Annotated in this window: 56 protein-coding genes and 3 tRNA genes (2 of these 59 running past the window's edge); 34 read left to right on the top strand and 25 right to left on the bottom strand. The window is 43.9% G+C overall.

Annotated features, from left to right (window positions below; all coding sequences use genetic code 11):
- The 4 genes from LR957_RS01205 to LR957_RS01190 form a co-directional block, all read left to right on the top strand.
- Nucleotides 1–2,326, top strand: partial view of an ATP-dependent helicase gene (locus LR957_RS01205; protein WP_232273173.1) — the 3' portion only. It extends 971 nt beyond the left edge of the window; 2,326 of the gene's 3,297 nt are visible here — the last part of the coding sequence; the start codon falls outside the window, past its left edge; the stop codon is at nt 2,324–2,326.
- 357 nt (nt 2,327–2,683) lie between these two features.
- Nucleotides 2,684–2,758 (top strand) — tRNA-OTHER (locus tag LR957_RS01200).
- Nucleotides 2,759–3,030: 272 nt separating this feature from the next.
- A complete protein-coding gene (locus LR957_RS01195; protein ID WP_232273172.1) occupies nt 3,031–3,990 on the top strand; it encodes a tRNA dihydrouridine synthase in 960 nt (319 codons plus the stop codon).
- A 13-nt stretch (nt 3,991–4,003) separates the two neighbouring features.
- Nucleotides 4,004–4,882 carry a protein kinase family protein gene (locus LR957_RS01190; protein ID WP_232273171.1) on the top strand — a complete coding sequence of 293 codons (879 nt, stop codon included), beginning with the start codon at nt 4,004–4,006 and terminating at the stop codon, nt 4,880–4,882.
- Between the two features lie 35 nt (nt 4,883–4,917).
- Here the strand turns inward: LR957_RS01190 and atpC are convergent, their stop codons facing one another.
- Genes atpC through LR957_RS01145 form a run of 9 tightly spaced genes read right to left on the bottom strand, consistent with a single transcriptional unit; the run spans nt 4,918 to nt 11,513 of the window.
- A complete protein-coding gene (atpC, locus tag LR957_RS01185) occupies nt 4,918–5,343 on the bottom strand; it encodes an ATP synthase F1 subunit epsilon (protein ID WP_129632721.1) in 426 nt (141 codons plus the stop codon).
- Nucleotides 5,344–5,345: 2 nt separating this feature from the next.
- Nucleotides 5,346–6,779, bottom strand: a complete 1,434-nt coding sequence (gene atpD, locus LR957_RS01180; RefSeq protein ID WP_232273170.1) for a F0F1 ATP synthase subunit beta — start codon at nt 6,777–6,779, stop codon at nt 5,346–5,348.
- 14 nt (nt 6,780–6,793) lie between these two features.
- A complete protein-coding gene (atpG, locus tag LR957_RS01175) occupies nt 6,794–7,675 on the bottom strand; it encodes an ATP synthase F1 subunit gamma (RefSeq protein ID WP_232273169.1) in 882 nt (293 codons plus the stop codon).
- Nucleotides 7,676–7,678: 3 nt separating this feature from the next.
- Complete coding sequence (gene atpA, locus LR957_RS01170; protein WP_232273168.1) at nt 7,679–9,205, bottom strand: F0F1 ATP synthase subunit alpha; 1,527 nt, start codon at nt 9,203–9,205, stop codon at nt 7,679–7,681.
- A gap of 8 nt (nt 9,206–9,213) precedes the next feature.
- Nucleotides 9,214–9,612: a F0F1 ATP synthase subunit delta gene (locus LR957_RS01165; RefSeq protein ID WP_232273167.1), complete on the bottom strand. Its 399-nt coding sequence runs from the start codon at nt 9,610–9,612 to the stop codon at nt 9,214–9,216.
- A complete protein-coding gene (atpF, locus tag LR957_RS01160; RefSeq protein WP_232273166.1) occupies nt 9,613–10,155 on the bottom strand; it encodes a F0F1 ATP synthase subunit B in 543 nt (180 codons plus the stop codon).
- Between the two features lie 15 nt (nt 10,156–10,170).
- Nucleotides 10,171–10,383: a H+-transporting ATPase gene (locus LR957_RS01155; RefSeq protein WP_039327198.1), complete on the bottom strand. Its 213-nt coding sequence runs from the start codon at nt 10,381–10,383 to the stop codon at nt 10,171–10,173.
- A gap of 36 nt (nt 10,384–10,419) precedes the next feature.
- Nucleotides 10,420–11,256, bottom strand: coding sequence for a F0F1 ATP synthase subunit A (locus LR957_RS01150; RefSeq protein ID WP_232273165.1), 837 nt, complete (start codon nt 11,254–11,256; stop codon nt 10,420–10,422).
- Nucleotides 11,253–11,513 carry a hypothetical protein gene (locus LR957_RS01145; RefSeq protein WP_232273164.1) on the bottom strand — a complete coding sequence of 87 codons (261 nt, stop codon included), beginning with the start codon at nt 11,511–11,513 and terminating at the stop codon, nt 11,253–11,255. The genes LR957_RS01150 and LR957_RS01145 overlap by 4 nt, the downstream gene beginning before the upstream one ends.
- A 39-nt stretch (nt 11,514–11,552) precedes the next feature.
- Here LR957_RS01145 and LR957_RS01140 point away from each other — a divergent pair, with 39 nt between their 5' ends.
- Nucleotides 11,553–11,777: a hypothetical protein gene (locus LR957_RS01140; RefSeq protein WP_232273163.1), complete on the top strand. Its 225-nt coding sequence runs from the start codon at nt 11,553–11,555 to the stop codon at nt 11,775–11,777.
- A gap of 48 nt (nt 11,778–11,825) precedes the next feature.
- Complete coding sequence (locus tag LR957_RS01135) at nt 11,826–12,113, top strand: glutaredoxin family protein (RefSeq protein WP_232273162.1); 288 nt, start codon at nt 11,826–11,828, stop codon at nt 12,111–12,113.
- Between the two features lie 50 nt (nt 12,114–12,163).
- On the opposite strand, the gene LR957_RS01130 is transcribed toward LR957_RS01135, so the two are convergent.
- On the bottom strand, nt 12,164–13,822 hold the full coding sequence (locus LR957_RS01130) for an ABC-F family ATP-binding cassette domain-containing protein (protein ID WP_232273161.1): 1,659 nt from the start codon (nt 13,820–13,822) through the stop codon (nt 12,164–12,166).
- A gap of 64 nt (nt 13,823–13,886) precedes the next feature.
- Between LR957_RS01130 and LR957_RS01125 the strand changes: the two genes are divergently transcribed.
- Nucleotides 13,887–14,297, top strand: a complete 411-nt coding sequence (locus LR957_RS01125) for a hypothetical protein (RefSeq protein ID WP_232273160.1) — start codon at nt 13,887–13,889, stop codon at nt 14,295–14,297.
- 19 nt (nt 14,298–14,316) lie between these two features.
- Nucleotides 14,317–14,793, top strand: coding sequence for an SsrA-binding protein SmpB (gene smpB / locus LR957_RS01120; RefSeq protein ID WP_232273159.1), 477 nt, complete (start codon nt 14,317–14,319; stop codon nt 14,791–14,793).
- Between the two features lie 29 nt (nt 14,794–14,822).
- Here smpB and LR957_RS01115 read toward each other — a convergent pair whose 3' ends face one another.
- From LR957_RS01115 to LR957_RS01105, 3 genes are read right to left on the bottom strand one after another with little or no spacing between them, the layout of a single operon-like run.
- Complete coding sequence (locus tag LR957_RS01115) at nt 14,823–16,121, bottom strand: glycosyltransferase (RefSeq protein ID WP_232273158.1); 1,299 nt, start codon at nt 16,119–16,121, stop codon at nt 14,823–14,825.
- 19 nt (nt 16,122–16,140) lie between these two features.
- Entirely contained in the window at nt 16,141–17,163 is a 1,023-nt protein-coding gene (locus tag LR957_RS01110) for a glycosyltransferase family 4 protein (RefSeq protein WP_232273157.1), read from the bottom strand.
- 44 nt (nt 17,164–17,207) lie between these two features.
- On the bottom strand, nt 17,208–18,116 hold the full coding sequence (locus tag LR957_RS01105; RefSeq protein ID WP_232273156.1) for an excalibur calcium-binding domain-containing protein: 909 nt from the start codon (nt 18,114–18,116) through the stop codon (nt 17,208–17,210).
- Between the two features lie 59 nt (nt 18,117–18,175).
- Here LR957_RS01105 and LR957_RS01100 point away from each other — a divergent pair, with 59 nt between their 5' ends.
- From LR957_RS01100 to LR957_RS01090, 3 genes are all read left to right on the top strand, one after another.
- Nucleotides 18,176–18,976 carry an exodeoxyribonuclease III gene (locus LR957_RS01100; protein WP_232273155.1) on the top strand — a complete coding sequence of 267 codons (801 nt, stop codon included), beginning with the start codon at nt 18,176–18,178 and terminating at the stop codon, nt 18,974–18,976.
- Nucleotides 18,977–18,981: 5 nt separating this feature from the next.
- Nucleotides 18,982–19,767 (top strand): carbohydrate kinase family protein, encoded by a 786-nt coding sequence (locus LR957_RS01095; RefSeq protein WP_232273154.1) that lies wholly within the window; start codon nt 18,982–18,984, stop codon nt 19,765–19,767.
- A gap of 129 nt (nt 19,768–19,896) precedes the next feature.
- Nucleotides 19,897–20,064 carry a hypothetical protein gene (locus LR957_RS01090; RefSeq protein ID WP_232273153.1) on the top strand — a complete coding sequence of 56 codons (168 nt, stop codon included), beginning with the start codon at nt 19,897–19,899 and terminating at the stop codon, nt 20,062–20,064.
- Nucleotides 20,065–20,073: 9 nt separating this feature from the next.
- On the opposite strand, the gene LR957_RS01085 is transcribed toward LR957_RS01090, so the two are convergent.
- A tRNA-Leu gene (locus tag LR957_RS01085) sits at nt 20,074–20,160 on the bottom strand.
- A gap of 103 nt (nt 20,161–20,263) precedes the next feature.
- Between LR957_RS01085 and LR957_RS01080 the strand changes: the two genes are divergently transcribed.
- Nucleotides 20,264–21,661 carry a sortase gene (locus LR957_RS01080; protein ID WP_232273152.1) on the top strand — a complete coding sequence of 466 codons (1,398 nt, stop codon included), beginning with the start codon at nt 20,264–20,266 and terminating at the stop codon, nt 21,659–21,661.
- An 8-nt stretch (nt 21,662–21,669) separates the two neighbouring features.
- On the opposite strand, the gene LR957_RS01075 is transcribed toward LR957_RS01080, so the two are convergent.
- Nucleotides 21,670–23,166, bottom strand: a complete 1,497-nt coding sequence (locus LR957_RS01075; RefSeq protein ID WP_232273151.1) for a PEGA domain-containing protein — start codon at nt 23,164–23,166, stop codon at nt 21,670–21,672.
- 89 nt (nt 23,167–23,255) lie between these two features.
- Here LR957_RS01075 and LR957_RS01070 point away from each other — a divergent pair, with 89 nt between their 5' ends.
- The 5 genes from LR957_RS01070 to LR957_RS01050 are packed head-to-tail and all read left to right on the top strand — an operon-like array spanning nt 23,256 to nt 28,804.
- Nucleotides 23,256–24,278: a DUF4367 domain-containing protein gene (locus tag LR957_RS01070; RefSeq protein WP_232273150.1), complete on the top strand. Its 1,023-nt coding sequence runs from the start codon at nt 23,256–23,258 to the stop codon at nt 24,276–24,278.
- A 29-nt stretch (nt 24,279–24,307) separates the two neighbouring features.
- A complete protein-coding gene (gene gltX / locus LR957_RS01065; RefSeq protein WP_232273149.1) occupies nt 24,308–25,753 on the top strand; it encodes a glutamate--tRNA ligase in 1,446 nt (481 codons plus the stop codon).
- Nucleotides 25,754–25,791: 38 nt separating this feature from the next.
- Complete coding sequence (locus LR957_RS01060; RefSeq protein ID WP_232273148.1) at nt 25,792–26,898, top strand: DUF3048 domain-containing protein; 1,107 nt, start codon at nt 25,792–25,794, stop codon at nt 26,896–26,898.
- The gene (locus LR957_RS01055; RefSeq protein WP_232273147.1) at nt 26,889–28,415 is read left to right on the top strand and encodes a sensor histidine kinase; all 1,527 of its coding nucleotides are present in this window, start codon (nt 26,889–26,891) and stop codon (nt 28,413–28,415) included. Before LR957_RS01060 ends, LR957_RS01055 begins: the two co-directional genes overlap by 10 nt.
- An 8-nt stretch (nt 28,416–28,423) precedes the next feature.
- Nucleotides 28,424–28,804, top strand: coding sequence for a response regulator transcription factor (locus tag LR957_RS01050; RefSeq protein ID WP_232273146.1), 381 nt, complete (start codon nt 28,424–28,426; stop codon nt 28,802–28,804).
- A 114-nt stretch (nt 28,805–28,918) separates the two neighbouring features.
- On the opposite strand, the gene LR957_RS01045 is transcribed toward LR957_RS01050, so the two are convergent.
- Nucleotides 28,919–28,993: transfer RNA gene (locus LR957_RS01045), tRNA-Glu, on the bottom strand.
- Nucleotides 28,994–29,110: 117 nt separating this feature from the next.
- On the opposite strand from LR957_RS01045, the gene LR957_RS01040 reads away from it, so the two are divergent.
- The 5 genes from LR957_RS01040 (at nt 29,111) to der (ending at nt 34,910) form a co-directional block, all read left to right on the top strand.
- Entirely contained in the window at nt 29,111–31,093 is a 1,983-nt protein-coding gene (locus LR957_RS01040) for an ATP-binding protein (protein WP_232273145.1), read from the top strand.
- Nucleotides 31,094–31,145: 52 nt separating this feature from the next.
- Nucleotides 31,146–32,162 (top strand): response regulator transcription factor, encoded by a 1,017-nt coding sequence (locus LR957_RS01035; RefSeq protein WP_232273144.1) that lies wholly within the window; start codon nt 31,146–31,148, stop codon nt 32,160–32,162.
- The gene (locus LR957_RS01030) at nt 32,159–32,866 is read left to right on the top strand and encodes a pseudouridine synthase (protein ID WP_232273143.1); all 708 of its coding nucleotides are present in this window, start codon (nt 32,159–32,161) and stop codon (nt 32,864–32,866) included. Before LR957_RS01035 ends, LR957_RS01030 begins: the two co-directional genes overlap by 4 nt.
- 83 nt (nt 32,867–32,949) lie before the next feature.
- On the top strand, nt 32,950–33,456 hold the full coding sequence (locus LR957_RS01025) for a hypothetical protein (RefSeq protein ID WP_232273142.1): 507 nt from the start codon (nt 32,950–32,952) through the stop codon (nt 33,454–33,456).
- A gap of 20 nt (nt 33,457–33,476) precedes the next feature.
- Nucleotides 33,477–34,910 (top strand): ribosome biogenesis GTPase Der, encoded by a 1,434-nt coding sequence (gene der / locus LR957_RS01020; RefSeq protein WP_232273141.1) that lies wholly within the window; start codon nt 33,477–33,479, stop codon nt 34,908–34,910.
- Between the two features lie 560 nt (nt 34,911–35,470).
- Here the strand turns inward: der and LR957_RS01015 are convergent.
- On the bottom strand, nt 35,471–36,439 hold the full coding sequence (locus tag LR957_RS01015) for a GTP-binding protein (protein ID WP_232273140.1): 969 nt from the start codon (nt 36,437–36,439) through the stop codon (nt 35,471–35,473).
- Between the two features lie 43 nt (nt 36,440–36,482).
- Between LR957_RS01015 and pth the strand changes: the two genes are divergently transcribed.
- Nucleotides 36,483–37,043 (top strand): aminoacyl-tRNA hydrolase, encoded by a 561-nt coding sequence (gene pth, locus LR957_RS01010; protein ID WP_232273139.1) that lies wholly within the window; start codon nt 36,483–36,485, stop codon nt 37,041–37,043.
- Between the two features lie 8 nt (nt 37,044–37,051).
- Here pth and LR957_RS01005 read toward each other — a convergent pair whose 3' ends face one another.
- Nucleotides 37,052–38,173, bottom strand: a complete 1,122-nt coding sequence (locus LR957_RS01005) for a DUF475 domain-containing protein (protein ID WP_232273138.1) — start codon at nt 38,171–38,173, stop codon at nt 37,052–37,054.
- A gap of 43 nt (nt 38,174–38,216) precedes the next feature.
- On the opposite strand from LR957_RS01005, the gene LR957_RS01000 reads away from it, so the two are divergent.
- From LR957_RS01000 to LR957_RS00965, 8 genes are all read left to right on the top strand, one after another.
- Nucleotides 38,217–39,260, top strand: coding sequence for a permease (locus LR957_RS01000; protein ID WP_232273137.1), 1,044 nt, complete (start codon nt 38,217–38,219; stop codon nt 39,258–39,260).
- A complete protein-coding gene (locus tag LR957_RS00995; protein WP_232273136.1) occupies nt 39,250–39,984 on the top strand; it encodes a TIGR03943 family putative permease subunit in 735 nt (244 codons plus the stop codon). Before LR957_RS01000 ends, LR957_RS00995 begins: the two co-directional genes overlap by 11 nt.
- A gap of 47 nt (nt 39,985–40,031) precedes the next feature.
- Nucleotides 40,032–40,445: a Fur family transcriptional regulator gene (locus tag LR957_RS00990; RefSeq protein ID WP_232273135.1), complete on the top strand. Its 414-nt coding sequence runs from the start codon at nt 40,032–40,034 to the stop codon at nt 40,443–40,445.
- 376 nt (nt 40,446–40,821) lie between these two features.
- The gene (gene dprA / locus LR957_RS00985; RefSeq protein WP_232273134.1) at nt 40,822–41,691 is read left to right on the top strand and encodes a DNA-processing protein DprA; all 870 of its coding nucleotides are present in this window, start codon (nt 40,822–40,824) and stop codon (nt 41,689–41,691) included.
- Nucleotides 41,692–41,729: 38 nt separating this feature from the next.
- Nucleotides 41,730–42,413 (top strand): CDP-alcohol phosphatidyltransferase family protein, encoded by a 684-nt coding sequence (locus tag LR957_RS00980; RefSeq protein ID WP_232273133.1) that lies wholly within the window; start codon nt 41,730–41,732, stop codon nt 42,411–42,413.
- Nucleotides 42,414–42,464: 51 nt separating this feature from the next.
- Nucleotides 42,465–44,810 (top strand): type I DNA topoisomerase, encoded by a 2,346-nt coding sequence (topA, locus tag LR957_RS00975; protein WP_232273132.1) that lies wholly within the window; start codon nt 42,465–42,467, stop codon nt 44,808–44,810.
- A 200-nt stretch (nt 44,811–45,010) separates the two neighbouring features.
- Nucleotides 45,011–46,069, top strand: a complete 1,059-nt coding sequence (locus tag LR957_RS00970; protein WP_232273131.1) for a sigma factor-like helix-turn-helix DNA-binding protein — start codon at nt 45,011–45,013, stop codon at nt 46,067–46,069.
- 38 nt (nt 46,070–46,107) lie between these two features.
- Nucleotides 46,108–48,756 carry a type IV secretory system conjugative DNA transfer family protein gene (locus LR957_RS00965; protein WP_232273130.1) on the top strand — a complete coding sequence of 883 codons (2,649 nt, stop codon included), beginning with the start codon at nt 46,108–46,110 and terminating at the stop codon, nt 48,754–48,756.
- A 3-nt stretch (nt 48,757–48,759) separates the two neighbouring features.
- Here the strand turns inward: LR957_RS00965 and LR957_RS00960 are convergent, their stop codons facing one another.
- Genes LR957_RS00960 through speD form a run of 3 tightly spaced genes read right to left on the bottom strand, consistent with a single transcriptional unit; the run spans nt 48,760 to nt 51,322 of the window.
- A complete protein-coding gene (locus LR957_RS00960) occupies nt 48,760–50,286 on the bottom strand; it encodes a polyamine aminopropyltransferase (protein ID WP_232273129.1) in 1,527 nt (508 codons plus the stop codon).
- A gap of 12 nt (nt 50,287–50,298) precedes the next feature.
- Nucleotides 50,299–50,973 carry a hypothetical protein gene (locus LR957_RS00955; RefSeq protein WP_232273128.1) on the bottom strand — a complete coding sequence of 225 codons (675 nt, stop codon included), beginning with the start codon at nt 50,971–50,973 and terminating at the stop codon, nt 50,299–50,301.
- A 1-nt stretch (nt 50,974) separates the two neighbouring features.
- The gene (speD, locus tag LR957_RS00950) at nt 50,975–51,322 is read right to left on the bottom strand and encodes an adenosylmethionine decarboxylase (RefSeq protein WP_232273127.1); all 348 of its coding nucleotides are present in this window, start codon (nt 51,320–51,322) and stop codon (nt 50,975–50,977) included.
- A gap of 230 nt (nt 51,323–51,552) precedes the next feature.
- On the opposite strand from speD, the gene LR957_RS00945 reads away from it, so the two are divergent.
- The gene (locus tag LR957_RS00945; RefSeq protein ID WP_232273126.1) at nt 51,553–51,810 is read left to right on the top strand and encodes a hypothetical protein; all 258 of its coding nucleotides are present in this window, start codon (nt 51,553–51,555) and stop codon (nt 51,808–51,810) included.
- A 634-nt stretch (nt 51,811–52,444) separates the two neighbouring features.
- Nucleotides 52,445–52,561 (top strand): DUF3761 domain-containing protein, encoded by a 117-nt coding sequence (locus LR957_RS03680; protein WP_488192420.1) that lies wholly within the window; start codon nt 52,445–52,447, stop codon nt 52,559–52,561.
- A gap of 689 nt (nt 52,562–53,250) precedes the next feature.
- On the opposite strand, the gene LR957_RS00935 is transcribed toward LR957_RS03680, so the two are convergent.
- Nucleotides 53,251–53,799: an SHOCT domain-containing protein gene (locus tag LR957_RS00935; protein ID WP_232273124.1), complete on the bottom strand. Its 549-nt coding sequence runs from the start codon at nt 53,797–53,799 to the stop codon at nt 53,251–53,253.
- 129 nt (nt 53,800–53,928) lie between these two features.
- Between LR957_RS00935 and LR957_RS00930 the strand changes: the two genes are divergently transcribed.
- A complete protein-coding gene (locus LR957_RS00930; protein WP_232273123.1) occupies nt 53,929–54,438 on the top strand; it encodes a DUF2726 domain-containing protein in 510 nt (169 codons plus the stop codon).
- 762 nt (nt 54,439–55,200) lie between these two features.
- Here the strand turns inward: LR957_RS00930 and LR957_RS00925 are convergent.
- The 3 genes from LR957_RS00925 to LR957_RS00915 form a co-directional block, all read right to left on the bottom strand.
- On the bottom strand, nt 55,201–55,899 hold the full coding sequence (locus LR957_RS00925; protein WP_232273122.1) for a cell division protein FtsQ/DivIB: 699 nt from the start codon (nt 55,897–55,899) through the stop codon (nt 55,201–55,203).
- Nucleotides 55,900–56,111: 212 nt separating this feature from the next.
- Nucleotides 56,112–57,275, bottom strand: a complete 1,164-nt coding sequence (locus LR957_RS00920; RefSeq protein ID WP_232273121.1) for a UDP-N-acetylglucosamine--N-acetylmuramyl-(pentapeptide) pyrophosphoryl-undecaprenol N-acetylglucosamine transferase — start codon at nt 57,273–57,275, stop codon at nt 56,112–56,114.
- Nucleotides 57,208–57,671, bottom strand: partial view of an FtsW/RodA/SpoVE family cell cycle protein gene (locus LR957_RS00915; RefSeq protein WP_232273120.1) — the 3' portion only. The gene runs 829 nt beyond the window's last position; 464 of the gene's 1,293 nt are visible here — the last part of the coding sequence; the start codon falls outside the window, past its right edge; the stop codon is at nt 57,208–57,210. The genes LR957_RS00920 and LR957_RS00915 overlap by 68 nt, the downstream gene beginning before the upstream one ends.

The following is a 57,671-nucleotide window of genomic DNA, read 5'->3' as shown; positions in this document are numbered from 1 at the left end:
TCAGGAGCAATTCCAATTCATCATGGTCGACGAATTCCAGGACACGAACTTAGCGCAATTACGATTATTGTTTAATTTGACCAGCGAGAACGACGACGATCCAAACATCATGGCGGTCGGCGATGACGACCAAGCAATCTTCAGCTTCCAAGGCGCAGACGTGGGCAACATCCAGCGTTTCCGCCAACATTATCACGACCCAAAAATTATCGTTTTGACCGACAATTATCGTTCCGCCGAGAACATTTTATCCTCAGCACGGGACGTCATCACTCAGGGCGCGGATCGACTGGAAAACACTATTGACGGGCTATCAAAGCAATTGACAGCGCACGCAAATAGCGAAGTCTCAAAAGTCGAGATCCAAGAATTCTCATCTGTTAGCGAAGAGCGAGCGGGAATTGCCAAACAAATTGCCGAGCTGATAAAAAATGGCGAGAAACCAGAAAACATCACGATTATTGCGCGCCACCACAAAGAACTCATTGAAATTCTTCCGCATCTTTATAAGGAAAATCTTTTTGTCAATTACGAGCGTCACGACGACATTCTAGAGCAAGACATAATTCAGATTCTGGACAAATTGGCGCGAACTGTCGTGGCGATTAGCCAGAATAATTTGGACGTTGCCAATAGTTTATTGCCGGAAATTACGGCTCATCCTGCATTCGGGTTTTCTACACTGGATATCTGGAAATTGAGTCTTCAAGCTTACAAAAATCGGCAATTGTGGCTAGAAAGTATGCTGGCGAATAGCGTATTTAAGGAATTTGCGGAGTGGCTTTTGGAGCGCGCTAAAGACGTGCAGAATCTACCGCTGGAAGAGCAATTGGACAATTTATTAGGTTTAATTAACGATGAAAGCGGCAACCTTCAGGTTAATTCTCTCACCAATTTCTATTTCTCGCCAGAAAAGCTAGATAAAAACCCAGAAGCGTATCTGACAATTTTGGAAAGTTTGCGCACTTTGCGTCAAAAACTTCGCGATCGAATCACCGATAGAAATCCAACGCTGGAAGATTTTTTGGAGTTTATTGACCTGCACATTTCAACAAAAACTCGCTTAACACAAATTCGCACGCACGCAAGTTCACTCAGCGGTGCTATAAATTTGATGACCGCGCACAAATCCAAAGGCCTGGAATTTCCGCACGTTTTTGTGATTGGGGCAATTGACAGCGCTTGGGGCGAGAAGGTTCGTTCACGTAGTCGAGCTATCCGATATCCCGCAAACCTCCAACTTCAGCCAGCGGGCGCTACTTACGACGAGCGACTTCGATTATTCTTTGTGGCGATGACTCGCGCCAAAACCACATTGACCATGACTTATTCTCAAACCAACGATTCTGGCAGCGACACGATAATCGCCAGTTTCTTGACGAATTGCACGCCGACCATCATTCCGACCAGCGACGATCCAGCTGAACAAATTGAACTCGCTGAAACCGACTGGACGACGCGACTAACTTCGCCGATTGTTCCAGAATTAAAGGATTTATTAGCACCAACATTAGAAACATACAAACTTTCTGCGACACATTTGAACAACTTCCTTGACGTTTCACGTGGTGGACCGCAAAATTTCTTATTGAACAATTTACTGCATTTTCCATCCGCCAAAAATTCCGCCGCAGCTTACGGAACCGCGATTCACAGCAGCCTTCAGCAAGCACATTGCTCATTCAGCGCCGATCATCAATTGCCAAGCACCGAACAAATCCTCCAATTTTTCCAAAAATCCCTCGAGAGCCAGCATTTGTCAGCAGACGATTTTCAATTGTATTTAGACAAAGGGAAGTCGGCTTTGACTGCGTTCTTAAACGCCAAATCTTCAGATTTTCACGACACGGACTTGGCGGAATTAGACTTTTCAAATCAAGGCGTAATTATCGATAATGCCAGATTGACTGGTAAACTTGACGTTGTCGACATCGACAAGCAAAACAAAACCATATTTGTAACAGATTATAAAACTGGCAAGCCGTCGCATTCTTGGAAAGGTTCGGCCGATTACGAGAAAATCAAACTTCATAAATATCGTCAGCAATTGATGTTCTATCAACTATTGGTCGAGCATTCACGCGATTATGGCAATTTCACGTTTACCGGTGGGCGACTGCAATTTGTCGAGCCAGACATGAAGACCGGTGATATTCTTAGCTTGGAAGATACATTCTCCAGCGAAGAATTATCCGAATTCGCGAAACTCATAAATATCATTTGGCAAAAAATAACCACGCTTGATATGCCAGACACTTCTGGGTATTCGCCAGATTATAAGGGGATGCTACAATTCGAAAAAGACCTGCTGGCGGGCGAAATATAAAAATTATTCTAATATATTGTTGCATTTTTTTATAATTAGTGTTATTATAATAAACGCTTTATTGGTAGAGCGACCCTTCGGGCTGCGCTCTCCAGGAGCATAACTAGGGGGTCAGCTCTTTTCTTCACGGAAGGACGGTGGTCGTAGTGTTTAAATACTACGCCAAAAGGAAATCTACTGGCCTCTACAACAGGCTAGTGGTCTGCCTTCATTGCAAAGCAGACCTTTACATTAACCCGTCTAAGACGGATCAATGGGAATTCTGTTGCCCAGAGTGCGGCAGAATAATGAGCTCATAAGTTCACCCCCCCCTGGGCCTGATTCCCCAGCCGGTAATCCATCCGGAAAAGAATCAAAGGGCATGTAAATCGGAAACCCCTCTATCTCTAGATAGAGGCTGGATAGGGGGTTCGACTCCCTCCATGTCCGCCATCCGGCAATCGAAAAACCTGAGACACAACGCCGCAAGCGCCTAGCGGCGTTCAGGTTCATCAATACTCCCCGCTAGACAATGACGTCTAGCAACGTGAGCCGGCACGTGGAAGTATTGATGTTTTCCAATCTTACGGGTTCGCGAGATTCACTCGTGGCAGTTTTTCTCGACGTTGAGAATTACTCCGAGCAGAACCGCTTGAGCCCGCCACCCCCTCATTCTCAAAGGCGAGAGTGAGGGGTTTTCTCCTTTTTGTGATAAAATAACAGAGATGACATCGTTTTGGAATGATTTACCGCAGCCATTTTTTATATTGGCACCAATGGAAGCCGTCACCGACGTCGTGTTTCGTCATGTCGTGAAACAGGCTGGCGCGCCAGATATATTTTTCACCGAGTTCGCAAATGCCACCGGCTGGGTGCATGCTGGCGATAAGGCCATAGCTGGGCGACTAATTAAAACTGACGATGAGCAGCCGCTTATTGCGCAAATTTGGGGTGGCGAGCCAGGGGACATGGAAGCTTTCGCGAAGCACTGCGCGGAACTTGGTTTTAACGGAATTGATATCAATATGGGTTGTCCCGCCAAATCTGCCATTAAAAGCGGTGGCGCTGCTCTAATTCGTCGACCCGACATAGCGATAGCTGCAATTGACGCCGCCAAAAAATCTGGATTGCCAGTTAGCGTAAAAACTCGGCTGGGATATACTTACGTTGATGAATGGCGAGAGTGGCTGACGACAATTCTCAAGCAAGACATTGTGAACTTGACGATTCATCTGCGCACAAAAAAAGAGATGAGCAAAGTTGCGGCGCATTATGAGTTGATTGACGAGATTGTTAAGCTGCGCGATGAAATTGCCCCACAAATATTCCTGACTATCAACGGTGACATTCGTGACCGAGAACATGGGTTGGAAATTGCCAGAAAACATCCTGGCGTGAATGGAATTATGATTGGGCGAGGCGTTTTCAGCGATCCATTCTGCTTCCGTGAATCGAAAACTAACGCAGATAATCACAAAGAAGAACTGTTGGCGCTTCTTAATTATCACTTGGATTTGTTCGATTCTTACCAACCAATTTTAGGGCGACCTTTTGAAACTCTAAAACGTTTTTTCAAGATTTATATTCGCGATTTTGATGGTGCAAAGGAACTTCGAGAAAAATTGATGCACACCACGACGACCGACGAAGTCCGCCTAGCTATTGCAAATACCCGTGATTTATGATATAAAATAGTTTATGCGTCAGCTCGAAGGATATTCATCTATAACACCAATCGCCATTGATGATACGAGCGATTTACGAGAGCAGGTGGCTCAACTGTCCCCAGGAGATATTGCACTATTCAGCACTGACCGGTTAGGCGTGCCGCTAGATTATCTTTATATAGGATTAGATCCTCGCGACGATTACTCAGAAGGTCGCCGCAATAGCATCAATGAAGTTGGGTTTTATGATGCAACATCATACTGCTCGGGCGTACCTCTTGCAACCCAACCTTGGGCAATCAAGCCATATCTTACACCGCGCGCAGCGTTGAAAGATATTGATACAATGCGAGACATCAATAGCCTAGAACATCCTCAAGCAATTCGCACCTTCGAACCGAGAGGCATTATCCGCCTCGAGAATAGAGAAGTGGCAGTGATTACCGATTTTATACAAGGCGTGCGGAGCTGCGACAGTCTAATCGACGAATACCGCGGCGAGACTATACTACCTGAAGAAAAAGCACGGCTTATCGCCCGTACTGCATTCGCTACTATGCATTATTTTCACAGCCTAGAAAAACCGTATACAATGAATGACGCGCAAATAAAAAACTTTGCATTTACTATCAGCACTGAACCATGGTGCATTGATACTGAAACATTTCAGCAAACAAACAAAGACTCGGCAAAAATCACTAGGTTCGTGCGAGACGTTGGGAGTTGCGCCTATTCAATGAGTGGCCAATACAATTACGATGGTCAGCGGATGCTAAACTCAGAACTTATTATCGAGTATTTTATTAAGCCATACGAAGAGAGTATCTCTGATCTATATTCCTATGAAACTGTCGATATCGTACAAGCGTCAATCGAAGGACTCAAGCAAGACATAGCACGAGGAGCCTAATAATCAGGCTCCTTCGTAGTATTGCCGATATATAATTAGCGTCGTCGCTTACGCCTATGAAGATCAGCAACCTTCAATCGCACCATATGACGATCGATAAGCTGCTTAGCTTTCTCGCGCTCAACTTGATCGCCAGCTTCATCACGCGCTTTGATAGCACGCTCCAGAGCCTTCTGAGTTTCCGCCTCGATGATGTCATCGCCGTGATCAGCTTCATCAACCAGAATCTGCACCGACGAATAGTCAATTTTTACCACGCCACCAGAGATTGCGAAATATTCCAACTGATTATCAGAATCTTCTTTATGTCGACGCACGGTAATTACGCCGTCCCGCGCAATCGTCACTAGCGGCTCATGGCTTGGGAAAACGGAAATTTCGCCGTCAGTAGTCGGAATTGACACCGAATAAACTTCTTCGTCAACCTTCGTACCGACAAGTGTGACTAATGACAATTTCATGGCTATTTAGCTTTCTTTTCAGAATGTTTTTTAGCCTCGGCAGCTTCAGCTTCAGCGTCGCGAGCAACTTGATCGGCCAGCGTACCCTGAACCATATAGAACCAGTTTTCAGGCTTATCATCGTATTTACCGGCCAAAATGTCGGAAGCGTCGCGAATAGTATCTTCCAATTTAACGTAAACACCTGGATTTCCAGTAAACTTCTCGGCCACGTGGAATGGCTGTGCCAAGAATCGCTGAATACGACGAGCACGAGCGACAATCTGCTTCTGATCATCTGACAATTCTTCCATACCCAAAATAGCGATAATATCCTGAAGCTCTTTGTATTGCTGCAGAATTCGCTGAACCTCGCGCGCCACACGATAATGTTCTTCACCAACGATTTCTGGATCAAGCGAGTTTGAACTGGAGTCCAAAACGTCAACCGCTGGATAAATACCAATTTCCGTCAAAGCACGGTTCATCACAATTGTAGCGTCAAGGTGAGCAAAGGTCGTAGCAGGAGCTGGGTCGGTCAAGTCGTCAGCTGGCACATAAACAGCCTGAACAGAGGTAATCGAGCCTTTCTTTGTTGAGGTAATTCGCTCTTGCAAGGCACCCATTTCCTGCTGGAGGTTTGGCTGATAACCAACCGCACTCGGCAGACGACCAAGCAATGCCGACACCTCAGCACCAGCCTGGGTGTAGCGGTAAATATTGTCGATAAATAGCAAGACATCTTTACCTTCATCGCGGAAAGCCTCAGCCATCGCCAGACCTGACAATGCCACGCGCAAACGTGCTCCAGGCGGCTCGTTCATTTGCCCAAAGACTAGCGAAGTCTTGTCCAAAACACCAGCTTCTTCCATTTCATAGTAAAGGTCGTTACCTTCACGCGTTCGCTCACCAACACCAGCGAAAACAGAGTTTCCAGAGTGGAACTTAGCGATATTGTTAATCAACTCAGTGATAAGAACTGTCTTACCAACACCAGCACCGGCAAACAAGCCAGCTTTTCCACCTTTAGCAAGTGGCGCAATCAAGTCGACGACCTTAATGCCGGTTTCCAAAATCTCAGTCTTATTTGACTGCTCAGAAAGTGCTGGAGCAGGGCGGTGAATTGGGGCGGTTTTACCCTTCGGTTGAGGTTTTTCGTCAATCGCTTCACCAACAACATTGAACATTCGTCCTTGAGTTTCCGCGCCGACTGGAACGGAAATTGGAGCGCCAGTCGCAACAACTTCTGCACCACGACTCAAACCATCCGTTGATGATAAGGCAATTGCTCGAACAGTGTGCTCGTCCAAGTGCTGAGCAACCTCCAGCACCAAATTCTCATCGCCGTTTTTAACGTGCAACGCGTCGTAAATCGCTGGAAGTTCAACGTCTCGCGGAAACTCCACGTCAACGACCACGCCAACGATCTGAATAATTTTACCTAAATCTTTTGCCATCTTTTTCTCCTTTATCATTGTTCCATCGCCTCCACGCCACCAGAAATTTCAGCAAGCTCCTGAGTAATCGCTCCTTGACGAGCTTTATTCATAGCTAGTGTCAAATCATCAACCAAATCACTGGCATTATCCGTAGCATTCTTCATCGCCATCATGCGCATAGAATGTTCACTGGCTCGAGCATCAAGCAGCGCCTGCAACAGTCGCGCACCGACTAAACGATACGCCACCGCGTCCAAAACTTCTGGAATACTCGGCTCATATTTGGCGTCAGAAATCGTGTTAGAAACTTTACTCGGATCAACCAAGACTTCTGTTCCTGCCGGTAATAATCTGTCCAATTCCGCAGTCTGAACCATGCTATTGACAAAACGTGTATAAACAAGCGTAACTGCGTCAACCTCACCATTCTTAAACATATTTATCGCCGTATTTAAAATCGTATGGAATGTCAATCCAGACGGCTGATCTGGCAAATCTTCATACGTACCGACAATTTTTGTATCTTTAAGGCGTGTTGCGAACTGCGAAGCCCGGCGACCGATAGCCAAAGTCAAGTTCTCAATTCCGCGCTCATCATCACGCTTCAATAGCTCCAAATACTTCTTCAAAATATTGGTATTATATGCGCCAGCCAAACCTTTGTCGCTAGCCACCACGATAATCAATCGCTTATTTATCTTTCGCCTAACGAACAGCGGGTGGTTGTCAGTTGCGCCTTGGCTCGCTAAATAAGACAGTAGTTCTTCCGCCGCCATTGTGTACGGCGCAGAAGCCTTATCTGCCTCTTGAGCCCGACGCATTTTACTAGCCGCCACCAATTGCATAGCCTTGGTGATCTGCTTAGTCGAGTCCACCGAACGAATGCGATTTTTCAGCGCGCGAGTGCTCGGCATGAATTACTCCTCAAATCCTTTCGCTATTTCTTTCGTAGCTTCGTCAATCAATTTCAATTGCTCGTCCGAAGGCTTGTCGCCCTTGTTTAGCTCACGCATAGCATCTTTAGAATTTTTCCAGAGATAAGTCAATAGGGCAGACTGTGCGTCCTTAATCTTAGAAACTGGAACATCGTCAAACATACCGCCAGTCACAGCGTGGATACTAACAAATTGCTCCCAGACGCTCATTGGCTGATATTGTGGCTGCTTCAGAAGCTCAGTGAGTCGCTGACCTCGGTCAATTTGAGCCTTTGTTGCGTCGTCAAGGTCTGAACCGAATTGAGCAAATGATGCCAATTCGCGGAACTGAGAAAGACCGAGCTTCAAGTTTCCGCCAACAGATTTAACGGCTTTCGTCTGAGCCGCGCCACCAACGCGAGAAACTGATAGACCGGCTGAGATGGCTGGGCGAATGCCTTGATAGAACAAGTCGGTTTCCAGGAAAATCTGACCGTCGGTAATAGAAATCACGTTGGTCGGAATGTAAGCGGAAATGTCGCCAGCCTGAGTTTCGATGATTGGCAGAGCCGTCAAGCTTCCCGCGCCAAGTTCATCAGACAATTTAGCCGAACGCTCCAATAGTCGTGAATGTAAATAGAAAACATCACCTGGGTAGGCTTCACGTCCTGGTGGGCGGCGCAACAATAGCGACATCTGTCGATAAGCCACCGCATGCTTGGTCAAATCGTCATAAATCATCAATGCGTGACCGCCGTTATCGCGGAAATATTCACCCATAGCTGTACCAGCGTAAGGTGCCAAGTAAAGTAGGGAAGCTGCGTCAGACGGACTAGTCGCAACGATAATCGTCTGATCCATCACGCCCTCTTCTTTCAATCGGTCGACCAATCGAGCAATCTTCGACAATTTCTGACCAATCGCCACATAAACGTTCACCACGCCAGTCTTTTGACGAGCCTGGTTGATCATCGTATCAATAGCAATTGCCGTTTTACCAGTTTGACGGTCACCAATGATAAGCTCACGCTGACCACGACCGATTGGGAACATTGAGTCAATCGACATAATACCGGTCATCAGAGGTTCGTGAACTGATTTACGACCCATCACACCAATAGCAGGACGCTCAATTAAACCACGTTTCTTCGTCTTAATCGCTGGACCGTCGTCAAGAGGTCGACCTAGCGGATCAACCACTCGTCCCAACAGTTCCTCGCCGACAGGAACGTCTAGTACCGAACCTTTGCGACGAACGCTAGCGCCAGCCTTGACCTTATTTTCACCGCCAAGAATCACCGCACCAATCTCATCTTCCATCAAGTTTAGGGCAAATGCCTCAACCGTGTCGCCATCAGTTTCAATCTCTAGCACTTCACTATAGCCAGCATTACTTAAACCGTGAACCCAAGCCACGCCGTCACCAACGCGAATAACCACGCCAGCATCTTCCAAACCTTCTGTCGCCTCCAGCTGCGCGATTTTTTCCCGCAGGCTTTTGGCTAATTCTGTCACATCAATCTTGCTCATTTTTCCTCCTAGATTTTCTTCGCCCGCAAGTCGTTTAACTTCTTTAAAACTGTTGCGTCCAGTGTTGCGGTCGGCGTTCGTAGCTTAAGTCCACCAATCAACGTCGGGTCAATTGATTCTCTTAGAGATACTTTTGGTTTACTATTTTTACCACTTACCGCAGTCGCCAGAAATTGCTCTATTTTATGCCTTGTGTTCTCATCAAGTGCTCTCGCACTCTCGACCGATGCCACGATCTCACCGTTCTCAGCCAATTCAGCCTCAATATCTCGCACCAACAAATCAATTTCACGTTCGTGCTTTTCGTAAATCAAAAGGCCAGCAATTTCCTCCAGTACTGCGTCATTACCAGCTAAAATCTGTTCAGCTGCATACTTTGCCAACTTTCTCCTGGACACCGACTTCATCTATTTAGCCTCCTCAAGCGATTCCGAAATCAGCTTCGTATCTTTCTTCGCATCAATTTTCTCGCCCAAAACCTTGCCAGTCGCTTCAGCCACCAACTCTAATGTCGAATTGTGCAGGTCTTTCTTAGCGTTTTCAATTTCTTGAGCAATCGTATTATGTGCTTCTTTGATCAAAGCTTCAGATTTGGCAGTCGCTTTTTTAGCCGCTTCTTCAACAACTTCGGTCGCTTCTTCTCGAGCAGACGCCACGATGTCGCTAGCTTGAGCTCGTGCTTTTCGCATCATTTCGGCGGTCATTTCTTCAGCTCGGTCGGCATTTTCCTTAGCAGATTTTGCCGCCGCATCAGCCGCTTTCAAGTCTTTTTCTCGCTTGACGAGCATTTCCATCATTGGCGGATAGACAAACTTGCGAAGAACAAATAGCAAGATTAAAAATGCTACTGTCTGAAACGCCAACAACGCCCAATCAATACCCAGCGAATCAAACAAACCAGCTTTTTCCGATGCGCCAGAATTGGCAAATTGTGTTAATATTTTCTCCACAATTTACTCCGAAAACTACATAACTTTGCCGACGATTGCTGCGACGAAACCGATAATAGCAATAGCGTCGATAAATGAAATACCCAAGATCATCATTGTGCGTAGGTCGTTGATTTTTTCTGGGTTACGACCAGCGGCGTTCATGGCTGCTGCGCCAACGATTGCAGCGCCGATTGCTGCAAATGCAGCTGGGATTGCGTAGGTAAGTGCAAATGATAATGCTTCCATTGTTAATATTCTCCTTTTAGTTAATTATTACCTAATTTAATCACTCTCTGATATCGCTAATTTATTAGTTTCAGCAGAGGAGTGAACTTCATCAATTGGCTCGTGTGAATCATGGTGAGCCAACCCCAGGGAAATAAACACAGTTGATAACATAAAGAAAATATACGCCTGAATACCGCCTATAAACAACTCGAAGAAATAGAACGGCTGCAGAGCTACGGGCGACAAAAACTTCGTCATATAAGCGATGATTGCCAAGAGAATTTCGCCAGCCAAAACATTACCAAACAAACGGAAACTCAGCCCCAACATTCGCGAAAACTCTGCCACCAGCTCTAAAATTCCGACAAATGACATAATAGGATCGCGCAGTGGGTTAACAAAATATCGCCCCAAATTGCCCTTAAAGCCAAGATATTTAAACGCGTAAACCTGAGCCGCGACAATCGTAACAATTGCCAGACCGAATGTCATATTAAGATCTGCCACGCCACCGCGAAATAGAGGAGTGTGATGCTCGCCAATTGTAATCGGACCAACAATTGGCAAAAGCCCCAGCCAGTACTGCGCGATGATAAAGAAAAATAAAGTAATACAAAGCGGAGCAACTTTACGCGCCCATTTTTGATCTGGAATGACCTGGCAAACCGTATTATAAAGTCCGTCGAACGTCCACTGAATTAGCCTCGTGATAAAATTATGTTTCTTTTTACCTAAAACCGCTGCACGAGTACGAAACATCGCCCATACCAGCGCAATTAGCCCCAAAAACCCAACCAAATGTGAATTTGTAATAGATATGCCAGCAACATTGAAAACTTCGTCAACCTTTACTGAAATATGCGGACCAGCACTTGCCATATAATTAATCATTTCTTCAACTCCTGCTGTTTAATTTTAGCAATTTGCAAAACTACGAGAATCACTGAGATAATCGCGCCAGAAATAATTCCAGCAAGCAACCATCTCATCTTCATTCCACTGACATTATCCAGCCATAGACCCAGTAGAGTCAGCCCAATTGTCGGCAAAAACATTCGCCACATTGTACCAATCATCGTCCTTGCTAAAATCATCATCGTACCAGAATCGCCTATATCGTTAGCCGAAATGTCAGTTTCTTTTGTCATTACTTTCCACTATATCAATCTGTTATACTATTTTGCAAGATGCCACGACGAAATTATTCAAAAAATAGTCAAAAAGCTCAAAAAACATCATTGATGTCAATTTCAGGGTTGGCTAATTGTCAGAAAAAACGTCGCTTCTCAACAGAGATAAAAGCGCGCCAAGCAGCAGAAATCCAAGAATTAGCAAACCCGAATTTGTCGATTGATATATATCACTGCGAATGGTGCAAAAATTGGCATTTGACGTCAAAGAATTCTAAATAGGCGTAACCGCTATGTTATAATTAGAAGTGCTATTAAATAGGGGAATATATGAGCGAAGACACAACGAACAACCATCAAGACACAAAAGTTGTCGTGTACAGTACCAGCTGGTGTGCGTTTTGCCACACGGAGATGGAATGGCTGAAGAAGCTGGGAATTGATTTTGTTTCCAAAGATATCGAGGCTGATCCTGGCGCAAAAGAGGAATTGCTAAATAAAAATGGCGGCAATTTCCAAGGCGTGCCAGTAACAGACATCAACGGGGAATTAGTGCTTGGTTTTGATCGACCGAAACTACAAGATTTGCTACGAAAAAACGGCTTACTATCCGACTAATTTTCTTAAAAACGATTCAAGATTTTCCGTCAAATTCTGGCGGAAAATTTTTATTCTGCGCCAATTTGCACAACTTTTCCGCCAAGTTTTTCGCGGAAATAATTATCGTGGCTGACGTAAAGAATCGCGCCGGAATATTTGGCCAACGCTGTTTCCAATTCTTCAATACTCGGCAAATCCAAGTGGTTCGTCGGCTCGTCCAGAACTAGCAGCTGCGGGTCGTTCGCTAGCATGGAAATAATCTGAAAGCGAGCTTTTTGTCCGCCAGACAAACGAGCCAGCGGCGTCATTCGATCAGCGTCCGTGAACAAATAGTCAGCCAAAAGTTGTCGAATTTTCGTATCAGAAATTGATAAGTCTCGACTCATATATAACTTTTCAATTGCTTTTTCTAGCGGATCAGCCAGATACTTTTCGTCAATTTCCTGCTCATAAACACCAATTCGAACCTGCGGATCAAGGAAAATATCACCAGAATAAAGAATAGGACTGCCGTCAAAACTCTTGCCCGACGCCAAAATCATCCGAATCAACGTAGTCTTACCAGCGCCATTGCGACCTCTAATTTCAATCGCTTCACCTTCACGCAAATCAATATTCACGTCCTCAAACAATATCCGCTCACTAATCCCAACCGCCACATTTTCCGCACGAACCAACACATGCTGGCTGCGACTGGACGCATCTTTCATACTCAGGCGAATATTACGCGACTTGAATTTTCCGTAACGCTCGGCCGATTTATAGTCCAATTGACTAGCAGATTCTTTATCAATCCAAAACGTCGGCTTTTCCATTTCTGACAATTCCGCCAGCTCCGCCCGCGACTCATTCTCCAAACGCTTAAATTTCTGAATCGTGCCGGGATTACGCGACTTCTCCTTAAGCCTTTGATAGTCCAAAACTTTTTGTTTCAAGTTAACAATTCGCTTCTCAATCTGCTCAAAATTGTTCATTCCAGTCGTCGTCGCTTGAGCATTCTGCTTCAAATACGCATCATAATTTCCGCGGTAACTCACGGCTTGACCGTCCTTAATCTCAACTATTCGATCAACTTGCCCTAATACATCGCGATCATGCGTAATGATTAGCATCGCTTGATGTGGCTGGGAATTTATCCAATCGATAAACTGCTGTTTCGCAACGTAATCCATGTGGTTGGTAGGCTCGTCAATCAGCGCCAAATGCGCCTCCGAGTGCATAATTTTAACAATTTCCACCAGCCTTTTTTGCCCACCAGACAGGGAAGAAATCTTCCGATTACCATAACCATCTAATTGAAAATTACTCAACTCTCGCTCAATTTTCTCTTCAACTTGATAAAATCCTTTTTGATCAAACCGTTCCAGGGCTTGCGTATATTCTTCAATTTTTCGCATATTGTCGCCCATGGTTAGTGGATATTCATCGATAATTTTCTTTAGCTTAGAATATTCTGGAAGTCCGCTAAGAATATACGACATAACCGTTTGCTCACCCAAACCGTGATGTTCCTGAGCGGTAGTCGCAATCGTAATGCCACGGCGAAAAACAACTTCTCCCGTGTAATCATTATCTGTACCCGCCAATATTCCAAAAAGCGTCGACTTACCAACGCCGTTACGACCAACCACGCCGACTTTCTCGCCATCGTCCACACTAAACTTGACGTCTTTCATTAACGTCTTATCACCAAAACTTTTTTCAGTGATATGAATATCAGCTATCATCTAACTTATTATAACAGAGACAATTCACTTGTATTTATACAAATTAATGTTATAATATAAACCTATGGAAAAGTATACTGGAAACGTCATATTGCTTCCAACCGATCATATTTACAGAGAATTATCAAACAGCATAAGGTCTATTTCAGACGAACTCAAAGACGACATAGCCGAAAATATTTCTGAAACTTTAAGCGACTTGGAATTAAATCTCTCACTCATCGAACAGCATGAAGACTTTAGGGATTTTCCTCTAGCGTTCCGAATAATCGATGGCATACACGAAGTGACGAAGAGAAGTAGTTGTGTCGATCAATTAAAAAATTGTCCGTCAATAGTAGGAATAATTGAAAGATTGGCAGATTTAAGTCCGAATGACCATCGCTTTAACCCAGATAACCCACACGTATCTCTCTTTGGGCATATAGAGAAAGCGCAAACCATTATGAAAATCCTAAAATCATCAGAAAACTAAACCTGCTATAATATAATTCATGTCGAAGCTAAAAGCCAAAAAACCAGCTACGCAAAATATCGTCAATCGTCGCGCACGGTTTGATTATGAACTTGGCGAAGAAATAGTTGCCGGCTTAGTTTTAACTGGAATGGAAGTACGAGCCGCCAGAGAAGGTCACGTCCAGCTTAAAGGCTCATTTGTTAGCTTAAGAAATGGCGAACTATGGCTAAATAACGCTAGTTTTTCCTTGCGTTTAAACGTTCGCGGAGAAGCAAATAGCCGCTCAGTCGACACTTCGGCGCGGAAATTATTGGTAAGTAAAAAACAGTTATCTAATTTTACAGAAGCCAAAAAACAGGGAATGACAATTGTCCCAACCAAATTATTGACCAACGAAAAATTCATTAAAGTTGTAATTGCACTCGGAAAAGGTAAGAAAAATTACGACAAACGCCAAACCATCAAACGCCGCGACCAAGATAGGGAAACTAAAAGGCTTATCTCTAATAGATAATCGTACCGATCACAAACTCAGCCTGAGATTTATTGATTTTCGCGCGCTTTAATCAGATTTTCATAAAGCTTTTCAAGCTTCTTCACTTGGCTTCGCTCCGTAAACTTGTTGGCTAATTTTTTACTTTCAGCACTAAATTCTGCTTGTTTTTTCGGACTTTTTAGAATTGCAATTACTTTTTCCGCAACACTTTCTGGATTATTCTCCGCAAAATAGCCATTAACTCCGTCTTTCACAACCTCTGAAACTCCCTTGTCAATAATAACAATCGGCTTTCCGGCATGAGCAGCTTCATGAAGCACCCAGCCTTGTGTATCTTTAAGTGAAGGAAAAGTAAACACGCTCATCACTTTATAGGCCACATCCAGATCTTCTCGCGGCATGGCGCCAGTAAATATAATCCTATCCGCAAAATCCGTCTCGGCTGCCATTTTTTCCAAAGTCTTTCGATATTCAAAATCGCCAACAAATAGCAATTTCGATTTCGGACGAGCTTCAGCGATAAACTCGCTAAACGCCTGAATCAAAATCGGCAAATTCTTTTCCTCGCCCAAACGTCCAACAAAACCAAACACTTCATCCTTTTCATCAAGATTCCATTGCTCGCGAAATTCTGCGACTCGTTTCGCGCTCGCCCGCGGAAGAGCATTCACGCCGTTTGGCATTAAAGTAACGTCGTACGCGTAATCTTCAGTCTGCCAAGATTCCAATTGATCACGGCTTTTACGCGACAGGGCAATTACCGCGTCAGCTTTGCTGTATAAAATAGTTATAATACGCTCAATAATATCTTTATTCCATTTCGTTACGCCATTACGCGGACGGTAAAGTTTGACAACTTCCAGTAAATCTTGTCCGTTCAATTTCACCGACAATGGAAAAACCACTCCCGCCAACGCCAAAACTCCTGGCAAAACCGCAGGATAATGATCAACGAATTCGTATAGATCCGTACAATGCTGAATAATCAAAGGAATATTATTTTTCTTCGCTGCCCTCACACCCAATAGCCCAATTTGCGATGGCGTAAAAATATGTACTACATCCAAATTCATATTGGCAATTTGGCGTTGTACTACAGGAGGGAAAAATACTGACGTGTCGTAATCATCAAAGAACGCGCCCGTAATTGAGCGGAAACGAATTATTCGACTATTCTTATCTTCGTGGAGAAGTTCGGCTTGCTTGGACGGACTAATAGACTTTGCTGGGCAAAAAACATAGACCTCATGCCCCAAAGCTTCCAGCTCGCGCTTTAATGATTCAACAACATAAACGATACCGTTAATGGACGGTCTGTAACTGTCCGTAAAAAGTCCTATCCTCATAATAGCCCCATTATACCATTTATATCAGCGATCGATAAAATTCGACCAATCGCTCGGCGCCGGCACTACTATCAAAACGCTCAGCAATTTTCTCAGCACCAAGTTGCGCTTTCTTATAAGCTTTATTATCTTTGCGCAATTTACTGATCAACTCCAAGAACTCATCGTCCGTTTTCGCCATAACAGCGTCGCCCTTAAATGTGTCGTTATATTGCGGAATATCGCGTAGAATGATCGGCAAGCCAGCGCCAGCCGCCTCCAACACACACATAGGATGGTTTTCTTGCATAGCGGGCAGAACAAAAACGTCAGCAGCGACATAATAGTCACGAACATTCTCCAGAGGTATCACACCAGTTACAGTGAGATTATTCGGCGCATTTTTAATCATATCTTGCATGGCGTTATAATCCGCGCCTAAATTCTTAAACGGAATTCCTCCCACCCAGAAAAACTTTACATCTGGCATTTCTTTGGCAGCTTTTATTAAAATATCCAAACGCTTTCGTGGCTGAACTTGACCATTTCCCATTACTACAAAATCGCTATCCTTCAAGCCAAGCTTCTTCCGAGCCGACTTTTTCTCCGCAGCAGAATGCTTATATCTCGACATATTTATCGTATTGTAAAGAACTTTCGTCTTTGGCACGTGCATATCATTTATCAATTCATCAGCAACCATACCGGAGCAAGCCAAAACCAAATCAGCCTTTTTATAAAAGAATTTCAGCCACGCTCGGCCTAAAGGCTTCCAGTATTTCGCACCTTTAAGCGAGCCAATAAAACTATCCGGCACAAGATGAGCAGAAACGACTTTTTTGCCACCTTTTTTCATCAAATGCCGGAACGAGTATAAACCCATAGTCTGAATATGAACAATGTCAGCAGGACGATCAGAATTTACTTCAATATCAATATCTTTTCTTTTACGAAGCGCGTCTGCAATCTCTTTATAGGCCGTATGTACGCCATGACCTTGAACGGTAAACTCGCTTTCAGAAATCATATTAACAATTAGTTTTTTATCGTCTTTCTTACTCATATCTACAGTATAGCAAAAAGATTTTCGTTACTCATGGATATAGGCTATTTGTGCTTATCGCAAGCAATACCGTCATTGTCGCCGTCAAGGTGGGGTGAATATCCAGGCTCGCCACGACGCATGTGGCTATATCCAGCGGCGCGAGCCTCCTTGCAACTACGGAAATGTGGACCCTGAGGAGATGGCTGTGGGGCAGGAGCAGCCTGGCGTGGTATAGGCTGAGATCTAGTAGTCTGTTGCTGAGCATTAATCTGCTGCTGGCGCGCCCGAGCGGCCGCCGCCGCTTCTTCCTGCTTCTTCTTTTCTTCTGCCTCTTTCTTAGCCTTCTCGGCACGTTCTTTTTCTTCCTGCTTGGCTTTTTCTAATTTAGCAATACGCTCAGAGAATTGTCCGCGTTTATCTTCTGGCAATTTATCAATATCTGATTTGGCACGAGAAATATTTTCATCAGAAGAATCTTCTTCTGCTTTCTTAACTATTTCTTCAGTTTTACTAAGAGCTTTCTCAAGCTCCTGCTTATCATAATCATCCTTTGTTTGGCGATGGATTTTAATTGTCTTATCACCACGACGCTTGCCATCAACAATAGAAATGTTTACATCGCTGTCGCCTTCTTTGATATTTTCAATCTTATACTTAATGAAGCCGCTCGTATCCTTACTGTTGTATACACTAACCCTATCTCCAGCAACCTTCACCTCAGCAAAAGTGCTAATGCCAGAAATTTTAGCAGAAATCTCACGCTTAGTCGTATGATAATCAAGCTTAATGTCGTCATCTATCTCAGAAACTACTATCGACACATTATCTCTCTCAAGTCTAGACTGTTCCATTAAGCCACCCGCATAGCCAATAACCCCCAAGGCTACAACTATACAGCCAAAAATAATTAATCCTCGTTTTCGTTTTTTTGTAAGTAGCGGTCGTTTATTTTTTGCAAAGAGATTAAGCATAATAGGATCTTTTCCTTTCCTTGTAGATGGATTATATCACAATGAGATATAATTAGCTTATGAAATTATTTTCCTGGAATGTAAACGGTATTCGCGCAGTTATCAACAAGGGTGAATTCGCAAAGTTCATCGACACGTACGATCCAGATATTCTGTGCCTGCAGGAAACTAAGGCCACCAGAGATCAAGTTGAAATTGACCTGCCAAATTATTACGAGCATTTCTATTCCGCCGCCAAAAAAGGCTATTCTGGCACGGCAATTTTCTCTAAAATCCCACCTCTGAATTGGCGCGACGGTTTTCCACTAAACATCATTAAGCAATTTGATTTAACGGGCGACGAATACGGCAATCCAGCCGACGAAGGACGAATTATCACCGCCGAGTTTGACTATTTTTGGGTTGTCAATTGCTACACTCCGAACTCAAAAGGGGATTTGAGCCGATTAGATTTGCGATATAAAAAATGGGACAAGGCAGTTCTGGCTTATCTGGAAGAATTGGAATTGTCAAAGCCAGTCCTTTATTGTGGCGATATGAACGTGGCACATCAGGAGATTGATTTAGCAAATCCGAAGCCTAACGTTGGCAAACACGGCTTTACTGATGAGGAGAGGGAAGGTTTTCAGAACTATTTGGACGCTGGATTTATTGACACTTTCCGGGCGGCTTTCCCCGAAAAAACTGGCGCGTACAGTTGGTGGACACACTGGGCAAATGCCAGAGCGCGAAATGTCGGTTGGCGGATTGACTATTGGCTAGCGTCGCGTGAAATTGCAAATCGCGTTACTAATCCGCAAATCCATCCAGAACAAATGGGCAGCGATCATTGCCCGGTGAGCATTGAGGTAAATTTGTAATGGATATGAAATTTTGGCAAAAACAAGAACCAGGGAAGCCACTTTTTCCAGATGTCGAATGGAACAAGCCAGAACGACGCGACCAAGCAGGAAAATTAGGAATCATCGGCGGTAACAAATTAGGCTTTTTGGCGGTGGCAGAAAGTTACCAAGAGGCGCTCAAGGCTGGCGTAGGTGAGGCTCGCGTTTTACTCCCTGATGCCTTGAAAAAAAATGTTCCCGCGAATATGACAGACGTTTTATTCGCACCGACGAACCAGTCGGGAAGTTTGGCAAACGAAGCACTTGACGAGGCGTTGGTGCTGGAAAGATGGGCAGACGTATTGCTATTATGCGGCGACGCTGGACGGAATAGTCAAACGGCAATTGTCTACGAAGAATTGATCAAAAAATCAGAAATTCCCGTCGTGCTGACGCGAGACGCGATTGACCTTGTGCAGAATAGTTTTCAGGAAATTTTGGACAATCCGCACGTGGTTTTCATAGCAAGTCTGGCACAAGTTCAGAAAATATTCCGCGCAATTTATTATCCAAAAATGATTACGTTCAGCATTCAATTGTCACAACTCGTTGAAGCGCTTCACAAATTCACCATCACATATCCCGTAACAATTTGCGTTTTTCATGCCGACAATTTAATAATCGCCCACAGCGGAGAAGTCGTCACCCAAAAATGGGACGCACCAATGGCAATTTGGCGGGGAACCGTCGGCGCCCGCGCCGCAAGCTACTTGATTTGGTCGCCGAAAGCACCGCTAGCAGCAATCAGCACCGCTATTTGCAAAATGTAGCTTCTTATAAATATCCGATTGACATTACGTACAATTAGTTATATGATACTAACAAGCTTTCGTGACTTGTCAAAGGGCGAAAGTAGCCCTTGGTCGTGAGTGCAAGAACACTTCTCGAAAGGAAGCGTCATGAAAAAAATCGGACCCCTCGTCATCGTGGTCGTGGCAATCGCGATGATCATCGCCATCCCCACCCTGGCCGGAGCGGTAGTCGGGATGCTAATCTCATTCATGTTCGCCATAGACGTCAGTTTTCTTTGCATAAAAAATCGCCCAAAATGGACGATTATCACCTGAAGCTGCCTCTGGTACCGCGGGCCGGACTTGAACCGGCACGAGCTATTGCTCACCAGATTTTGAGTCTAGCGCGTCTACCAATTCCGCCACCGCGGCACAAGAGAACGCTCCAAGCTACCGTACGATTGTAGCACAACTAGCAATTTCTCACAAGCACGACTTTTATTTGATGTCGATTTGACGTATAATTAAAGAAGTTATGTATCCGACGGATGATCAATCAAACGGTCGAGTGGGCATGCCGGTACCAGATCAGCGCCAACCCCTCACGCCGCCAATGCGCAACTCTACAGCTTCGCAAAATGCCGCTGCAGATGTTATTCGTGGACAGCTTGACGCTATTTATTCCAGATCAGAAGAGCAGAGTTCCGCACCAGAAAAACCTCAGTTACAGCCATTTTCCGCTCAATTACAATCAAAACCCGAAGTCCGACCAGAACAGCCCAAGGCGCAAATATTCAAACATCAGCAAATCTCAACAACGCCACAGCCAGAGCCGAAAAAAGATACCGTAAATCACGCTATGCGAACGGCGCCAATTACCCAAACCCAGACAAATCTGCAAAACAACAACTCCGCATCCGCAAACCAAACCGCTCAAACTCAAAATTCAACCATCCACACTCAAGTTTCAGCCGACCAATGGAAACAATACCACAGCGCTTGGCAGAAATATTATCAGATGTATTACGAGCGTTACTACGCGGGTGACATCGCGGCAAAAAACCGGGAGATTTCTCGATTGACGAAGGAAAGCCAGAATATCACACCAGTAGTCAGTGAAGACGAGCCTCTGGATCCACAAAAAGCAGCCATAAAAGAACTCCGCAGCCAAATTCAGCAAAAGGTTCGCGACTCCGCAAATAAAGTGAAAAAATCCCGACATTTTGTTCCGGCGATTGCTGGATTATCGGTACTATTAGTCTTCATATTTTTACAATATAACCGCGTTATTTTCGGCGCAGTCGCAGCCTACACGACACCTGGTGCAATTAACCCACAAAACATCATTGTCGATGCCTCTACTGACGTAACTGTGGGACCTGAACCTAGGATTATTGTTCCAAAGATTAACATTGACGCACCAGTTATTTACGGCGCCGCCAGCGATGTAAAATCACAATCAAAAGCCATGGAGAAGGGAGTAGCTCACTTTTCAATTCCTGGCGCCAGCGCCGTGCCAGGCGAAGTTGGAAATGCCGTATTTGCCGCACACTCCAGTAATGACGCTTTTGCTAGCGGTGATTATAAATTCGTCTTCGCTCAAAATGAAAAGTTGACCAAGGGTGACGTTATTTACATGAATTACAATGGAAAGCGCTACACCTATAAAATAACATCTACAGAAGTTGTTATGCCTACTGAAGTTTCAAAAGTTCAGATTAATACGAATAAGCCAATGCTGACACTTGTAAGTTGCGTGCCTTTAGGGACTGCAGAAAAGCGACTTCTTATCTTTGCGGAACAGATCAGTCCAGACCCAAGCAAAGCTACCGCAGCATCAGAATCCAGCTCAAATCAACAACAAGGAAGTAAGTCAAATATTCCAGGAAAACCCGAGCCGACTCTGCTTGAGAAATTATTCGGTGGTCGATAAACTAACTATTAATTAAATAGCCCGATTGAACCGGTGTCCATATTCATTTTACTCAGGACAATTTTTCCATAAGCATTGGTCGTCAATCCGTAAACGTATCGCTGATTTGAGGATAAAACAGAATCCAAACCAGGCTTAACGCTTATCAACGTATGAGTGTTCGTGCCATCAAACTCACGAATTTCCATTTTTCCCGACGCAGAAACGCTACGAATATAGAAATTATCAAGCCACTTCACTTCCTGCGCCACACCAATATTAAACGCGCTCGACAATTCTTTACGCTCCAAATCATAAGTCTGCAGTACCGCGCCGTTTTGTGCCACGATAAATCGCCCAGCATTGTCCATCATAACGTTTGTAGTCGCATTGTCAGTTTTAATGGTCTTTGCCGTTTTTAAGAACTCTTTTTGGCGGTCCTTAGAATCCGAAATGTCGCCTCTATAAATTGTCATATTTTTGCCATCAGCCAAGACCACGGTGTCTTTATTAAAATAACGAGAAATTCGAATTACCGGAGTAGAATCAGTAGCAAAAGTGCCAATCACAAATGGTTCTTTCCAATCTCGCTTCCAAATTCCTGCCACTTTTTTACCGTCAATAACAGCCAGGTAGGACAAACGATCATCGCCATAAAGCTTGAAAGATTCGACGCCAACTAAAATTGGACTGGAAATTGTCGAGCTATCAAGATCAACTCGCCTCAATTCGCCAGTTTCCTGCAAAGCGTAAACCGTGTGCGCGCCAGTTCCCGCAAAGCCGATTTGCTTAATTCCAAAACCAGTCATCGCCGTTACGTCAATAATTTTCTCTGGATTTTCTCTGTCAAAAACTAGCCACTGAACACCCGTAGTGTTATTTTCTGCTGTATACGAATGCTTCACCAGCGCGTAACGAGAATCGCGGTCCCACTCCGACACAGTAAACGTATGATTGTCAGAAGACAGGGAATAGCCAGCCAAAACGCTCGTGCTTAATGTATGCTCCGTGAACTTTTCCTTATCTTTATTCGTGTCGCGAATGTCGCCAATTGTCAGAATCGGAGTTTTATCTTTAACGCCAAATCCCATCAAGAAATTACCAGCTGGCGACAGAGAAACAGATTGCAATGAGTCAAACGTTTTTACTTCGGTGGTTTCGCGTTTTGTCGGAATCAGTCTGGCGTAATTCAAATTTGTCACTGTATCAGATTTAATATTCAACGTTTTTTGCCACAGTTCATATTTATCCAATTTCATCGAAAAAGTGTGCTTACCAGGAAGAACAGTGCTTTTCGTCGAAGTGCGGCGCAGTTCCATGTCGTCAACATAAACTAGCGCCCCGCCAGGATGTGATTCATATTGGACAAGTCCAGTCTGTTGCAATTCTTTCGTATTTGGATCAAACGTATAGCCGAGCATTCTAAACGTCAAAAACGTAAGAAGAATTATAAGTGATAATGTCATCAGCGTGTACACAAAGGTCCGCCGCGCGAGCTCTTTAGTGCGATTCTTTTTCTGGTACATAATTACGGAAATTATAACATATTTTTACACTTGAAAAAACCTTAGGCGATTTGTAATATAATATACAGGTATAAACATTAGGGGGATTAATGGCAAGTAAAAACTACGTAGTAATAAACGGGCGAGCTTACAATACTATTACTGGAATGGTAATGGATAATATTGACGCAAAAGAAACTGAGGTAAAAAAAGAACAATCAATCAGTAAGCGTGGTGCATCTGTATCAAATATTCACACCACACACGTCCAGAAATCTAGCACATTGAATCGTCGACACGTTAAAATGCCGCAGCGTACGCCATTGGCTGCCAAACCCCAGAAAACTCGCGTTGACGTGAAGCAACATGTTGCAGTGAAGAAGTTTTCTACGCCAATTGTCAGCAAGCCAGCTCCTCAGAAAATTGCTATTAACCGCCCAGCCGAAGCTCACCCCGTTACTCGTCGCGCCCAACAAAGACCTCTTAGCGTTAACACTAAATTGCGAAAAGAACGCCAGCCTCTGGCTATGAATAACAATCCGTTTGTCGCCGTCGCTCCGCAAAAAATAGAAAAGCCAGTCGCAAAAACCGCTCATCAATTGAAAAATGAAGCAATCGAAAAAGCTTTGTCGAATGAGATTATTAGTAACAAAAAAGCACGTCGACGTCAGAAAAAGGGCGGCACATTACGCTGGTTGAACACATTTTCTGTTGGTTTTGCGGTGATGCTACTAGGTGGCTATTTAACGTACCTGAGTATGCCAAATATTTCTATAAAAATGGCCGCCGTTCAATCAGGAATTGACGCCAAATACCCAGGCTACAAACCAGACGGCTACGCCCTAAACGGCCCTATCAAATTCAAATCGGGCGAGGTCTCTATGAAATACGCCTACGCCGACGGAAGTTCAGAATACACCATAACCCAACAAAAAAGTGGTTGGAATTCATCAGCAGTGAAAGAATTTTTCTCTGAAAAGCACAAGAATCCAAACACCACAATGATCGACGGATTGACAATTTACAGCAGCGGAAAAGAAGCGGCTTGGGTGAACGGCGGAATTTTATATCAGATTAGCGGCGACGCAAACCTCTCAAGCAGCCAGATTGAAAAAATTGCCACTAGTCTGTAACTCATCAGATAACGTGCTATAATTTACTCATGACTATTAGAACTCGTTTTGCACCAAGTCCGACTGGCTATATTCACTTAGGCAACGTCCGCACCGCGCTATACACATACCTTGTCGCCAGGGCGCATCAGGGAGATTTCATCTTACGCATTGAAGACACAGACCAAGCTCGGTTCGTTGAAGGCGCGGAAGAAATGATCTTGGAAACCTTAAATTGGCTAGGATTAAATTGGGACGAAGGACCAAATCTTAACAATCCAAAAGAAGAGTCTGGCAATTTTGGTCCATATCACCAGACAGATCGCCGTGATATTTACATAAAGTGGGCAAAGAAAATGATCAGCGAAGGACTAGCTTACGCCGACCCATACACGCCCGAAGAAGTGCAAGTTTTCCGCGACAAAGCCAAGGCTGAAAAGCGCGCATTTTTATATCGCGACCATCGACCAGAGAATCCACCAGAATGGCAGCTCGGAATGCCGCTACGCTTCAAGGTTCCAGAAATTAAGCGATATTCTTGGACGGACGCCGTTATGGGCGAGTTGTCGGCTGGCCCAGAAGCTCTGGACGATTTTATTCTTATCAAAGCGGATGGTCTACCAACCTACAATTTTGCGCACATCATTGACGATTTCGAAATGCAAGTTACGCACGTCATTCGCGGCTCGGAATATATTGCCAGCACGCCTAAATATCTATCGCTTTACGAGGCGCTTAAAATTACGCCACCAATTCTGGCGCACGTGCCACACATTATGGCGCCATCGGGAAATAAAAAACTTGGCAAGCGTGACGGCGCTAAAAGCGTAACTGAGTATCGATCAGAAGGAATTTTGCCAGAAGCGATGCTTAATTTCTTAGCGCAACTCGGCTGGAACGACGGTACGGAGCAGGAAATTTTCAGTAAAGCCGAACTGATTGAAAAGTTCTCACTCGACCGCGTTCAAAAATCTGGCGCGCGATTTGACGAACAACGACTCATTTGGCTGAACGGCCAATGGATCCGCTCGCTTAGCTTGGACGATCTTTACTCTCGCTGCCAATCATTCTGGGGCGAAGAAGCCAAAAACGCTGATGAATCGTATAAAAAGCGCGTTCTGGAATTGGCGCAAGATCGCTTGAAGACATTGCAAGATTTGCCAAAATTAACGAGCTATTTCTTCGTCGAGCCTGAAATTGACACGGAATTAATTGACGGAAATAAGCAACTTCGTAAATTGACCGACGACGAGCGACGAGATTTATTGTCAATTGCTCGCCAAGAATTCGAGAAAATTACAGATTGGACGCCAGAAGCAATTCAGAATTGCCTTAATCAATTACTGGAAACGACGGGGCAGAAGCCGGGGATTTTGTTTAGTCTGGTGAGAATTGTGACGACGTGGGCGCCGTTTAGTCCGCAACTTAACGACACGCTGGCGCTAATTGGCAAGGAAAAAACTCTGCAAAGAATCGATAATTATCTACAAAAATAGTTTATTCGTGCGCCGAAAATGCTATACTAAGCATAAGCATGAATGTTGAAAAAATAGATAAATCAGGACAAAAAAAGAACGTCTGCTGGGAATCGTTCAAAGAATGGGTAAAAAAGCATATTCTGGCGATTGTGCTCGTGGTGAGTGCGATGGTTATTGCTGGAGTTTTCATAATTGCAATTCACTCAATAAAATACGAGCAGACCGCTAGCGTGGAACTGAAATTGCCAGCCAAAAAACCCGCGCCGAAGAAGTTTTATTCGCCGCTAACTGGCGTGGAAATCGCAAACGAAGCCGTCACAAAGCTACCCGTAACTGGCGTGATGATTGAGAATAGTCCAGCCGCCAGACCGCAGTCAGGACTGAAGAAAGCTGGCGTGGTTTATGAAGCCGTGGCGGAGGGCGGAATCACTAGGTTTTTGGCTATGTATCAGGGAGAAAAACCTGCGCTAATCGGTCCAGTGCGAAGCTTAAGATTATACTATTTGAGCTGGGCGGCGCCATATCAAGCATCAATCGCACACGTTGGCGGAAGCCCCAACGCTTTATCTCAAGTCAGAAACGGCAATTATCGCGACATCGACCAGTTCTTTAACGACGGATCGTATTGGCGATCTCGCGACCGCTACGCGCCGCACAACGTCTATACTTCAGGAGAAAAACTTGACCAATTGAATAGCGCAAAAGGCTATAACAATTCCGAATTCACTAGCTTCGCGCGAGCAGACGGCAAACCTGTCGAATCACCAAACGCCACATCTGTAAGCATAAACCTCAGCGGCTCACTCTACAATACCTCATATGCTTACGACAAGGCGTCGAATTCTTACCTCAGGAGCATGGCTGGCGCGCCACATACTGATAGGGAAGATGGGCAAATTACTCCAAACACTGTCGTAGCTATGGAAGTTGGTGTTGAAGCTCGGGCTCAAAATTACGATGGCTACGAAGATGTCAAAACGACAGGATCCGGCAAAGCTTACATTTTCCAAAACGGCACAGTCGCCACCGCCACTTGGTCAAAAGCGGACATAAATTCGCCACTTAAATTGACAGACGAATCTGGAAAAGACGTCGCCTTAAATCGCGGACAAACATGGATTGCAGTCTTCACGCCAGGAAGAGGAAGTGTTTCATGGCAATAGATCCAAAATCTAAAACTCTAAGAGAATACAAGCAGTATTATTATCAAAAAGTCATATTAATATTATTATCGGCAAACGCCTGCGTTTTATTAGGTCTAGGGGTCACTCTTCATTTCACAGCCATTTCCATGTCTCAGATGAACTTCTGGATTATTATTTTAGTTACGATAGTTTTGCAAATTATATTTTCAATTTCTATCGTTAAAATTATCACCGCTCCGCTTAATAAAATTCTGGCGGCACTGTCTCATAAAATCGGCGAACTAACCACCGACACTCCGCCAAATCCTAACGATAAACGCTACGAAAAAACTGGATTTAAGACGGCGCTTCAGGCAATTTATGGCGATTATCAGCCAGAGCAAAAACCAACTAGTGACAACGACAAGCCAAAAATCCCGCTCACTCAAGCTCTGAATCAAGCCAGCACTGGCGTCGTGATTCTTAATTCCAATCAGAAGATTATCTTCGCCAATTCTGCCGCCCCGATTTCCAGGAACGCGAAAGGCGAGGATTTTCTGGCGCTTGATTTTCTAAACGAACCGAGTATTTCCGATTGGCTTCACGAAATCGCCAATGAGAAAATTAAAGCCGAGCGCCGTTGGCAACGCATTAGCACCAACCCCGACATCATCCAAAAAACGCGAATATTCGACATTGTGGCTTCATTCGAAAAAGGCGCCGCCGCCGAAACCGTCATTTTTCTCATCGACAAGTCTAAAGTATATTTGCCAGAAGAAGAGGACCTCAATTTTATCTCATTTGCCGCTCACGAACTTCGCGGGCCGATTACAGTTATTCGTGGATATCTGGACATTATCAACGAAGAGTTTGCTGGACGCTTGCAGGGCGATGAAAGGCAACTTCTTGATAGGTTGGTCGTTTCGTCCAATCGCCTGTCCAGCTACATTGATAATATTCTTAACGTTGCCAGATATGATAGACACCACTTGAAGGTCTATTTGCTGGAAGACACTGTTGCTAATATTTACGCCTCGATTGCTGATGACATGCAGCTTCGCGCCTCAACTCAACACAGAATGCTTAATGTTAATATTCCAGATGACCTCCCAACGGTAGCCGCCGATCACGGAAGTATCGGGGAAGTGATTGGCAATCTAATTGACAATGCCATTAAGTACAGTTTTGAGGGTGGGTCCGTAACCGTTTCCGCAGAGCAAAAAGGCGACTTCGTGGAAGTGTCTGTCGCCGATAATGGAATTGGAATGCCGGCGAATGTCGTGGACAATTTGTTCCACAAGTTCTATCGATCGCACAGATCACGCGAGGCTGTAGCCGGGACGGGAATTGGGCTTTACATCTGCAAAGCTTTTGTCGAATCTCACGGCGGCTCGATAATCGCTCGATCCCGCGAAAACGAAGGCTCGATCTTCTCGTTCACTTTGCCAATTTATGCTACAGTTAAAGACAAATTGCTAGAAGACGGGCAGCTGAATAATCAATTGATACGAAAGGGTGGCGGCTGGATAAAAAATCACGCCATGTATAAGGGCTAGGAGGAATTATGATAAAGACAATTTTATGCGTGGAAGATGACCGATTTATTGGCGAAATGTACGTCAGAAGCTTGCAAAAAGCGGGATATGACGTGACATGGGTAGTTGATGGAAATGACGGGCTAGTGGCGGCGCGCAACCAGAACTTTGACTTGATAATCTTAGATTTGATGCTACCAGAACAACGCGGCGACCAGATTTTAGACGCACTGAGAAATAACAATGTCGATTTGGTTCCGAATAGTAAGATTTTGATTATGACCAATTTTGAGCAGGACGAAGCTTCGCGTAGGTCTGTCATGAGTCGTGTTGACGGATATCTAATTAAGGCTGACATTACACCGCGGAATTTGATAGATGTCGTCAAGCAAATGAGTAGTGACGACTAAAAATATTTTGACGCAATGAAAAATGAGGTTTAGGATATTCACACAGAATGTCTGAACTGTAAATGATTCAAGATAATAAAAAAGAGCCCCTTACAGACTCTAAAATAGCATTATTGGTGACCCCACCGGGAATCGAACCCGGGTTGCCAGGATGAGAACCTGGTGTCCTAACCGCTAGACGATAGGGCCGTAACTCCATGGATTATACCATGGAAAGGGAAGGCTTGTCTACTTTTTCGCATCCATACAGCCTCTATATCATATTTATCACTTGAGATTTTCCTGAAAATTCGTCATAATAAAACTATGAAAAAGGGCGGGATTTACTTTAAGCCTCACGCGATTTCCAGATTTTGGTTAAGACGGTTGTGTGAAGTTGCATTACTAAGTTGTTTTACAATTATTCTTTTATATGCATGGGCGCGATTTATACCGACCGGTTATCAATTGCCAATCGGATTATCCGTCTCAGATTTGGCGGCTGGCGTAGCAGGAATCGGCAGCTTAATTGTGCTGATTTTATGTTTTTGGCTTCCCAGAAAATACGAAACTGAAATCGGAATTTTCGTATATTTGTTAACTGTCGCCGTCGCCGCAGTCACCATAATTACCAGCGGCGGAGTCGTTTCACCATTCCTAGTTATGTGGATTATCGTGGCAATTTTTGCAGGATTTTTCGGCGCAATAATCTCAGGAATAATGGGGCTTTTGGTTATTTTACAGATTATAGCCACTAGCGTTCAACAGGGAATAAACATACAATTCATCATCGGCTACCTCTTCTTCGGATTTTTACCTTTGATTTTCAGCCTTGTTTTATGGATTCGCCGCCAAAAAACCGACGACAACACATCCAGCTTGGAGAATAAACTTTCCGCCGTTGAAAGTAAGTCTGATGTAGTGATTAATGCCATCGACGATGGCGTTTTGGCTATTTCCAAAGATGGCAACATCGAACTGATAAATCCATCCGCCCAACAAATCATCGGCTGGGACCAAGGCGATGCGCTCGGGCTTAACTGGAAAAGCGTCTTAAAACTCGTTACTTCAGACGGAAAAGACGTAGAAGACCTCGAAAATCCAATAGTCCAATCCTTATCAAAAAACCAGCCAACACACAACGATAAATTATTCCTATTGACTAGCTCTGAAAAACGCATTTTAGTGTCAATCGTCAGCTCTCCAGTCGGCACAGATGGCGAAGGGATCATCGTAGTTTTCCGCGATATCACTAAAGAAAAAGCCGAGGAGCGTGAGCAAGCCGAGTTTATTTCCACCGCCAGCCACGAGATGCGCACGCCAGTTGCATCAATTGAGGGCTATTTGGGTCTGGCGTTAAATCCAGCCACCGCTCACATCGACGAGAAAGCCCGCGACTTCATCACCAAAGCCCACGAATCAGCGCAACATCTGGGACGATTGTTCCAAGATCTTCTTGATATCAGCAAAGTTGAAGACGGGCGAATGAAAAATAACCCGAAGATCATCAATGTAAACGAATTTTTGAAGGATATTTTTGATGGCTTAGCGACGAAAGCTAACGAAAAGCAGCTCAATTATATCTTCATGCCAGACATAATTGATGAGGGCAAGGAGAAGTCATTGCAACCGATTTTTTATGCCAATATTGACCCTGACCATTTTCGGGAAGTCGTCAGTAATTTAATTGAGAACGCCATCAAGTACACGCCGTCGGGCGAAGTTGTCGTCAATGTTACCGGCGACGATAAGCAGATTTCTGTAAGCGTGAAAGATAGCGGCATTGGCATTCCAGCCGAAGATATTCCGCATTTATTCCAGAAATTTTATCGAGTGGACAATTCCGACACGCGAGAAATTGGCGGAACCGGTTTGGGGCTATATTTGAGTCGTCGCTTAGCCGAGGCGATGTCTGGAAATTTGCGAGTTGAGAGTAAATATAAAGAGGGAAGTACTTTCTATTTGGAAATTCCTCGTATGAGCAGTTCGGACGCAAAACAACACCTAGAGTCTACGAAGATTGAAAAGGCTGAAGATCTAGCGCCAGACTCTCTAACTTCAGAAAAAACCGAAATTGCTACAGAAGAAAAGACGGAAGATGTCGCAATTGAAAATAATAGCGAAATTGTCGATTCAAATCCAGCTGCAATCGCAACTCCAGAAAATCCAGCTCCAATCACACCCACAGTCCCGACGACCCAGTTAGAAATTCCACAACCAGCTAGAAATTCTTCCGAGCCGACGCTGGCTGAAATTGAAGAAGAATTGCGCAGAAAGCGTCAGCAATTGTCTATACCTGGACGCGAATAATAACCATAAGGGCTATGGATTTTTTGTCAAAACTTCAGTATAGTATAAATATATGACAAAAATTTTATTGGTTGAGGACGACAAAAGTTTACGCGAAATTTACGGCGTACGACTTTTGGCGGAGGGCTACGATATCGTTTCGGCGGGCGACGGCGAAGAAGCTCTGGCCATGGCAATTAAAGAACGTCCGCGATTAATCTTAAGCGACGTGATGATGCCAAAAATCTCTGGCTTTGATATGCTAGATATTTTACGCTCAACGACAGAGACAAAAGACGTTAAAGTTATTATTATGACCGCGCTATCATCAGAAGACCAAAGGAAGCGTGGCGAGCAGCTTGGTGCTGATAAATACTTAGTGAAATCTCAGGTAGGAATAGAGGACGTCGTGAGAGCAGTCCACGAAGCCCTGGGCGACCTTCCGGGAGTCGGCACAAATCCAGTGCCAGTTTCACAACCAACTCACACATATGAACCAGCTATTCCAACGCCTCAACCAACTCCAGCAGCGCCGCAGCCAGTTACTAGGCCTGACGTTTCTTCATTATCGCCGCAACCAACTACTCCCGCTACAGTATCGGCAACTTCTGTAGCAAATCCGCTTATACAACAACATCCACAACAGGCATTCGCGCCAGCACCACAACCGCTACCTCAACCAGCGCAAGCTCCAGCACCACAACCAATTCCGACGCCACAGCCTCAAACAACAACTCTGCCGCAGCCTATGGCACCGTTTTCATCGCCCGCACCGCGACCTTCAGGGCTTGGTGACCGCATTATTCAACCTTTACCAGCTGACGATTCTCAGAATTCGGTAGACATCTCTAAACTTATGGCAGAAGAATTGGATAATACACAGAGAATTTCTCAATCAACTCCAGAGCCTCAACCAGCGCAAGCTCCAGCACCACAACCGATTTCGACACCCCAGCCAGTACCAAATCCTATTGAGCGAGCTAGTGCAATACCCTCCGTCCAAGAACAGCCTCAAGAACAAAACATTCCGCATCAGCTATCAGAATCTCCTCAGCCGACACAATTTCCACCGATAAATCCGCAACAATGATAATCCCAGACACAAAGCAAGAATCTTGGCGCCTCAACAAATTCGTGGCGCTTTGCCTGGGTGTTTCCAGGCGGAAGGCCGACGAATTGATAGAAAAAGGGAAGATTACTATTGACGGTCAGCCCGCCAGATTGGGTCAACAAATTTCTGACGCAAATAAAATTTCCTATAACGGAAAATTACTAGAATTGCAATCCAAACAGCTCATCATCCTACATAAGCCAACTGGATATCTTTGTTCACGCGCTTCTCAGGGCGGCGTTCCGACAATCTACAAATTGCTACCGAAGAATCTTCACTACTTAAAACCCGTTGGTCGCCTGGACAAAGATAGTTCTGGGCTGATTATCATGACGAATGACGGCGACTTTGCTCATAGTATGACACATCCGTCGTTTTACAAGATTAAGCGATATCTCGTTACAATCGACCAGCCCTTGCAGCCTTTGCATCGCCAAATGATCAATGATTTTGGCGTGCAGCTTCCTGACGGTCGCAGTCAATTGACGTTAGAAAGGCAACACGAAGGTGATGACTATCGTTGGATAGTCGAAATGAGCGAGGGAAGGAATCGTCAAATTCGGCGAACTTTCGATGCATTAGGCTACACTGTTAAAAAACTCCACAGAACAAACTTTGGTAATTATTCGCTCGGCGACCTCAAGAGAGGCGAATGGCGAGAAGATAAATTCACGAATTCATAATTTACTCCGCAACTCTTTATATTTTACGGTAAATATTGTAATATAACTTTTATGCCAAACCCGACAGAAAGTATAACTGTAAAATGGAAACGCTAAAGCGAGAATCCGACCCTTTCCCATTAGAAAAGATAAAGACAATCATACAGAATCTTAAGGAAGAAAGATCGGGTACTATAGAAAAACTGTTCTACAAGAAGGATGAGTCCAATATTTTACCAAAATTCCTAGAAAACCAAATCTATGCTTACATCGAACTTATTAAAGAGATCGAGAGGCATACTACAAAATTTGAATATCCTATATCCGTAGCGTTCAAAGATGACGACAATAACATTTGCTATTGCATAAATAACCCCGAAGAAAATTACTACATAACACTTTACCCAAATCCAATTAACAAACAATCTCCAAAAGCCTACATTCACAATTACGCTAGAGAATACGATAACGAGGACGAGGAGTACGAACTAGTCGTAGCCGAGTCTAAAGAGTTTACAACAGAGAACAACTCGAACTACTTTAAGGATTTCCTGAAAATAGTTCGCCCATGCGAGGCTTATATAAATAGCGTGCTCGCCAAAATGTCTTAAAACTGCTATAATATACAATCATGTCTAAATTACCAACAGTCGCCATCATCGGGCAAGCCAACGTCGGCAAAAGTTCACTATTTAATCGCTTGACGCGCTCTCGCACTGCCATCGTCGCCAGGGAAGCCGGGACGACTCGCGACAACGTTGTTGGTAAAGTCTCATACAAACGACGCAACGTCGACTCTACGCTGTCAGATGACTATTCGCAATTTTGGCTCATCGACACAGCCGGACTGAAAACTGCCGAGGACAAATTTGAGGCGACCATTCAGGACCAAATCGCTGACGCTTCCGCCGCCGCTGACGTAATCCTCGTAACCGTCGACTCCACCGCATATCCTTCTGACGCTGATCGCCAATTAGCCAAAAAAGCCCTAAAAAGCGGCAAGCCAGTCATTTTAATCGCCAATAAAGCAGACTTGAAAGGCTCTCTTTCTATCGACGAATTCAAACGACTCGGCATTAAAAACATCATAAAAACTTCCGCCGAGCACAGCATTGGCATTTCGGAGCTTCTTGACAGCATTGCCGAACTTATTCCGCCAGCCACCGAAACCGCACCTGACGACATTATTCGCGTTGCGCTAATCGGCCGCCCGAATGTCGGAAAGAGTAATCTATTCAATACCCTAGCGGGCAAGCAGCAAGCCATCGTCGCCAACGTCGCCGGCACAACTCGCGACGTAAACCGCGTTCAAGTTCGTTATCACGGACAAACAATTGAACTGCTCGATACCGCTGGAATTCGCCGCCAAGGAAAGCAAGAAACGGGAATTGAGAAGTTCTCAGTTCTTCGCACCATGCAAGCCATCAACGAAGCCGACGTTTGTCTGCTTCTTATGGACGTCAATGAGCTTAACGTTCAATTGGATCAGCGCCTAGCTGGAATCATTGACGAGGCAGGCAAGGGGCTGGTTCTGGTTGTTAGCAAATGGGACTCCGTCGAAGGTAAGGACGCTTATACTCATGATGAAATTGCCCCACAAATTAGCTATAATTTCAAATTTACCCCATACGCTCCGCTTATATTTACCTCGTCTGTCACTGGGCAAAATGTCACTAAGCTATTCGATCTGGCAGTCGATATTTATAAACGCCGTCGCCAAGAATGTAAAACTCGCGCCTTAAACGACATTTTACAGAAAGCCATCGCCGCACATCCGCCAGCTGGTCTGAAAAACTCGCACCCGAAGCTGCGCTACATTGTCCAGACGGACGTTGCTCCGCCGTGGTTTGTTATTTACGGTAGTAATCTGAAATTTGTCCACTGGAGCTACAAGCGTTATCTGGAGCGAACTTTACGCGAGGCTTTCAATTTTGCAGGAACACCAATTAAAATGTCTTTCCGCGACGAAAAGCAATTAAAGGCCAATCGTGAACGCGTTGCGCGCGGTCTGGCGCCAGTCACCAAAGCCTACAAGCAGGCCAAAAACGCCGAAAAAGGCATATAATACCACATCTTTGACAAAATCCATTGACATTTTGTTCTATTAGTGATATACATATATTAGCTTTCACAACGTGTGTTAGCTTGCGTCAAATCGACGCACCGTTCTGCGGAGAGTTTATTTCTCCGCCTGACTCCAGAAGAGGAGTTATCATGGGAGAAGCAGCTCTAAAAGCAATGGTGATCATCGCGCTTGGGATGGTCGCTGGAGCTGGCCTCGCGGGAGGTCTCGCAGGAGGCCTCGCAGGAGCAGTCGTAGGTAAGGTAGCGGGAGTTCCCGTTGTCATAACTGCTCCAATCGGAGCAGCTCTCGGGGCTGCAGCGACTGGTACCGCTACGTACCGGCGTATCTGGTACGGAGGCAAGAGGGATAACAACCCTCCTGCTGATGATCAGTAAGCCCGCTCGAAAATAGCTCGCTCGAAAATAGACTCAATATTGAATCCAGTTTTCGGCTTGAGCACGTTTTCGAGCGGGCTATTTTCTTTTATAACGAATCTTAGCTGTATTCGCTCCATAGATGCGTGTCTATGCTGACGAGTCGGAAACGACGAAAGTAAACTTTTATTCAAACATCATCAATTGCGCAGACAAAACTTCACGCGTAATTTCGTCCGCACGTTCACCAATTAGCACAATTTTTGCTGGCTCTTCCGTCGCAGAATTAGCTATTTGAATCTGATTTTCCGTTGCCTCCAAATGATGCCGCACACCATTATCATCAATAAAACAGCCCTTCATTCGCCTGAGTTTATAAGTATCAAAAAGTTCCAGCCAAATTTTCTCCAGAGTCGCCGCAGCAATTTTCATACCAGAAACATCCAGCACCGCATACGTCGGATTGTCTGGCACGACTAGCTCACCGTCGTACGTATCAAAAAACGTTAGTAGCCCCGACGGCGTCGTCATTTTATTGATATCAAATCTGCCTCGTGGCGCGCTCAATATTTTTCCGTAAGGCAGGGAGCTCAGCTTAGATTCATACTGCAGTCGCTCGTCGTCACTTAGCAAATCTTCTTTGGTCACTAAAATCATATCAGCCGCTTGCAACTCAATTTCATGCGCCGGCTCAATTCCACGTAAAATCTCATGTGCATCAATAACATAAAAACTCTGCGCCAACTCGTACTTATTGAATATTTGTGCATTAATCAATTTCTCGACCAAATTCATCGTTCGCGCCACACCAGTCGCCTCAATAAACACTGGGGCGGGGGAATTGCGACAAAAGTCAAGTAACATTCGCGTTAATGCGTGCTTCGACGAACAACAAACGCAATCGCCAGCCAAGGTCGTCACAATATCCGCCAGCTTTTCCAATCGATAACCGTCAACGTTTTCATTAGCATATTCATTCTCAATCACCCGAGAACCCTTATAATCACTTTGTTGCAATAAGAACTCAAGAACACTAGTTTTCCCAGCACCCAACGAGCCATTCACCAAATATAACGGAACTTTATCGATAACCGCTCGCCCATCATCAAACGGCGCATTAATGCTAAATTCCAAATCATCGTCACGTTTTGCCATATGCTTATTATACGTCATTTTCACAAGGTGATATACTAAGTCTATGAAAGTCATCTTAGCGTTGGGAAATCCAGGCGAAAAATACACGAACACGCGGCATAATGCCGGGTTTTTGGCTATTAATAAATTTGCATCAGAACAGGGAAAAACCTTTTCGAATAAGCCGAAATTTTCCGCCGATATCGCCGAACTCAATATTTCTGGAGAAAAAATCCTACTAGTTAAGCCAACTACTTTTTACAACGAGGTCGGAATTTCCGCCCGAGCAATCTTAGATTTTTACAAATTGACATTGGATGATTTACTAATTATTCACGATGACACGGCGCTGGACTTTGGTAAAATTAGAACTCGTAAAGGCGGACGAGACGCAGGCAGTAACGGACTGAAATCCCTTCACGCTCACGTTGGATCAGATTTTTGGCACATTCGTATTGGCACAGACAATTTACTCAGACGTCAAGTTGGTGACGTAGATTTTGTCCTGGGTAAATTCAACTCAGACGAGCAAAAGATTCTCCAAAGCTGGATATTACCCGAATCAGTTAATTTGATCGAGAAGTTCATCAACGGAACTATCGAGCCGTTCAGTATAAAATATTAAACCAGATTCTAGCGTCGTTTTCGCGGCACAATTTTTGACGCGCCGTTCTTCAATTGCTCTTCGGCTTGATGTAATTTTGTAGCCGCAGCTTCTTGCAGATTGATAGATCGGGCTTCCAATATGCTGCTGCCGACCGCTAAACTCACGAACAACAAACCCAAGCCGCCCGTCGCCCATTCCGGCAATTCCAAGTGGAATAATTTGGCAATCATCATCACGCCGAGCGCCATAATTGCCCAGTGAGCGCCATTTTCCAAATATTTATATTTACTAAGCGCACCTGTTCGCAACAAATATACGGTTAGCGATCGGACCCAAATTGCCCCAGCGCCCAGTCCAGCCACGATTAGCAGCACGCTGTTGGTAATGGCGAACGCACCAATCACGCCGTCAAAACTAAAGCTAGCGTCCAGAATCTCCAAATATAACAAGCTAGCGAACGCCGCCCAACCAGTTTTAATCTTAACGGACTTCGCGTCATCTTCATGAAAAAATGACCCGAATAGCTCCAACCCAATATGCAGCACAATTCCAAGAACTGCTGAAATCAACACCAAAGATTTATGCGGCGCCTCAACCGTAAAATACAAGACAGCCGCCACGCTAAGCATTATACACACCTTAAAATTCTCAAATCGCCCAGCCTTCGCTAAAATCGGCTCAACATGTCGCATCCAGTGGACACGCTTGTTGTAATCGATGAAATAACTAAGCCCAATCATAATCAAAAACGCACCACCAAACGCGTCAATCATCGGCGACGCCTCATGCAGGATCTCGCCATACTCAACAGGCTTATGAAGCGCCATATTGACAACATCTATAAATCCGTGGCCGCTTGCAATCATCACGATAGCAATTGGCAATATAAATCGAACAACAAACACAGCCATGAAAATACCAACAGTTAAGAATATTTTCTGCCAAACTTGGCTCATTCCCGCCAAGACCTTGCTATTTATCACCGCGTTGTCGAAGCTAAACGTAACTTCCAAAACCACTAAAATAGTAAATAGCCAAAGACCGCTAACGCCCATATGGCTAAAAATTAAGCTACCCAAACCTAAGGTTAATAGGACCGAAAACCAGAAAATCCGAAACGGATGATGTGAATGTAAAAGATGCTTCATATTGATTTAGTATAACATATAAGCATGGAGTATAATTTTATATATGGCACAAAAATCGCCAGACGGTCGCATAAAAAAGTTTTTATCAGCCAACAGCGAGTTGATCGGTTGGGTGGTTTTTGGCGTCCTTATAATTTCTATTTATCAATTCAGCTCACGATTCGGCGTCATGTTATTAAACGGAGAATTTGCAGAATTGTACAATAAATTACTTCCGTCATTACAAGATTTCATCACGCTAACGCTAAGCGTAATTGTCGAGGCGGTCCCATTCTTAATTTTAGGAATTATCATATCCGCGCTTATCAGATACTTTTTATCATCAAAAGATGTCTTCAAAATGTTACCAAAAAACGCCTTTCTTCGACGAATTGCACTCTCTATGATCGGGCTAATTTTACCCGTGTGCGAATGTGGTAACGTGCCAATTGCACGCAGCTTAATAGCGAACGGATTAAAACCTGCCGACGTTATTAGCTTTCTTTTCGCCGCACCAATCATAAACCCGATAACCATAATTTCAACCATGACCGCCTTCAGTTTTGACACCCGAATGGTTTGGTGGCGAATTATTTTTGCGCTAATTATCGTACAAATAACCGCTTTTATCGTCAGCTTTTTTAAGGAAGATTCCATCATTAATCCAGAGTTCGAAAAACTTTGCCACCCTCATAGCCACGATTCAAAATTATCAAACATATTCAGCTCATCACGCAATGAATTCTGGCAATTATTTACTATGTTAGCCTTAGGTGCTAGCATCGCAGCTGCCACACAAATCTTCGTTCCGCGATTCATCATAAACGCTGTCGGTGGCGACATTTTCCTATCAGTCATATCCATGATCACGCTAAGTTTCGTCATTTCGATATGTTCCAGCATCGACGCGTTCTTCGCACTTGCTTATGTGCGAAATTTCACGACAGGCTCAATTTTATCTTTCTTGCTATTCGGACCGATGATAGACATTAAAATGATTACGTTGTTAAAAACAACTTTTCGCTGGAAATTTATTGCAACAATTACCTTAACTGTATTCGTCTTATCATTAATTGTCGGGCTGGGAGTTAATTTATATGTACGCTAATCTTACCAAATCAATTGGCGGAATTATCATTTGTGTATATATTTTGCTATTAGCTTGGCGTGACCAACTCGGCTTTTACATTCATCCACGCTATCACACATTCGCGGTCGTAATTAGCGTAATCGGCGTTATACTTTTGCTTATTGATATAATGTTGCAATTAAAAAATAAACCCGCAAAAGACAAATCTAGAATTAGCTTGAAAAAAATTACTCCGATATCTTATTTTGCAGCAATTATACTCTCAGTCGGATATATATTGCCACCAAAACCACTTTCTCCAAGCAGCCTCGCGCAAAAAGAAAGCCCTGTAATTATTGATCCCGAAAGTCGTTGCGAAACACCTCAGCCGAAAGAGAACTCTTCTACAATCTCAATAAACCGCTGGAAAACCGCCATAAATTCCTGTAAAGAAGCCGCTTATTTTAACGGTAAAAATATCACCATTACTGGCTTCGTTTCAAATGATCTATTAAAAAACTACGGCTATAATTACTTCAATATTGCCAGATACGTTATAAGTTGCTGCACTGTTGACAGCGTGCCTATGAAAATCCTGGTCGAGAAAAACTTTTCGACAGACTACCCAGATGGAACATGGCTAATCGTCAAGGGTAAATTGTCGCAAAAAATCGTTAATAGTCAAGCTGAATACGTCATAACCGACGCGCATATCACAAAAATCAACCAGCCCAAATATCCTTATGAATTACTCGGACTGTAGGTCTATTGCACACTTGTTGCAATAAGTTATAAACTATTGATAACGCTATGTTAAATGAAATATTTGAACGCCACAATCTTCGCCTGACAAAACCCCGTCAGCAAGTATTTGACATCCTACGAAATTCAGATGTGCCTCTTACGGTCGGCGATATTGCGAAAAACTGCAAAAACATTAACCGTGCCAGCATTTACCGCACGCTACTAATGTTCGATACTCTGAACATTATAAACACTATAACTATTGGTTGGAAGAATTATTACGAGTTAGCAGAACCTTTTATACCGCATCATCACCATCTATACTGCATCAATTGTCAAAATGCCGAACCTATACAATTACAAGAGCTCGAAAAACTCATAGATCTCATTGGTAAAAAACATAATTTCATAGTCACAAAACACCACTTTGAGCTGGAAGGTATTTGCGAAAAGTGCCGACATATTATAGAAAATAAATAATTTTTCCCAACAAAAAAGCGCCAGGTAAGGGTGGGCATCACCTGACGCTTTTTTACCCTTCAACCCACCCGAGCTACCGTATCAGTGAAGCGTCGCGACTAAAACTCCAAAAGTCCGCGCCTGATGACTATCAATACAATTTCGTACTCACATTAACAGAGGTCGCCTTTGAAAAAGGGCAGTTAAAGGGGTTAGTATGCGCGTAACGTTGAACCGCAAAAAGTGGAGGGTAAGAATACTTAATGCCATTGCGCGCAACCTAACATATAGTTAGAATAGGGGGTATAAGGTGCGTTTGGTTAATTATTACTTAACCAATCGTCCTTGATTATAGCAAACATTTGACAAAGTGTCAATACTTTTTACCACATTTTTTATGGAAATCAATAGAATTCTACCAGATGAGCATATTTTCTCCCAGAGATTAACAAATATTGCCAATTCGCCAAAAAGCTTATGTTATATAGGAAAGTTGCCGGAAACAAAGGCGCCAGTCGTATCAATCGTCGGGTCCCGTAAGCCATCTGCCTACGGAAAAGAAGTGACCGAGCGATTAGCAACAGATCTGGCAAAAGCCGGATGTGTAATCGTGAGCGGGCTAGCACTAGGCGTGGACTGTATTGCCCAAAAAGCTGCCATTGAGGCTGGCGGCACAGTTGTAGCTGTCGTGCCAAACGAGCTTCCGGATATTTCTCCAAGGACAAATTACCAACTAGCCATGGACATTATAAAGCAGGGCGGAGCGGTCATTTCGGAATGGATGAAGGGCGATAATAAAATAGTTAACCGCTGGAGTTTTCTGGAGCGCAATCGGCTGGTTAGTGGACTAGCTGACGGAATTATTATCACCGAAGCCGCCGAGCGAAGTGGTACACTGAACACCGCCTCTCACGCACTAAATCAGGGAAGAGATTTGTTTGTAGTTCCCGGAAATATAACCAGCCCGTTGTCGGCTGGCTGCAATACCTTATTAAAACAAGGGGCGTATTTGGTGACAGACGCCGACGATGTTTTATCAATCATCGCGCCAGAAAAATTGCAAAAAGACAACGGTCAAGAATTAGCAGCCAGCGCAACAATTGAAGAAGCTATTATCATAAAACTCATCTCAGAAGGGCTTCGTGACGGCGATGAAATCCAACAAAAATCCGGCCTATCCGCATCAGACTTCGCCACGGCGTTAACTATGCTGGAAATCAACGGCGTTATCAAACCTCTCGGATCAAACAACTGGACATTACGATAATATTGCTATTTTGACAAATTAATGTTATTATGCGGAATATGAAAAAAGGCCGAGAAACATCTCCTACCGTCAGTAAAGTCACCAAAGACGTTTTTACCATTCCTAATTTTATAAGCATGACTGGCGCCGCTTTAGCGATACACGGATCCAAGAAAATCGATACAGCTGAAGGGTTGGTGGAATGCGCGGTCGGGCGATTAGCTGACGTCTTGGACGGCAAAGTAGCACGCACGACAGGACAGACTAGCAATTTTGGAGCAGCCTTAGATGCCACAACAGATAAAATAGTTATGGCAAAAATTCTCTATGAAATGAACAAAAAAGGGTTGGCTCCAAAGCATGTTCTTGGTATTGTTGCGACGCTAAACTTGATAAACACTGGGGCTACGGGAATTGCTAATTTACGCAGCAAGGAGAAAGGCGAAACTCGACCGACCAAATCAGGAAAACTAGCCATGGCAGGAGAGACAATTACTTTGATATCTTATATTGCAGCCCATATTGCCGAGCAAGACAAAAATCCAAAACTCGCCGAGATTCTACGTAAACTAGGGGCTGGAGCATTCGCCGCTTCACTTCCGTTCGCTGCGCACGCAACATGCACCTACATAAAACGAGCAATTAACGGCGACTCGGAAAAAGAAAAACAACGCCAAATAGCAGATGTTAATCGCAGTCTTGGATCAATGGCAATGCTCGGTCGCCTCAGTGGTCGCTCGTAATAATTCACTTTGCGGTTGTAGCCAGATAGTGATTTGTTATAATATAAAGTTATGAAAAATCTCGTTATCGTCGAGTCACCAGCCAAAGCTAAAACCATCGAGAAATATCTCGGTAAGGATTTTCACGTCTTGTCCAGCGTGGGGCATATTCGCTCGATTGTTAAAAAGACGAAGGATGGAACGCCGCCGATTGACGTGGCTAACGATTTTTTTGCAATTTATGAAGTTGATCCTGAAAAAAAGAAAGTTATCACCGAACTAAAGAGAAATGTCAAGGCAGTTGGCAAGGAAAATGTTTGGCTCGCAACCGATGAAGACCGCGAAGGAGAGGCTATTGCTTGGCACTTATGTAAGGTGCTGGATCTTCCAATTGAAACAACCAAGCGAATTGTTTTTCATGAGATCACCAAAGATGCCATAACCAATGCAATTAAGAATCCGCGAACTGTGGATATGAATTTGGTTCAGGCGCAACAAGCCAGGCAAATTCTTGACCGACTGGTTGGTTTTGAGCTTAGTCCAGTCGTCTGGCAAAAAGTTCCCGGCGGAAAGTCGGCTGGTCGCGTTCAGAGTCCAGCGGTGCGATTACTGGTCGAGCGCGAACGAGAAATTATGAAGTTTGAGGGCAATTCTCAATTTAAAGTTACCGCCATTTTTATTCACGATAATCAGGAATTTAAGGCTGAGTTAAATCAAAAATTCGATACAGAAGAAGCAGCTTACGAGTTCTTAAATAGCCTGAAACCTGCCGAATTTATTGTTAGTGATATCTCAAAAACTCCTGGGGCAAGAAATCCAGCGGCACCATTTACCACTTCAACCCTACAACAGGAAGCCAACTCTAAACTCGGCTTCAGCTCCAAAGCAACCATGGCCTCGGCGCAAAAATTGTATCAAGACGGAAAAATCACCTATATGCGTACCGACTCGGTGAATTTGAGCGGCCAAGCCATCGCGGCGGCCACCGATTTTATCAAGCGTCTTTACGGTCCAGATTACTCAACGGTTCGCAAATTTAAGACCAAATCTGCGTCCGCCCAAGAAGCTCACGAAGCCATTCGCCCGACGGACATCACTCTGGAAACTGCATCCAACAATAGCTATGATCAGAAATTATACGACCTAATTCGACGCCGAACTTTAGCGTCACAAATGTCGCCAGCGAAGCTAGAAAAGACAACCATCACAATTGACATCAAAGGCGATAATTTACCTAAGAGCAAAAAACCCGCTCAGTTTGAGGCAAAGGGCGAAGTCATTACGTTTGATGGATTTTTGCGCGTTTACGGCGGTAATAAAGATGAGCTTCTGCCAAAGTTACAGTCTGGCGATGGAGTCAACTCTCACGACATTACAGCTCGTCAAACATTTACACGACCACCAGCTCGCTACACCGAAGGTTCGCTAGTCAAGAAACTGGAAGATCTCGGTATCGGTCGTCCGTCAACTTACGCTACGATTATTGACACTATTCAAACTCGCGGCTATGTTGAAAAAGGCGACAGCGAAGGTCAGCCACGAGATGTGATTGTCCTGAACTATAACGGTGAGGAAGTTAGTCGAAGTATTGTCCAGGAAAAAACCGGCTCGACACGCGGCAAGCTTATTCCAACGCCAAGCGGCGAACTGATTGCCGATTTCCTGACGGACCATTTCACGCAAATTGTCGATTACGATTTTACCGCCAATGTTGAAACGGAATTTGACAAAATTGCTGGTGCTGATCTGGAAAAAAGCACAATGTTGCACGGATTTTACACACCTTTCCATAAATTAATCGAACAATCTGGCGGAATTGACCGAAGTAAGGTCGGCGCTAATCGCGAAGTGGGAATTGACCCAAAAACAAATAAACCAATCATTGCAAGATTCGGTCGTTTCGGTCCAATGCTGCAACTGGGCGCAACTGAAGATGAAGATAAGCCTCGTTTTGCGCCGCTTCCAAAAGGCGCAAAGATTGAAACAGTAACCTTAGAGCAAGCATTGGAAATGTTCAAGTTACCTCGCATTGTCGGTCAAACAGAGGATGGTCAAGACATCAAAGCAAACATTGGCCGGTTTGGTCCGTATATTCAAGTCGGTAAATTGTTCGTTTCCATTAAGCCAGAAGACCCGCACAGCATTACTTTAGAAAAGGCGCGTGAACTTTACGCCGCCAAATTAGAAGCCGAAGCCGCTAAGAATATTGCCGAATTCCCAGATGGAATTAAGGTTCTCAATGGTCGATTCGGTCCATATATCACCAACGGCACCAAAAATGTCAAAATCCCTAAAGATACGGATCCGAAAACTATTACTCACGAAAAAGCTCTGGAGCTATTAAGCACCACAACAGCGAAGCCAACTCGCAAACGCGTAGTTAAAAAGGCCACCAAAACATCCACTAAAAAGAAATAGCATTTTTATACTATCCAATAATTCCGGATAATAAAAACTCTTCATATAATCTATTGCAAAAAACGTAAAATAAATGCTATAATTTATATCAGCAATTATGGCATTTATCTATTGACTTTTGTCAAATGCAATTGTATAATTAAAAACATATTTTCAATCAATATAACCTGTGGTGAGGCAGAGAGGATGTTTCTAGTAACATGAGCGAGACAGCAAAAACCGAGCAAAGCGCCAAATTAAATTCTGTCGTCGATACTATTATTTCTAAAATTCCGCAAGAGCGCGAGAAGGAGATTATTTCTCGACGATTTGGTTTGTACGATCGAAAAGAAACATTAGAGTTAATTGGCGATATGTTCGGCATTACTCGCGAGCGCGTTCGTCAGCTAGAAAAAGCAATCTTAACGCGTCTACGTGCAGCTGTCGCCGAGGGAGAACTTCCTTCGGTTATTGCTATGGAAAAAGAAATTACTTCGAGTTTGTCTGAGATGGGACGAGTTGCGCGGATGCAGGATTTGGCGTCGCATTTCCTCGGTAAAGAAGCTACTGCAATTGACCGCGCTCGTGTGGCGTTCATTTCTGAGCTAGCAGAAAATATCACGATTGTTACAGAGAATGACGATTATTACCAAGCGGCAGCGATCGACACTCTCGGCAACGAAAAGCAAATTAGAGCACGAGTCGAAGAAGTTGTCAAAACAATCAAAAAGCACGGTGAACCTATTACTGCGGAAGAATTGCACAAAAAATTGGACTATGAACATCCTTCAAATATCGCAGCCTTGGCTACCGTTAGTAAAAAATTGGCCAGCTTGAATGATCAATGGGGACTAGCCAAATGGCCAGCCGTTAATCCAAAGAACATTCGCGATAAAATCTACGTTGTTTTGGACACAAATGGCTCACCGATGCATTTTTCCGACATTGCTAAGGGAATTCGGGATAGCGAATTTAACCGCCGAAGCGTTACAACGCAGGCAATTCACAATGAACTTATTAAAGATAAGCGCTTTGTTCTAATCGGCCGCGGTATTTACGCGCTTGCCAGCTGGGGTTATAGTCGCGGCACTGTTTCAGATATCATCACCGACATCCTAAAGAACTCTGAAACTCCACTTCACCGAGATGAAATTGTTCGCCAAGTTCTCGACAAACGACAAGTCAAAGAAACAACGATTCTGCTCAACCTTCAATCAAAACCACAATTCAAACGAGTAGCTAAAGCCACTTACGTTTTCGAAGAAGTCGCTCAAGCTTAGTTGCAAACTTCCTTCAGAGGTGAGATAATTTATACAGCATGCAAATCATTTCTTGGCTCATCGGTACGTTATTGCAATGGTATGTTTGGATGCCAATCGTGGCAGTCCTGATGTTTTTGACGTGGCGTAATTATCGGAAGATAGAAGATTTCACCCCAGTTGAGAGCGTGCTTTTGGTTCTGGAAATCCCACGCACAAATGATAAGCAAGAACTTGCCGCCGAGCAGTTATTCGCTTCACTACACGGAATTCTTCGCGACAATAAAGAATTGCGATTATCTGGCGGGCACCAAGAGCACATCAGCTTTGAAATCGCCTCCGTTAATGGTCAGATCAGATTTTATGTTTGGGTGCCAAAAACCCTGCAGAGCTTTGTCGAGGGACAGATTTATTCTCAATACCCAACCGTTCAAATTCACCAAGCCGACGAAGATTACACTGAGCACGAGCGCGACCACGAAGTTGCTTACTCGACAGAATTGACATTAACCACAGATGAATTTCTCCCGATTCGCACCTTCCAAAACTTCGAAGTCGACCCGCTGGCAGGCATTACGGGTACGCTAGCAAAATTGGAAACCACCGGCGAAGAATTATGGATTCAGGTGCTAGTCAGACCAATCCCAGATGACTGGCAAAACGCCGCAGATCGATATATCAATAGTATAAAAAACGGACGAATGTTCTCCTTGCCAGGATTCGGCGGCAGTATGCAATGGCTAATCGGTGTACTTGGTGCGTTATGGCAACCACCAGAGCAGGGAGCAAATCAATCGACAGCCGTTGAGCTATCAGACCGCGATAAAACTCGCATTTCTGAAGCAGAGAAAAAGGCGACCAAGCTCGGCTATGAAGTAAAGATTCGCTTGGTTTATATGGGCGAAAGTCAGACAAACGCTAAGCTTCGCATGCAGGCGCTCGTCGGTACGTTTAAGCAGTTCAACTCAACAAATCTCAACGGATTTCGCGCCACCAAGGGTATGTTTGGTAAAGAATTTATTGATAAATATCGCAAGCGTTCGTTCATCGGCGACGGCTTCATCTTAAACATAGAAGAATTGGCGTCAGTTTTTCACTTGCCACATACCAACGTTGAAACGCCAAATATAGTTTGGGCAAGTTCCAAGACCGCAGAACCGCCGTCCAAATTGCCAGTCTTAACTGGCGAAGATGTCAACGATGACCAAATTTCTGCCTTTGGCGTCACCAACTTCCGCGGTATCAGCCATCAATTCGGTATGTTGCGCTATGACCGCTCACGCCACGTTTACATAATAGGGCAAACGGGCGCCGGAAAGAGCGGACTATTAGAGCTCTTCGCCTTAAGCGACATTTTCCATAATCAAGGATATGCCATCATCGACCCGCACGGCGACTTCGCAATCAACAACATGAAATTTATCCCCGGCAGCCGATTGAACGACGTGATTTATTTTAATCCAGCCGACACCGCGTATCCTCTGGGGTTCAACCCGCTGGAAGTCACGAACCCGAACCAAAAAACCAACATTTCATCAGAAATCATCGGCGTTTTGAAGCGTATTTTCGGCGATTCGTGGGGACCGCGGCTTGAATATATTTTGCGGTACACTATTTTAGCTTTGCTGGATCGACCAGAAGCGACGATGCTTGATATTACTCGCATGCTAACAGATAAGGAATTCCGAAAAGAAACGCTGACTTATTGTCGCGACACCGTGGTTTTGCAATTCTGGAATGTCGAATTTGCCAGCTGGAATGACAAGTTTGTGGCCGAGGCGATTGCGCCAGTCTTAAATAAAGTCGGAGCTTTCACCGCCAATCCAATCATCCGTAACATCATCGGGCAGCCGAAATCTACGTTCAATATTCGCCAAATTATGGACGAAGGAAAGATTCTAATTGTCAATCTGTCCAAAGGTCTTATCGGCGAAGATAATGCTGCCATACTCGGTTCGTTCTTGGTCACAAAAATCCAGCTTGCCGCTATGTCTCGAAGTGACATTCCTGACGTCCGCGACCGCCGTCCATTCTATCTTTATGTCGACGAGTTTCAGAACTTCGCCACCGATTCATTTGCAACTATTCTATCCGAGGCTCGAAAATATGGCCTTAACTTGACCGTTGCCAACCAGTATATTTCCCAGATGAGCGACACAGTTCGTGACGCAGTTTTCGGAAACGTCGGCACCATGATTTCTTTCCGAGTTTCTGCTGACGATGCACCAATTCTTGCTAAGCAGTTTGAGCCGAACTTCGAGGCAATCGACCTTCTACAGATGCACAATCGTAATTTCGTTGTCAATATGGTTATCGGCGGCGAGAAAACTCCCGCGTTTTCTGCTCGCACATTGGAGCTTCCGCCAAGCCAAGCCGACAACACGCCACACATTATTGAACACTCGCGTCGCATGTATTCGCGAAACAGGGAAGATGTCGAGAAGGAAATTGATGCCGCAATAAAACCTGTCCGCAACCAAAAAAAGCAGCCTGCCAAACCTCAACCGCAACCCGCAAACAACGCTCCAGCGGTCAATAGCCAACCGGAAAAGCAGCAACCCGCAGCAAACGACGGCGAAGTTGTTTTGCAAATTCGCGGCAATGATAACACACCTACAGAAACCGCAATTAGCACAGTTACGCCACTAGCCTCGGCCACACCAAAGCGACGACGTCGCCGACGAAAAAAGAGCACTACCGCCGACTAAAAACTATTCGTATCGCCACTGATGCATATCAGAGTTATAAACGTCGGTGATTCGCGGAGAAATCAGCGTAGAAGTTGGCCCAGACGGCACAGAAACGGCGTTTTGCTTAGTCAAAAAAGTAAGCAATTTTTGGTTTTGATATCGCAGATTTTTCGGCAATGGCTGACTAACCACAACCTCAGCTTGCGGCGCAGACAACACAAAACCCCACTCGCCAAATGACGGCACATTGACCGAAAACGCCGTCACATATCGCCCCGAATGAGCAGACTTGACGGTGTTTGCCACCATATAAAAAGCATGCGGAGAGAAAAATGAAGACGTCGCTTGCGTCACCATAACGCCACGTTCCGTTAAAATATTACCGATTTGACGATATAATTGCTCGGAATATAACTTGGCTAATTTCTCATTCGACGGATCCACCAAATCAATCAACACAACATCATATTTATCATTGGTAGAGAAGGCGAATTGGAAAGCGTCTTGATTGACAATTGAAACGCGCGGATCATGCAACGAACGCTGATTTATATCAGTAAGAAGATGATTAGTTTTCGCCAAATTAGTCATCGTCTCATCGATATCGACCAACGTAATATGCTCAACGCTGGGATATTTCAAAACATCCCGAGCCAGCAAACCATCGCCGCCGCCCATAATCAGCACGCGCTTCGGATTAGCAACTGAAGACAGAGCGGAAGCGGACAGCGTTTCGTGATAACGTGCTTCGTCAAGGCTGGAAAACTGCAAATTGCGATTCAAAAACAACCTGGTGTCATTTTTATATCTCGTCAGGACAATTTTCTGATATGGCGTCTGTTGCTGCCACATCACCGGATCTTTATACGTTCGCTTGTCAATTCCATGTTCAATTTCTGTCGCAAAAATAAAAAATCCCAAAAGCAACATTGTTGCAATAACGCTAATTGTCATAATAATTTTCGAAGTCTTCATTTGCTTAAGAATCAGAACCGCAACGCCAATATTCAGTGCCGCCACCAGATACGCGCTACGCATTAAGCCAAGATACGGAATCATAACGAGCGGGAATAATAGCGACGCAATTAACGCCCCAAAATAATCGAGTGCCAAAATCTTACTAAATAATTTCACCGAAGACTTGCGTCCAAATTCCTGAAACATCTTCATTAAGAGCGGGATTTCCAGTCCAATACAAATGCCGATCGTCAGACTTATTACAGCAAAAATCAGCCAATGTGAACGCGTAAAAACGAATCCCAAATACATCAACATCACCGAATTTCCACCAATTAACCCCAAAATAATTTCATTAACAGCGAAGCTAGTCGCCGGATGAATCTTTATGTAATTGACGAGTAGTGAACCAATTCCCATACCAAACAACGTCACGCCGGTTGCTAGACTAAAGCTCAGAATCGAATCGCCCACCAAATATGACGCAGCCGCACCTAAGATTAATTCATAAATAATTCCACCGATTGCTACTAAAATTGCCGCTGCAAATAAAGCAACTTGCTCTCGTTTCTCCGTGTTTGATCGTGACATAAATAACTCCTTTTATTTACCGAATCCACCACTACTGCCACCATAGACGCCACGCGCACCACCATGACCTCCGTCACTATTATCTTCGAAGAAGAATATAAACAAAAAGATAGCAATAATTATAATCGTAATTATAATCGTTGACCAGTTAATTGGCTTAATTGTCCTGCCAAACATCTTCTTTTGTTCTTTGTCGCTTAATTGAATCTTACGGTAAGCGTCGTACTCGCGATTATTATACTTCTCAATTGTTATCAGCTGGCGATTTTTTGGCGCACCCGTATCTTTCAGAGTGGCATAGGCCATCAGTTCTTTCGGGAAAACTTGATAGGTATTCTTACCCTTAATATTAACAATTTCGCCCACGCCAACTTCATCAACTACTACTGTATGGTCTTTTCCATCCTGCTCGGAAACTGTGAATGATTGACCTTTTTCTAGTTGAGCCGGATCAATTGCCTTTGTGAAGCGAATTGGCTCATACAAAGAAACAATTTGGTCGCTATGATCATACTCCACCCAGCTGTCATAATCAGCTAGTCCAGTAATTTCCCACTCTTCCCAGTAATAGAACCGCTTTTTTTTCTCGTCCCATTCACGAAAAAGCAAACATCCAACAACTCGCAAATTCGTCTTCTTACCGGTCAAAATCTGATTAATTTTAAGTCGTGCCTTGGTTCGTTTCATATTACAATGCCATTTCTTTCATAATTATTTTTTCCGTGTCCAGCAACCGTGCAATCAACTCTTTTATTTGTTGCAATTTATCATCATCCAGCACTTTACAAGTTGTCATCGCTACATATACTACACCGCTTTCCGGCCACGTATGAATCGCGATGTGCGACTCCGATAAAAGCAGGGCAGCGCTGACTCCTTGCGGAGAAAATTGATGCGTTACCGATTCCAGATGATGTAAGCCAGCCAGTTCCGTAATATTTCTTAACATTTTCTGTAGCTCATCCGCGTCATTAAGTAGAGCGAAATCAACTTCGCTCGCTTTTATGGTTATAGATTGGATCGCGGACGCATGCATACTATAGTAATTATATCACCTCCAGAGTGTCAGGAGTAAAGGTAAAACGCGGCTCTTAAAATATAGACAACAGTAACGATAAAAACCTCTTATATAACGCTACAACAAGAAAATCCCCCATGGAGCCAGCAGGGACGAACCCGTCAACTGAGTTACACCATCTAGGGGATTCTCATGTAGATAGTGTAACAAATAATACAACAGGGTGCAATACTCTTTATGAAGGCAATGTGCGAAGCCAAGAAAAAAGCCACCCAGGTGACCTTAACGGTGCGCCCCGTGGACAAGCCGAACGGGGACTGGGCGACTTTTCTAGTGAAAATATAGCACAAGAAGTCCGGAATATCAATGATGAAAATGATCACGCCACAACAAGAAAAGCCCCTACGTTGCCAGGGGAACTTATCGAACCTGGTTATAACACAGAGGCTTCTGATCGTAATATAGCACAAGAAGTCCAGAATGTCAATGATGAGAAGGAGAAATAAAAAATCTCTCCAAACAACGAGAAGAGATTTCGAGAGCTTCGGATGGGGGCGCAAATGTTGTTCCATCATCCACCAATAGCGATAGCTATGTCGGCGGCGCGCCAGTTTCCGCCGGTCGGAGCTCTGATGGTGCCAATATAGCACAAGAATCCCAAAATGTCAATGAAGACGTTAAATACAAGCTCAATCCAGAGCATGAAGCACAGGTCAGAGCATACAACGAGCATATAACACGTCTACGCCAACGTGAAGAATACTTGCGTGGTCAAGGAATGAGTGAAAATGCTCCAGCCATGATTAACCTACGTAAAGCTCAAGAGCAGGCTATATACGCCAGAGATCATATCGGTGAGGTAGATAAATTAGGCAATGTGTTAGCTTATGATATTTCAGGCATAAGAAAATCGACTGGGTGCGGACTCGATAGTTCCGCTATTAGCGCAGATGCGCTTGACCAGTCGATTGACAACTCTAGTATACCAAACAATCCTCAAGATGTCAATACAGACAACCGCTATCAACACCCTCTTCAAGAAACTATTAACGAAATGGAAGCCAACCCTAAGCCTAGAATGACTAGGGAATTAAGAGAGGCTATAGACGAGTTTATATATAAGAATATAGACCACAACCTATTCAACAACAACACTATTGTGTCGGAGCAATCTGTCGTGACGGTTGGCGATCACACGCTACTGGAAGAGGAGATTGCTCACACCGCAGTGGAGTAAGTGAATGGCTGTATGAATGAGAGTACAAAGAATAAGGTCATCGATTTTCTTTCTGGTATATTAGTGATAAGAATATCAATACTTGTAGCGTATGCGGCGTATCATTAACGACTTAAAAGTATATGGAAGTAGATTATATCCAATATCTAAATTGTTAGGGAACTATAGCTAAAGGCGGTATTAACAACGGCCGTTTATTGATTTTTTATGGCGGTAGTAGTAATATTTACGCAGAAGTAGGTAGCGCCACCCGTATTGGACAGGAAAGCGGACCTATGGTGAATGAATATTTAAAAGTCCGAAAGTGCGACTTTTCTATTTTCACTTAGTCTTTTTTATTGATATTGACCAGCAAAATTATTATGATTATCAGTAGCAGTACTGATATCATTAATTCGCCCATCGTAAAAGAATGAAAAATAATTCCATTATCAAGTATTTTAGTTCCGTTTGCCATATTATCCTCCTGCCTTCATTTTAGCATAATATTTTACGCGCTCATTTATGTACTTTAGCTCATTAAATGTATAAATTATTGCGAAGTCACAGAACACCATAACAATATAACCAACTAAGCATATTGCGGAATCTAGCAAATAGCGACAAGAGGGGGATTGAGCAGTCGCCTAAAAAGTAGTATTATGCCTGTACAGTCGTGATTTGCAGCTGACATTGTATGAAGAATACCGCTCAAACGAGCGGTATTTTGTTATCTGATTTGCTTGCGCACTTTCTCTTCTTTTAGTACTTTGAGCTCCGTACTATCTCCCTTTGAAAGATAATAGAACACTGAAAAAAGTCCGAAGAAGTATGCCCCTAAAATGGCGAGCGGTATTGAACGTCCACGTTTTCGAGCCATATTGGTGGTAAACATAACGAATATAAGCCAGTGTATAAACCATAATAATACGATTCCAAACGCTATAGCTGACGGATCTGAGGCATTTGTCGCTCCTGATTCTGCTAAATTAGACGATATACTTCTGTGGTAACCTTCCCAAAATAAAAAGCTCATGTAGCTCATAGAGAATACTGCCGCTATAGCAAGCACATTTTCTATTGGTTTACTGTTTTTACGTAATAATTCCTGTTCTAGATTTTCTATGTTTGATGATCCTTTATCTTGCTTGTCTACTGTATTTTTCTGAGATAATAACTTTTTCTTCTCTTGCTCGAACTCTTCCTTGGTAATTATCCCCTCGTCAAGCATGGCTTTAAGTTCTCTAGCCTTGGCTAACATCCCTTCTTGTCTGTTCATTCTCAAATCCTATTTATTAAATTGGTATGACATTTACACATTATCACATCTTGCACCAAAAGTCCCTATACTCACGATAAAGCCTAAAAATCGTAAGCATTTATTATCAATATATGATAAACCAATCTCATGGAAACGCTTATATTTATAGTTATAGTAGCCGCCGCAATTATTTTTCTAGCAATCAAAGCAAGGCAGGGGACTGACAATGATACAAATTTACTTAAAGTACCCGCAAAGAAAGAATATTTATACATTAAAAAATCCTGCGCAATGACACCAAATGAATTATCGTTCTATAAAACACTACATGAAGCCGTAAACGGCTGCGTTATCATTCCTCAAGCTCACATAAGCATGTTTCTGGATCACAGGATAAAAGGGCAGAATTGGAAAGCAGCCTTCTCTAGAATAAACGGCAAATCCATAGACTTTCTAATTTGTACCAATGACATGAAGCCTCTTATAGCTATTGAGCTTGATGATAGTACTCACAATCAGCCCGATCGAAAAACGCGCGACGAGTTCGTCAATTCAATTATAATGAGCGCCAATATGCCCCTACTGCGATTTAAGACAGGCGAATGGAACAGTGAAATAATTAAGCACAGAATCACCCAAGCTCTTTCGCAAAACTAGCGATTAAAAAACAATAGAACAAAATACGAACTAATTATTAATCATTTTTAAGCGTGCATAGAGCCGAATTGACTGAGTATTTGTATTGATAAATTTTGTGCAATACAAGCATAAATTATAAATCCGAACCAATGCAGATAAACCAATATACAACATAAAACACACCAAGCCAGCAAATAGGGCGGTTTATAAAACGATAAACGACAAGTAGGTTGATTTGGTGAAAATGAGATAAATTTATCGCGAAGAAAGACGATGGAATAGTCGTGTTTTAGATATAGTTTTAATGTCGCACAATGTACCTTTTACGCAATAATAAATACATTCCAAAGATGAATATACATGTGTCCATAAATATCTAATAACACCTATAAAACGAACTTTTTTTCTGGTAATTCGGCCAGGGGATTCTCTATTATATACAACTTCATAAAACATACTATCTTTTATAAAAATATACACCAACAAAATACGAACTTAAAAAAATATTTTTAATTCCAGCACTACACATACCGGAGTGCTACATTGATATTTTTACATCAATATAAACTCTGAATATGCGCGCCGTAAGCTCGTTAAGTTTTCCACAACGCATTTTATATTATTTGACATTTTTATATTTTTATTGCCCTACTCCCCTAGCTTATCATTTTGCGATTATTTGACTTTTACATATTTTTATATTGTTATATATATTTTCTACGCTATACAGAAATAGAACAAAAAGAGAACTTACTCTATCCAGAAGAGAAGTTGACCGCCCTACTTATAGAACGACCTCTGATCTACCCTGACGTCTATATACCCCGGCTTTGCGCCATTATTATCCAAATAACCCAAAGTAGCTATAGCCTGTTTGACCTGAGCTTGAGCAGACCTATCCACCGTCATACGGATCTGGGTTCCCCTGCCCTCGATCTTAAACCAGACTTGACGTACAGTATTAGCTGGCAGAATAACCTCTGAAACATTCATTTTATGTTGCGAAAATTCAGATACAGCTTGACCAAGGAAACTCAAGAACTGACGATTGATAACTTCTTGGCCACCTCTAGTCGGCAGACCACTCTCATCACGAACAGCAACCGTAGGCGCGGCAAAATAATTTTGCTCAAAAGTAACGCCGCTATCATCAACAAAATAAATCTTATCTCCGGAAGACCACTGAGCTACCGGCTGCCTAAACGTCAACTTAACAGCTGATCGCGCTAGAAAATCCCCCTCCACGCGAATGTTTTTTACCTCAGGAGCTTTCTGTAAAAAGAATTGCTTTAGGCCATTATTATTGAGGAAGAACCGAAATCTCTCCGCTGGGTGAGCGCTGTAATATTCATTAAGAACACTCACGTATTTATTAGTGTTACTGGAGCTTTTTATGTCGGGAGTTTGGATTGAAATATTAATTGTCAATTGAAACAAAAGAAATATCACAACAAGTAGACTTACCGCAGTCACAAACATTTTCCGCATTACACGGCGACGTTTCTTCACCAATTCGTGGGTCTCGAGTCTCTCAGAAGTCTCCAAAGGAGAGGACGTTTGGCGGCTATTAAGCGTCCTGTTTCGACGATACGATTGGGCGGGCAAATCCTCGTAATTCTCAGTTCGACGACGCGCCGCGATTTCTCGACGGCTTAGATTCTCGTCCGATTTTTTCTTAGAGAAGGGGAATTTCACTTTCGCCTGCCCTGCCTTCGCACCGTAGTAAGAATAATCTTCGCCATATCTTTAGCCGCGTTTGGCTTGGCAAATTTACCGAAGTTATCGCCCAGACCTTTAAGAATTTTCTGAGATTTTAATACGCCAATTATTTTTCGTGCCAAGATTTGGTTGTCCTTATCCAACTCGTCTTCGGAAACTATCAGCGCCGCCAATGCGTCCTGGTAAACTTTAGCGTTTTTCAATTGATGCCCGCCCGTTAAATGACCGTTGGGAACGATGATTGTCGGTTTATGTAGCGCCGCCAATTCCAAAAGAGTAGTCGCCCCTGCCCTGGTCACGACTATGTCCGCTGCCGCCAAAACTTCCGCCATTCCGTTGTGAACAAATGCCTGCAATCGCCAGCCCTCCCGCTCGTCGGTTTGCTTGAGAATTTCTTCATATTGCTGATTTCCCGATATCAAAAACACCGAAGCCTCAGAAAGCAGGTTTTCCCTAATTGCCACAATCGCAGAATTAATTCGCCCCGCTCCGAGTCCACCGCCAGTGACAACAACCAGAGGTTTATTGACATTAAAGCCTAATTTTTCTTTCAATTCTTTCCTCTCAGCCTCAGAATATGGATGGAATTCTGGCGCAACTGGAATGCCAACATATGAAGCTTTTTCTGGTGGATAATTGTAATATTCAAGCGGCGCGCCCGTGCCAATAGCTTTTGCGAAGGGACTCAGCAAGCGATTCGTCAAACCTGGATGCGCGTCAGAATCATGCAAAACTAACGGAATTCTTAATAGCCGAGCTGCATAACCAACCGGCAGACAAACATATCCGCCCTTAATGAAAATAACGTCTGGACGCCACTTCATAAGCTTAAGCAAGCTCTGAAAAAATCCAACCATAACCTTAAAACCGTCGCGCAAATTTGGGAATAAAATTGACGGATGTAGGTGAAATGAGATGCTTTTTCCGTGATATCGGCGCAATTTTCCAGCAATAATCAAATCGACCGGAATATTCTCATCGAACTTAGCAAAAATCCCGCGTGCGCTGGCGCCAAATTTTTTATCACACCAAAAACGAAGCTCGTGATTACCAGTTTTCTGTAATTCTCTAAATACGGCTACCACTGGCGTAACGTGTCCGCCTGAGCCGCCGCCGACCGCTAAGATCTTGGCCACTTTCACCCTCCTCTAATGCTTTATGTGACGTATATTTGGAAATTTGGAAAACTAAACCGAGCGCTGCCGCGATAAACAACATACTTGTACCGCCATAACTTAATAATGGCAATGGGATTCCAGTAAGCGGCGCCAACCCTGTCATTGCAGCAATATTCAATATTACATGCGACGCGATCCAGCCAAAAATTCCCGCCACAATTAGCCGCAACGTCACGTTCGGAAGTCTCGCGGCTACGTGCAAAATCGACAATAGCAACGCCGTAAATAGCGCCAATATAGCTATTAGTCCAACAAATCCAAACGTTTCTCCCATAACGGCAAAAATAGAGTCATTAGTCGCCTCCGGGAGGTATCCTGTCGCCTGAACGCTTTTTCCAATTCCAAGCCCCAGAA

It is taken from the genome of Candidatus Nanosynbacter sp. HMT-352, from assembly GCF_021222645.1.
In the GTDB taxonomy this organism is placed as follows: Bacteria; Patescibacteriota; Saccharimonadia; order Saccharimonadales; family Saccharimonadaceae; genus Nanosynbacter.
Note: the sequence above shows the minus strand (reverse complement) of the source record. Positions and strands in the feature narration are given on the sequence as shown.

Bases quoted from the DNA above. Each gene is read 5' to 3' on its own strand.
- LR957_RS01195 (WP_232273172.1), top strand. From the start codon at position 3,031: ATGACATCGTTTTGGAATGATTTACCGCAGCCATTTTTTATATTGGCA.
- LR957_RS01190 (WP_232273171.1), top strand. From the start codon at position 4,004: ATGCGTCAGCTCGAAGGATATTCATCTATAACACCAATCGCCATTGAT.
- atpC (WP_129632721.1), bottom strand. From the start codon at position 5,343: ATGAAATTGTCATTAGTCACACTTGTCGGTACGAAGGTTGACGAAGAA.
- atpD (WP_232273170.1), bottom strand. From the start codon at position 6,779: ATGGCAAAAGATTTAGGTAAAATTATTCAGATCGTTGGCGTGGTCGTT.
- atpG (WP_232273169.1), bottom strand. From the start codon at position 7,675: ATGCCGAGCACTCGCGCGCTGAAAAATCGCATTCGTTCGGTGGACTCG.
- atpA (WP_232273168.1), bottom strand. From the start codon at position 9,205: ATGAGCAAGATTGATGTGACAGAATTAGCCAAAAGCCTGCGGGAAAAA.
- LR957_RS01165 (WP_232273167.1), bottom strand. From the start codon at position 9,612: ATGAAGTCGGTGTCCAGGAGAAAGTTGGCAAAGTATGCAGCTGAACAG.
- LR957_RS01155 (WP_039327198.1), bottom strand. From the start codon at position 10,383: ATGGAAGCATTATCATTTGCACTTACCTACGCAATCCCAGCTGCATTT.
- LR957_RS01150 (WP_232273165.1), bottom strand. From the start codon at position 11,256: ATGATTAATTATATGGCAAGTGCTGGTCCGCATATTTCAGTAAAGGTT.
- LR957_RS01145 (WP_232273164.1), bottom strand. From the start codon at position 11,513: ATGACAAAAGAAACTGACATTTCGGCTAACGATATAGGCGATTCTGGT.
- LR957_RS01140 (WP_232273163.1), top strand. From the start codon at position 11,553: ATGCCACGACGAAATTATTCAAAAAATAGTCAAAAAGCTCAAAAAACA.
- LR957_RS01135 (WP_232273162.1), top strand. From the start codon at position 11,826: ATGAGCGAAGACACAACGAACAACCATCAAGACACAAAAGTTGTCGTG.
- LR957_RS01130 (WP_232273161.1), bottom strand. From the start codon at position 13,822: ATGATAGCTGATATTCATATCACTGAAAAAAGTTTTGGTGATAAGACG.
- LR957_RS01125 (WP_232273160.1), top strand. From the start codon at position 13,887: ATGGAAAAGTATACTGGAAACGTCATATTGCTTCCAACCGATCATATT.
- smpB (WP_232273159.1), top strand. From the start codon at position 14,317: ATGTCGAAGCTAAAAGCCAAAAAACCAGCTACGCAAAATATCGTCAAT.
- LR957_RS01115 (WP_232273158.1), bottom strand. From the start codon at position 16,121: ATGAGGATAGGACTTTTTACGGACAGTTACAGACCGTCCATTAACGGT.
- LR957_RS01110 (WP_232273157.1), bottom strand. From the start codon at position 17,163: ATGAGTAAGAAAGACGATAAAAAACTAATTGTTAATATGATTTCTGAA.
- LR957_RS01105 (WP_232273156.1), bottom strand. From the start codon at position 18,116: ATGCTTAATCTCTTTGCAAAAAATAAACGACCGCTACTTACAAAAAAA.
- LR957_RS01100 (WP_232273155.1), top strand. From the start codon at position 18,176: ATGAAATTATTTTCCTGGAATGTAAACGGTATTCGCGCAGTTATCAAC.
- LR957_RS01095 (WP_232273154.1), top strand. From the start codon at position 18,982: ATGAAATTTTGGCAAAAACAAGAACCAGGGAAGCCACTTTTTCCAGAT.
- LR957_RS01090 (WP_232273153.1), top strand. From the start codon at position 19,897: ATGAAAAAAATCGGACCCCTCGTCATCGTGGTCGTGGCAATCGCGATG.
- LR957_RS01080 (WP_232273152.1), top strand. From the start codon at position 20,264: ATGTATCCGACGGATGATCAATCAAACGGTCGAGTGGGCATGCCGGTA.
- LR957_RS01075 (WP_232273151.1), bottom strand. From the start codon at position 23,166: ATGTACCAGAAAAAGAATCGCACTAAAGAGCTCGCGCGGCGGACCTTT.
- LR957_RS01070 (WP_232273150.1), top strand. From the start codon at position 23,256: ATGGCAAGTAAAAACTACGTAGTAATAAACGGGCGAGCTTACAATACT.
- gltX (WP_232273149.1), top strand. From the start codon at position 24,308: ATGACTATTAGAACTCGTTTTGCACCAAGTCCGACTGGCTATATTCAC.
- LR957_RS01060 (WP_232273148.1), top strand. From the start codon at position 25,792: ATGAATGTTGAAAAAATAGATAAATCAGGACAAAAAAAGAACGTCTGC.
- LR957_RS01055 (WP_232273147.1), top strand. From the start codon at position 26,889: ATGGCAATAGATCCAAAATCTAAAACTCTAAGAGAATACAAGCAGTAT.
- LR957_RS01050 (WP_232273146.1), top strand. From the start codon at position 28,424: ATGATAAAGACAATTTTATGCGTGGAAGATGACCGATTTATTGGCGAA.
- LR957_RS01040 (WP_232273145.1), top strand. From the start codon at position 29,111: ATGAAAAAGGGCGGGATTTACTTTAAGCCTCACGCGATTTCCAGATTT.
- LR957_RS01035 (WP_232273144.1), top strand. From the start codon at position 31,146: ATGACAAAAATTTTATTGGTTGAGGACGACAAAAGTTTACGCGAAATT.
- LR957_RS01030 (WP_232273143.1), top strand. From the start codon at position 32,159: ATGATAATCCCAGACACAAAGCAAGAATCTTGGCGCCTCAACAAATTC.
- LR957_RS01025 (WP_232273142.1), top strand. From the start codon at position 32,950: ATGGAAACGCTAAAGCGAGAATCCGACCCTTTCCCATTAGAAAAGATA.
- der (WP_232273141.1), top strand. From the start codon at position 33,477: ATGTCTAAATTACCAACAGTCGCCATCATCGGGCAAGCCAACGTCGGC.
- LR957_RS01015 (WP_232273140.1), bottom strand. From the start codon at position 36,439: ATGGCAAAACGTGACGATGATTTGGAATTTAGCATTAATGCGCCGTTT.
- pth (WP_232273139.1), top strand. From the start codon at position 36,483: ATGAAAGTCATCTTAGCGTTGGGAAATCCAGGCGAAAAATACACGAAC.
- LR957_RS01005 (WP_232273138.1), bottom strand. From the start codon at position 38,173: ATGAAGCATCTTTTACATTCACATCATCCGTTTCGGATTTTCTGGTTT.
- LR957_RS01000 (WP_232273137.1), top strand. From the start codon at position 38,217: ATGGCACAAAAATCGCCAGACGGTCGCATAAAAAAGTTTTTATCAGCC.
- LR957_RS00995 (WP_232273136.1), top strand. From the start codon at position 39,250: ATGTACGCTAATCTTACCAAATCAATTGGCGGAATTATCATTTGTGTA.
- LR957_RS00990 (WP_232273135.1), top strand. From the start codon at position 40,032: ATGTTAAATGAAATATTTGAACGCCACAATCTTCGCCTGACAAAACCC.
- dprA (WP_232273134.1), top strand. From the start codon at position 40,822: ATGGAAATCAATAGAATTCTACCAGATGAGCATATTTTCTCCCAGAGA.
- LR957_RS00980 (WP_232273133.1), top strand. From the start codon at position 41,730: ATGAAAAAAGGCCGAGAAACATCTCCTACCGTCAGTAAAGTCACCAAA.
- topA (WP_232273132.1), top strand. From the start codon at position 42,465: ATGAAAAATCTCGTTATCGTCGAGTCACCAGCCAAAGCTAAAACCATC.
- LR957_RS00970 (WP_232273131.1), top strand. From the start codon at position 45,011: ATGAGCGAGACAGCAAAAACCGAGCAAAGCGCCAAATTAAATTCTGTC.
- LR957_RS00965 (WP_232273130.1), top strand. From the start codon at position 46,108: ATGCAAATCATTTCTTGGCTCATCGGTACGTTATTGCAATGGTATGTT.
- LR957_RS00960 (WP_232273129.1), bottom strand. From the start codon at position 50,286: ATGTCACGATCAAACACGGAGAAACGAGAGCAAGTTGCTTTATTTGCA.
- LR957_RS00955 (WP_232273128.1), bottom strand. From the start codon at position 50,973: ATGAAACGAACCAAGGCACGACTTAAAATTAATCAGATTTTGACCGGT.
- speD (WP_232273127.1), bottom strand. From the start codon at position 51,322: ATGCATGCGTCCGCGATCCAATCTATAACCATAAAAGCGAGCGAAGTT.
- LR957_RS00935 (WP_232273124.1), bottom strand. From the start codon at position 53,799: ATGAACAGACAAGAAGGGATGTTAGCCAAGGCTAGAGAACTTAAAGCC.
- LR957_RS00930 (WP_232273123.1), top strand. From the start codon at position 53,929: ATGGAAACGCTTATATTTATAGTTATAGTAGCCGCCGCAATTATTTTT.
- LR957_RS00925 (WP_232273122.1), bottom strand. From the start codon at position 55,899: ATGTTTGTGACTGCGGTAAGTCTACTTGTTGTGATATTTCTTTTGTTT.